61 protein-coding genes and 1 tRNA gene (2 of these 62 only partly in view) are annotated in these 51,975 nt (G+C 70.8%); 34 read left to right on the top strand and 28 right to left on the bottom strand.

Annotated features, from left to right (window positions below; translation table 11 throughout):
• Positions 1–189, top strand: partial view of a hypothetical protein gene (locus MFF21_RS10140; protein WP_238311031.1) — the 3' portion only. It extends 99 nt beyond the left edge of the window; the window shows 189 of its 288 coding nt (coding positions 100–288); its start codon lies off the left edge, out of view; it ends in the stop codon at positions 187–189.
• Here MFF21_RS10140 and MFF21_RS10135 read toward each other — a convergent pair.
• From MFF21_RS10135 to thiE, 3 genes are all read right to left on the bottom strand, one after another.
• A complete protein-coding gene (locus tag MFF21_RS10135; protein ID WP_238311030.1) occupies positions 164–793 on the bottom strand; it encodes a helix-turn-helix domain-containing protein in 630 nt (209 codons plus the stop codon). The genes MFF21_RS10140 and MFF21_RS10135 overlap by 26 nt on opposite strands.
• A gap of 139 nt (positions 794–932) precedes the next feature.
• Positions 933–1,748 carry a bifunctional hydroxymethylpyrimidine kinase/phosphomethylpyrimidine kinase gene (gene thiD, locus MFF21_RS10130; protein ID WP_238311029.1) on the bottom strand — a complete coding sequence of 272 codons (816 nt, stop codon included), beginning with the start codon at positions 1,746–1,748 and terminating at the stop codon, positions 933–935.
• Positions 1,745–2,467 (bottom strand): thiamine phosphate synthase, encoded by a 723-nt coding sequence (gene thiE, locus MFF21_RS10125; protein WP_238311028.1) that lies wholly within the window; start codon positions 2,465–2,467, stop codon positions 1,745–1,747. Before thiE ends, thiD begins: the two co-directional genes overlap by 4 nt.
• Before the next feature lie 243 nt (positions 2,468–2,710).
• Between thiE and MFF21_RS10120 the strand changes: the two genes are divergently transcribed.
• A complete protein-coding gene (locus tag MFF21_RS10120) occupies positions 2,711–3,712 on the top strand; it encodes an NUDIX hydrolase (protein WP_238311242.1) in 1,002 nt (333 codons plus the stop codon).
• Positions 3,713–3,745: 33 nt separating this feature from the next.
• Here MFF21_RS10120 and MFF21_RS10115 read toward each other — a convergent pair whose 3' ends face one another.
• Together MFF21_RS10115 and argC are read right to left on the bottom strand one after the other, a co-directional pair.
• Complete coding sequence (locus MFF21_RS10115) at positions 3,746–4,258, bottom strand: Ros/MucR family transcriptional regulator (RefSeq protein ID WP_238311027.1); 513 nt, start codon at positions 4,256–4,258, stop codon at positions 3,746–3,748.
• 797 nt (positions 4,259–5,055) lie between these two features.
• Positions 5,056–5,997: an N-acetyl-gamma-glutamyl-phosphate reductase gene (gene argC, locus MFF21_RS10110; RefSeq protein WP_238311026.1), complete on the bottom strand. Its 942-nt coding sequence runs from the start codon at positions 5,995–5,997 to the stop codon at positions 5,056–5,058.
• A gap of 248 nt (positions 5,998–6,245) precedes the next feature.
• Between argC and MFF21_RS10105 the strand changes: the two genes are divergently transcribed.
• Positions 6,246–6,770 carry a hypothetical protein gene (locus tag MFF21_RS10105; protein ID WP_238311025.1) on the top strand — a complete coding sequence of 175 codons (525 nt, stop codon included), beginning with the start codon at positions 6,246–6,248 and terminating at the stop codon, positions 6,768–6,770.
• Between the two features lie 27 nt (positions 6,771–6,797).
• On the opposite strand, the gene MFF21_RS10100 is transcribed toward MFF21_RS10105, so the two are convergent.
• Entirely contained in the window at positions 6,798–7,046 is a 249-nt protein-coding gene (locus MFF21_RS10100; RefSeq protein ID WP_238311024.1) for a BrnA antitoxin family protein, read from the bottom strand.
• A gap of 14 nt (positions 7,047–7,060) precedes the next feature.
• Positions 7,061–7,288, bottom strand: coding sequence for a hypothetical protein (locus MFF21_RS10095; protein ID WP_238311023.1), 228 nt, complete (start codon positions 7,286–7,288; stop codon positions 7,061–7,063).
• Between the two features lie 388 nt (positions 7,289–7,676).
• Between MFF21_RS10095 and MFF21_RS10090 the strand changes: the two genes are divergently transcribed.
• The 3 genes from MFF21_RS10090 (at position 7,677) to MFF21_RS10080 (ending at position 9,957) form a co-directional block, all read left to right on the top strand.
• Positions 7,677–8,696, top strand: coding sequence for an SDR family NAD(P)-dependent oxidoreductase (locus tag MFF21_RS10090; protein ID WP_238311022.1), 1,020 nt, complete (start codon positions 7,677–7,679; stop codon positions 8,694–8,696).
• A gap of 57 nt (positions 8,697–8,753) precedes the next feature.
• A complete protein-coding gene (locus MFF21_RS10085) occupies positions 8,754–9,707 on the top strand; it encodes a UDP-glucuronic acid decarboxylase family protein (RefSeq protein ID WP_238311021.1) in 954 nt (317 codons plus the stop codon).
• 165 nt (positions 9,708–9,872) lie between these two features.
• A tRNA-Leu gene (locus MFF21_RS10080) sits at positions 9,873–9,957 on the top strand.
• Between the two features lie 214 nt (positions 9,958–10,171).
• On the opposite strand, the gene MFF21_RS10075 is transcribed toward MFF21_RS10080, so the two are convergent.
• A complete protein-coding gene (locus tag MFF21_RS10075) occupies positions 10,172–10,315 on the bottom strand; it encodes a hypothetical protein (protein WP_238311020.1) in 144 nt (47 codons plus the stop codon).
• A 290-nt stretch (positions 10,316–10,605) separates the two neighbouring features.
• On the opposite strand from MFF21_RS10075, the gene MFF21_RS10070 reads away from it, so the two are divergent.
• Both MFF21_RS10070 and MFF21_RS10065 read left to right on the top strand, forming a co-directional pair.
• Positions 10,606–10,818, top strand: a complete 213-nt coding sequence (locus MFF21_RS10070) for a hypothetical protein (protein ID WP_238311019.1) — start codon at positions 10,606–10,608, stop codon at positions 10,816–10,818.
• A 137-nt stretch (positions 10,819–10,955) separates the two neighbouring features.
• Positions 10,956–12,239, top strand: coding sequence for a GGDEF domain-containing protein (locus MFF21_RS10065; protein ID WP_238311018.1), 1,284 nt, complete (start codon positions 10,956–10,958; stop codon positions 12,237–12,239).
• 22 nt (positions 12,240–12,261) lie between these two features.
• On the opposite strand, the gene MFF21_RS10060 is transcribed toward MFF21_RS10065, so the two are convergent.
• Positions 12,262–12,504 carry a DUF6894 family protein gene (locus tag MFF21_RS10060; protein WP_238311017.1) on the bottom strand — a complete coding sequence of 81 codons (243 nt, stop codon included), beginning with the start codon at positions 12,502–12,504 and terminating at the stop codon, positions 12,262–12,264.
• 351 nt (positions 12,505–12,855) lie between these two features.
• Here MFF21_RS10060 and MFF21_RS10055 point away from each other — a divergent pair, with 351 nt between their 5' ends.
• On the top strand, positions 12,856–13,230 hold the full coding sequence (locus MFF21_RS10055) for a hypothetical protein (RefSeq protein WP_238311016.1): 375 nt from the start codon (positions 12,856–12,858) through the stop codon (positions 13,228–13,230).
• Positions 13,231–13,280: 50 nt separating this feature from the next.
• Here MFF21_RS10055 and MFF21_RS10050 read toward each other — a convergent pair whose 3' ends face one another.
• Complete coding sequence (locus MFF21_RS10050; RefSeq protein ID WP_238311015.1) at positions 13,281–14,021, bottom strand: YoaK family protein; 741 nt, start codon at positions 14,019–14,021, stop codon at positions 13,281–13,283.
• Between the two features lie 98 nt (positions 14,022–14,119).
• Entirely contained in the window at positions 14,120–15,064 is a 945-nt protein-coding gene (locus tag MFF21_RS10045; protein ID WP_238311014.1) for a class I SAM-dependent DNA methyltransferase, read from the bottom strand.
• A 48-nt stretch (positions 15,065–15,112) separates the two neighbouring features.
• Here MFF21_RS10045 and MFF21_RS10040 point away from each other — a divergent pair, with 48 nt between their 5' ends.
• Genes MFF21_RS10040 through MFF21_RS10030 form a run of 3 tightly spaced genes read left to right on the top strand, consistent with a single transcriptional unit; the run spans position 15,113 to position 18,371 of the window.
• Positions 15,113–16,171: a ligase-associated DNA damage response exonuclease gene (locus tag MFF21_RS10040; RefSeq protein ID WP_238311241.1), complete on the top strand. Its 1,059-nt coding sequence runs from the start codon at positions 15,113–15,115 to the stop codon at positions 16,169–16,171.
• Entirely contained in the window at positions 16,168–17,904 is a 1,737-nt protein-coding gene (locus MFF21_RS10035; protein WP_238311013.1) for a cisplatin damage response ATP-dependent DNA ligase, read from the top strand. Before MFF21_RS10040 ends, MFF21_RS10035 begins: the two co-directional genes overlap by 4 nt.
• The gene (locus MFF21_RS10030) at positions 17,901–18,371 is read left to right on the top strand and encodes a secondary thiamine-phosphate synthase enzyme YjbQ (protein ID WP_238311012.1); all 471 of its coding nucleotides are present in this window, start codon (positions 17,901–17,903) and stop codon (positions 18,369–18,371) included. Before MFF21_RS10035 ends, MFF21_RS10030 begins: the two co-directional genes overlap by 4 nt.
• Here MFF21_RS10030 and MFF21_RS10025 read toward each other — a convergent pair whose 3' ends face one another.
• The gene (locus MFF21_RS10025) at positions 18,372–18,983 is read right to left on the bottom strand and encodes an alpha/beta hydrolase (protein ID WP_238311011.1); all 612 of its coding nucleotides are present in this window, start codon (positions 18,981–18,983) and stop codon (positions 18,372–18,374) included. It abuts the gene before it with no gap.
• A 78-nt stretch (positions 18,984–19,061) separates the two neighbouring features.
• On the bottom strand, positions 19,062–19,997 hold the full coding sequence (locus tag MFF21_RS10020; RefSeq protein ID WP_238311010.1) for a ring-cleaving dioxygenase: 936 nt from the start codon (positions 19,995–19,997) through the stop codon (positions 19,062–19,064).
• Between the two features lie 141 nt (positions 19,998–20,138).
• On the opposite strand from MFF21_RS10020, the gene MFF21_RS10015 reads away from it, so the two are divergent.
• A complete protein-coding gene (locus MFF21_RS10015; protein WP_238311009.1) occupies positions 20,139–21,050 on the top strand; it encodes a LysR family transcriptional regulator in 912 nt (303 codons plus the stop codon).
• Between the two features lie 129 nt (positions 21,051–21,179).
• Positions 21,180–21,428 carry a hypothetical protein gene (locus MFF21_RS10010; RefSeq protein WP_238311008.1) on the top strand — a complete coding sequence of 83 codons (249 nt, stop codon included), beginning with the start codon at positions 21,180–21,182 and terminating at the stop codon, positions 21,426–21,428.
• A gap of 143 nt (positions 21,429–21,571) precedes the next feature.
• On the opposite strand, the gene arfB is transcribed toward MFF21_RS10010, so the two are convergent.
• Both arfB and MFF21_RS10000 read right to left on the bottom strand, forming a co-directional pair.
• Positions 21,572–21,997, bottom strand: coding sequence for an alternative ribosome rescue aminoacyl-tRNA hydrolase ArfB (arfB, locus tag MFF21_RS10005; protein WP_238311007.1), 426 nt, complete (start codon positions 21,995–21,997; stop codon positions 21,572–21,574).
• A gap of 36 nt (positions 21,998–22,033) precedes the next feature.
• Positions 22,034–22,315: a BolA family protein gene (locus tag MFF21_RS10000; protein WP_238311006.1), complete on the bottom strand. Its 282-nt coding sequence runs from the start codon at positions 22,313–22,315 to the stop codon at positions 22,034–22,036.
• Between the two features lie 115 nt (positions 22,316–22,430).
• On the opposite strand from MFF21_RS10000, the gene MFF21_RS09995 reads away from it, so the two are divergent.
• From MFF21_RS09995 to cobT, 3 genes are all read left to right on the top strand, one after another.
• Positions 22,431–23,105 carry a J domain-containing protein gene (locus MFF21_RS09995; RefSeq protein WP_238311005.1) on the top strand — a complete coding sequence of 225 codons (675 nt, stop codon included), beginning with the start codon at positions 22,431–22,433 and terminating at the stop codon, positions 23,103–23,105.
• A 247-nt stretch (positions 23,106–23,352) separates the two neighbouring features.
• A complete protein-coding gene (gene cobS / locus MFF21_RS09990; protein ID WP_238311004.1) occupies positions 23,353–24,336 on the top strand; it encodes a cobaltochelatase subunit CobS in 984 nt (327 codons plus the stop codon).
• Between the two features lie 105 nt (positions 24,337–24,441).
• Complete coding sequence (cobT, locus tag MFF21_RS09985) at positions 24,442–26,352, top strand: cobaltochelatase subunit CobT (protein WP_238311003.1); 1,911 nt, start codon at positions 24,442–24,444, stop codon at positions 26,350–26,352.
• A 134-nt stretch (positions 26,353–26,486) separates the two neighbouring features.
• Here the strand turns inward: cobT and MFF21_RS09980 are convergent, their stop codons facing one another.
• Together MFF21_RS09980 and rpmB are read right to left on the bottom strand one after the other, a co-directional pair.
• The gene (locus MFF21_RS09980; RefSeq protein ID WP_238311240.1) at positions 26,487–27,416 is read right to left on the bottom strand and encodes an AEC family transporter; all 930 of its coding nucleotides are present in this window, start codon (positions 27,414–27,416) and stop codon (positions 26,487–26,489) included.
• A 116-nt stretch (positions 27,417–27,532) separates the two neighbouring features.
• Positions 27,533–27,835 (bottom strand): 50S ribosomal protein L28, encoded by a 303-nt coding sequence (rpmB, locus tag MFF21_RS09975; protein WP_238311002.1) that lies wholly within the window; start codon positions 27,833–27,835, stop codon positions 27,533–27,535.
• 315 nt (positions 27,836–28,150) lie between these two features.
• On the opposite strand from rpmB, the gene MFF21_RS09970 reads away from it, so the two are divergent.
• From MFF21_RS09970 to MFF21_RS09935, 8 genes are all read left to right on the top strand, one after another.
• On the top strand, positions 28,151–29,047 hold the full coding sequence (locus MFF21_RS09970) for a DUF3108 domain-containing protein (protein ID WP_238311001.1): 897 nt from the start codon (positions 28,151–28,153) through the stop codon (positions 29,045–29,047).
• Positions 29,048–29,085: 38 nt separating this feature from the next.
• A complete protein-coding gene (locus MFF21_RS09965) occupies positions 29,086–29,397 on the top strand; it encodes a hypothetical protein (protein WP_238311000.1) in 312 nt (103 codons plus the stop codon).
• Between the two features lie 43 nt (positions 29,398–29,440).
• The gene (locus MFF21_RS09960) at positions 29,441–32,770 is read left to right on the top strand and encodes a helicase-related protein (protein ID WP_238310999.1); all 3,330 of its coding nucleotides are present in this window, start codon (positions 29,441–29,443) and stop codon (positions 32,768–32,770) included.
• A 79-nt stretch (positions 32,771–32,849) separates the two neighbouring features.
• On the top strand, positions 32,850–33,128 hold the full coding sequence (locus tag MFF21_RS09955; RefSeq protein WP_238311239.1) for an RNA-binding S4 domain-containing protein: 279 nt from the start codon (positions 32,850–32,852) through the stop codon (positions 33,126–33,128).
• Positions 33,129–33,374: 246 nt separating this feature from the next.
• The gene (gene fdxA, locus MFF21_RS09950; protein ID WP_238310998.1) at positions 33,375–33,713 is read left to right on the top strand and encodes a ferredoxin FdxA; all 339 of its coding nucleotides are present in this window, start codon (positions 33,375–33,377) and stop codon (positions 33,711–33,713) included.
• A 406-nt stretch (positions 33,714–34,119) separates the two neighbouring features.
• On the top strand, positions 34,120–34,716 hold the full coding sequence (locus MFF21_RS09945; RefSeq protein WP_238310997.1) for a CarD family transcriptional regulator: 597 nt from the start codon (positions 34,120–34,122) through the stop codon (positions 34,714–34,716).
• A 287-nt stretch (positions 34,717–35,003) separates the two neighbouring features.
• Positions 35,004–35,876 carry an RNA polymerase factor sigma-32 gene (locus MFF21_RS09940; protein WP_238310996.1) on the top strand — a complete coding sequence of 291 codons (873 nt, stop codon included), beginning with the start codon at positions 35,004–35,006 and terminating at the stop codon, positions 35,874–35,876.
• Between the two features lie 172 nt (positions 35,877–36,048).
• Positions 36,049–36,273, top strand: a complete 225-nt coding sequence (locus MFF21_RS09935) for a hypothetical protein (protein ID WP_238310995.1) — start codon at positions 36,049–36,051, stop codon at positions 36,271–36,273.
• Positions 36,274–36,277: 4 nt separating this feature from the next.
• On the opposite strand, the gene MFF21_RS09930 is transcribed toward MFF21_RS09935, so the two are convergent.
• Positions 36,278–37,222, bottom strand: a complete 945-nt coding sequence (locus tag MFF21_RS09930) for a LysR family transcriptional regulator (protein ID WP_238310994.1) — start codon at positions 37,220–37,222, stop codon at positions 36,278–36,280.
• 564 nt (positions 37,223–37,786) lie between these two features.
• Here MFF21_RS09930 and MFF21_RS09925 point away from each other — a divergent pair.
• Both MFF21_RS09925 and MFF21_RS09920 read left to right on the top strand, forming a co-directional pair.
• The gene (locus MFF21_RS09925) at positions 37,787–40,096 is read left to right on the top strand and encodes an FdhF/YdeP family oxidoreductase (RefSeq protein WP_238310993.1); all 2,310 of its coding nucleotides are present in this window, start codon (positions 37,787–37,789) and stop codon (positions 40,094–40,096) included.
• Entirely contained in the window at positions 40,093–40,395 is a 303-nt protein-coding gene (locus MFF21_RS09920; protein WP_238310992.1) for a hypothetical protein, read from the top strand. The genes MFF21_RS09925 and MFF21_RS09920 overlap by 4 nt, the downstream gene beginning before the upstream one ends.
• A gap of 94 nt (positions 40,396–40,489) precedes the next feature.
• On the opposite strand, the gene MFF21_RS09915 is transcribed toward MFF21_RS09920, so the two are convergent.
• Positions 40,490–40,741, bottom strand: a complete 252-nt coding sequence (locus tag MFF21_RS09915) for a hypothetical protein (protein ID WP_373324979.1) — start codon at positions 40,739–40,741, stop codon at positions 40,490–40,492.
• A gap of 138 nt (positions 40,742–40,879) precedes the next feature.
• Between MFF21_RS09915 and MFF21_RS09910 the strand changes: the two genes are divergently transcribed.
• The gene (locus tag MFF21_RS09910) at positions 40,880–41,383 is read left to right on the top strand and encodes a peptide deformylase (RefSeq protein WP_238310991.1); all 504 of its coding nucleotides are present in this window, start codon (positions 40,880–40,882) and stop codon (positions 41,381–41,383) included.
• A gap of 3 nt (positions 41,384–41,386) precedes the next feature.
• On the opposite strand, the gene MFF21_RS09905 is transcribed toward MFF21_RS09910, so the two are convergent.
• Positions 41,387–43,801: an MASE4 domain-containing protein gene (locus MFF21_RS09905; protein ID WP_238310990.1), complete on the bottom strand. Its 2,415-nt coding sequence runs from the start codon at positions 43,799–43,801 to the stop codon at positions 41,387–41,389.
• Between the two features lie 384 nt (positions 43,802–44,185).
• On the opposite strand from MFF21_RS09905, the gene MFF21_RS09900 reads away from it, so the two are divergent.
• The 4 genes from MFF21_RS09900 (at position 44,186) to MFF21_RS09885 (ending at position 45,801) form a co-directional block, all read left to right on the top strand.
• Positions 44,186–44,464 (top strand): hypothetical protein, encoded by a 279-nt coding sequence (locus MFF21_RS09900; RefSeq protein ID WP_238310989.1) that lies wholly within the window; start codon positions 44,186–44,188, stop codon positions 44,462–44,464.
• Between the two features lie 173 nt (positions 44,465–44,637).
• Positions 44,638–44,910, top strand: a complete 273-nt coding sequence (locus tag MFF21_RS09895) for a hypothetical protein (protein ID WP_238310988.1) — start codon at positions 44,638–44,640, stop codon at positions 44,908–44,910.
• Complete coding sequence (locus MFF21_RS09890) at positions 44,910–45,206, top strand: hypothetical protein (protein WP_238310987.1); 297 nt, start codon at positions 44,910–44,912, stop codon at positions 45,204–45,206. The genes MFF21_RS09895 and MFF21_RS09890 overlap by 1 nt, the downstream gene beginning before the upstream one ends.
• A 31-nt stretch (positions 45,207–45,237) precedes the next feature.
• Positions 45,238–45,801, top strand: a complete 564-nt coding sequence (locus tag MFF21_RS09885) for a LemA family protein (RefSeq protein ID WP_238310986.1) — start codon at positions 45,238–45,240, stop codon at positions 45,799–45,801.
• Between the two features lie 27 nt (positions 45,802–45,828).
• Here the strand turns inward: MFF21_RS09885 and MFF21_RS09880 are convergent, their stop codons facing one another.
• The 8 genes from MFF21_RS09880 to MFF21_RS09845 all read right to left on the bottom strand — a co-directional run bounded on the left by MFF21_RS09880 (position 45,829) and on the right by MFF21_RS09845 (position 50,036).
• On the bottom strand, positions 45,829–46,032 hold the full coding sequence (locus tag MFF21_RS09880; RefSeq protein ID WP_238310985.1) for a hypothetical protein: 204 nt from the start codon (positions 46,030–46,032) through the stop codon (positions 45,829–45,831).
• A gap of 155 nt (positions 46,033–46,187) precedes the next feature.
• Positions 46,188–46,862 (bottom strand): HAD family hydrolase, encoded by a 675-nt coding sequence (locus MFF21_RS09875; protein ID WP_238310984.1) that lies wholly within the window; start codon positions 46,860–46,862, stop codon positions 46,188–46,190.
• An 8-nt stretch (positions 46,863–46,870) separates the two neighbouring features.
• Positions 46,871–47,161: a hypothetical protein gene (locus tag MFF21_RS09870; protein ID WP_238310983.1), complete on the bottom strand. Its 291-nt coding sequence runs from the start codon at positions 47,159–47,161 to the stop codon at positions 46,871–46,873.
• A gap of 153 nt (positions 47,162–47,314) precedes the next feature.
• Positions 47,315–47,656 (bottom strand): DUF2934 domain-containing protein, encoded by a 342-nt coding sequence (locus MFF21_RS09865; protein WP_238310982.1) that lies wholly within the window; start codon positions 47,654–47,656, stop codon positions 47,315–47,317.
• A 115-nt stretch (positions 47,657–47,771) separates the two neighbouring features.
• Positions 47,772–48,032 (bottom strand): hypothetical protein, encoded by a 261-nt coding sequence (locus tag MFF21_RS09860; protein ID WP_238310981.1) that lies wholly within the window; start codon positions 48,030–48,032, stop codon positions 47,772–47,774.
• Positions 48,033–48,208: 176 nt separating this feature from the next.
• Positions 48,209–48,613: a hypothetical protein gene (locus MFF21_RS09855; RefSeq protein WP_238310980.1), complete on the bottom strand. Its 405-nt coding sequence runs from the start codon at positions 48,611–48,613 to the stop codon at positions 48,209–48,211.
• Positions 48,610–48,954 (bottom strand): hypothetical protein, encoded by a 345-nt coding sequence (locus MFF21_RS09850; protein WP_238310979.1) that lies wholly within the window; start codon positions 48,952–48,954, stop codon positions 48,610–48,612. Before MFF21_RS09850 ends, MFF21_RS09855 begins: the two co-directional genes overlap by 4 nt.
• Before the next feature lie 197 nt (positions 48,955–49,151).
• Entirely contained in the window at positions 49,152–50,036 is an 885-nt protein-coding gene (locus MFF21_RS09845; RefSeq protein ID WP_238310978.1) for an outer membrane protein, read from the bottom strand.
• A 386-nt stretch (positions 50,037–50,422) separates the two neighbouring features.
• Here MFF21_RS09845 and MFF21_RS09840 point away from each other — a divergent pair, with 386 nt between their 5' ends.
• Together MFF21_RS09840 and MFF21_RS09835 are read left to right on the top strand one after the other, a co-directional pair.
• Entirely contained in the window at positions 50,423–50,644 is a 222-nt protein-coding gene (locus tag MFF21_RS09840) for a hypothetical protein (RefSeq protein ID WP_238310977.1), read from the top strand.
• Between the two features lie 167 nt (positions 50,645–50,811).
• Positions 50,812–51,975 carry the 5' portion of a DEAD/DEAH box helicase gene (locus MFF21_RS09835; protein ID WP_238310976.1) on the top strand. It continues 306 nt past the right edge of the window, so the window shows 1,164 of its 1,470 coding nt (coding positions 1–1,164); it begins with the start codon at positions 50,812–50,814; its stop codon lies off the right edge, out of view.

Raw genomic sequence — 51,975 nt, 5'->3', positions numbered from 1 at the left:
GGCTTTGCCCTGTTCACCCTCGTCGGGGGCTGGCTCTGCGCGAAATTCGCGAGCCCGGAAGCGAGCTTCGTCGGGCGTCACGCGGCGGGGTTCTTCGTCTGGGCGCTGTCCCTGCCCGACGCCTATCGCTGCGCCCGGCTCGACCAGGCGCGGGCGGAGCGCCTCACTCCATCACCGCGGCTTTCATGATCACCACCATGGTCGCCCGGCCCGGCTTGTCGCCGAGGCAGCGCACGGTGTGCGGGCGGTCGCAGCGGTAGCGCAGGGTCTCGCCGGCGGCGGCGCGCTGCACCTCGCCGGCCACGTCCACCTCGAACTGCCCTTCCATGACGGAGAGCGATTCCACCGAGCCCCGCTGGTGCGGGTCGGAATCGAGCACGCCGCCGGGCTCGGCCGTGACGTCGTACCATTGCAGCCACTCGACCGTCTTGATCCAGCCGATGATGGCGAGCCGCACCTTGCCGTCCTCGGAGAGCAGGCTCGGCGTGTCGGCCCGGGAGGACTTCTCGATGAAGTGCTCCTCGTCCGAGGTGGCGAGGACCCGCTCGATCGAGACGTCCAGAGCCTGGCTCAGGCGCCAGATGGTGGCGAGCGTCGGGTTGGTCTCGTTGCGCTCGATCTGGCTGATGATCGACTTCGCCACGCCCGATTGCTCGGCGAGCTCCGACAGGGAGAGATTGTAGGCCTTGCGCAGGCGCTGGATGGTCTTGCCGAGCTGGCCGGAGAGCACCTGCGCGCCGCTCACGAGATCCTTCTGCCGCACCCGCTCGAGGCTCGTCGTGATGTCCTGCATGACCGCGCTGACCCGTGACTCGTCGTTCCGTTATCCGAACGGACGTTTGCTAATTCAAACGCAAACGCGTCGGAAGCGCAACCCGCACAGGCGGAACGCAGGGCGAACATTCGGGTCGCCGGGCACGGTCCCGGGCGGTTCAACCCCAGAGTGCGTGGAAATGGTGCACCGGCCCGTGTCCCTTGCCCACGGGCTGGGAATCCGCCGCGGCGATGGCGGCGGTGATGTAGGCCTTGGCCTGGGCGACGGCGGCGTTGAGGTCGAGCCCGCGGGCGAGGCCCGCGGCCACCGCCGCCGAGAGGGTGCAGCCGGTGCCGTGGCTGTTGCGGGTGGCGACCCGCGGGGCCGCGAAGCGGCGCAGGGGGCCGTCCTCGGTCAGCAGGTGGTCGACGCTCTCGGTGCCCTCCGCATGCCCGCCCTTGATGAGCACGCCCTTGGCGCCGGCGGCGCGCAGGCGGCGGGCCTGGGCCACGGCCTCGTTCTCGGTGGCGGCGGTGGGCTCGCCCAGCAGCGTGGCCGCCTCGGGCAGGTTCGGCGTCACGACGACGGCAAGGGGCATCAGCGTCTCCCGCAGGGTCGCGACCGCCTCCTCGGAGATCAGGCGGTCGCCGCTGGTGGCGACCATGACCGGGTCGAGCACGATCGGGATCCCGCCGGCGTGGCGGCGCAGGCCCTCGGCGACGGCGCGGATGGTGCCCGGGCTCGAGAGCATGCCGATCTTCACCGCGCCGACCGCGAGATCGGAGAAGACGGATTCGATCTGCGCGCTCACGAAGTCGGCGGGCACGTCGTGGATGGCCTGGACGCCGGTGGTGTTCTGCGCCGTCAGCGCGGTGATCACGCTGGCGCCGTAGACGCGCAGGGCGGCGAAGGTCTTGAGATCCGCCTGGATGCCGGCGCCGCCGCTCGAATCCGAGCCGGCGATGGTCACCGCGATGGCCGTGCGCGCCGTCATGGCGTCCCCTCCCCTTTTCCATCCCCGCGTGCATTCAACGCCGCGTCGATGCGCCCGCGCAAGTCGCGCGCCTTGCCGCGGGTGTCGCCGCCGCTGAACAAGGCCGTGATCACCGCGACCCCGTCCGCCCCGGCCGCGATCACGGAGGCCGCGTTCTCGCGTCCGATCCCGGCAATGGCGCCGAGGGGGAAGCCGCCGCCGCGGGCCAGCCGGCCGCGGAACACGATCCGCTGCAGCCCGTCGAGGCCGACCGGCGGATCGGGATTGTCCTTGCTCGTGGTGGCGAAGACCCCGCCGATGCAGGCATAGTCGACCGGCAGGCGGTAGAGCTCGTCGGCCTGGTGGCCGGTCTTGACGGTGAGGCCGATGATCGCCCCCGGCCCGAGCAGCCGGCGGGCCTCGTCCGGGTGGAGATCGCTCTGGCCGAGATGCACGCCCTCGGCGCCCGCCGCCAGGGCGAGATCGACCCGGTCGTTGACGAGAACGGGCACCCGGCCCCCCACCGCGTTGCGGATCGCCCGGATGCGGGCGAGGGCGGCCCGGGCATCGGCGATCTCCTTCTCGCGGTACTGGAGCAGGGTGCAGCCCCCGGCCACCGCCTCCGCGGCAAGGGCCGCGAGGGTCGCCGCGTCCCCGCCGAGCACGCCGGTGTCGAGGAGGCCGTAGAGGCGCAGGTCGACCGGGACGGTGCCCGCACGGCTCTGTCCCACGCTCACCATGCCGTGCCTCCGGGCGCGACGCTCCGATCGTGCATGCGGTTCCTCCCTGCTGCGCGCGTGTTCGGGACGCTGTGTGGCCATCCTGCCGGCTTTTCAAGCGCCGGCGAACGGCAAGGGCTGCGGCGGTGTTGGGAGGATGGCGCCCTTCCCGACCTTTCCGGACCCCTGCGGGCCGTTCGGAATCGTTGTAGAGGAGCGGCGAGGGTCCCGTCCCGGGACCGCCGCAGGATGTTCTGGACGACGATGACCACGGCCGACCCGCTCCGGGCCGACTCCCGCTCTCAGACCGCGCCGCTGCCCGTCAGTGCCTCCTCCGTGGGCCTGGTGGCGGTGATCGTGGCCGCTACGGGCGGAGAGCCGCGCGCCCTCACGGTGCAGGTGGCGGGGCAGGCGCGGGGCCGCGAGACCGGCCTGCCGGCGGGCCCCCTGGTGCCCGAGCACACGACCCTGGAGCGCGGCCTGCGGGCCTGGGTGGAGCAGCAGACCCACCAGCGCCTCGGCTATGTCGAGCAGCTCTACACCTTCGGCGACCGCGACCGGAAAGCGGGCGGTCCGGAGGGCGTGCACCTGCTCTCGGTGGCCTATCTCGCCCTCGTCCGCGAGGCGCGCCCGGCCGGCCTCGCGGAGGCGGCCTGGCGCAACTGGTACGCCTATCTGCCCTGGGAGGATTTTCGCGAGGGGCGCCCGGCGGCCCTCGACGCGATCGAGCCGCGGCTGATGGCCTGGGTCCAGGAGGCCGCCGACCCGAAGCTGCGCCGCCTGCGCGAGGACCGGGTCGGCCTGAATTTCGGCGGCACCTGGAACGAGGAACGGGTGCTCGAACGCTACGAGCTTCTGTTCGAGGCCGGCCTGATCCCGGAGGCGGAGGGCCAGAGCGGCGCTGCCGTCCCCGCCGATGCCGCCGTCACCGGCGTGCCCATGGCCCTCGACCATCGCCGCGTCCTCGCGACCGCGATCGGGCGCCTGCGCGGCAAGATCAAGTATCGCCCGGTGGTGTTCGAGCTGATGCCCCCCGCCTTCACCCTGCTCCAGCTGCAAAGGACGGTCGAGGCGCTCTCGGGCACGCGGCTGCACAAGCAGAATTTCCGCCGGCTGGTCGCCCAGCAGGGTCTGGTGGAGGAGACGGAGGCCGTCACGAGCGGGACGGCCGGCCGCCCGGCCCGCCTCGTCCGCTTTCGCCGCGAGGTGCTGCTGGAGCGCCCCGCGCCGGGGGTGCGGCTCACGCCGTCCCGCCGGCCCGGCTGAGCCGGTTCGCGGGGCGAAGGGGCGCGGCCCGTCTCAGGCTTCCTTCCTGCGGCGGGGCGCCCGGGGCTTCTTGGCCGCCGGCTCCTCCGCCGGGGGGGCAGCTTCCACGGGCGGCGGCTCGCTGGCCGCGGGCCGGCGGCGCTGCTGGCCGAGGCCGAGGGCGCGGGCGAGTTCGGAGCGCTGCTCGGAATAGCTCGCCGAAGTCATCGGATAGTCCGGGCCGAGGCCCCACTTCGCCCGATACTGTTCCGGCGACAGGCCGCGCAGGGTGAGGTGCCGGCGCAGGGTCTTGTAGGGTTTCCCGTCCTCGAAGCTGATCAGGTAATCGTGCGAGATCGACTTCTTGATCTCCTGAGGTGTCGCCTTGGGCGGACCCGAATCCTGCCCGTTGGCGGCATGAGCGGTGACGCCGAGGATCGCGCCGTGCACGTCGCTAAGCAGCTTCGCCAGATCTGCGCTCTGGACATGGTTGTTGCTGACATAGGCAGAGACGATGTCCGCCGCGAGGGTGATGAGTCTTGCGGACTCGGCTGTATCTTCACTCATGTTAAGAAATGCCGTCTTTGAGGAGCGTTTGACATCCAGAGCGTAAGCTCAGCTCCACTACACGGCAAGACGTTTCCAAAGAATTTTCGGATTACGAGCGATCAAAAGCCGAGCTATTTCGGTTTTTCATCCAGTCCTCTCTTGCACAGGCGAGTGCAGGCTCGGGGACGTCCCGGTCGTGGCGATGGATGGGGGGCGATGGGAAAAAACAGGCTTCTCGCAGGCCCCGGCGCGAGACATCCCGCGGCCCATATCTGAAATTCCCGCACGGGATCAGATATTTGCCTCGTCTTTTGCGGATGGGGGCGCCATAGGCATCGCTTCTGTCGACGGCCGACCCGGGTCGACATTGGCCGATCACGGGTCCTGGATGCGCGAAATCTTGTGGATCGTGTGCCTGTGCGCTGCGGGCCTGCGGCAGCGCTCCCTCAAATCTGCGCGACAGGCCGCGTTTCGCGCCGGCCTGCGCCGTCGCCGCTCACCGGCGGGCGGAAGATTGCAGCGCACGATAATTGATTTTCATCGCGCGTATCTTGAAACGATGCTTGTTGTGAGGGCGCCGGTCTCCGGGCCCGTCCCCACGCTCAGGGCGGAAACCGCTTCACCGGGCTGCCGCCAGCGGACGAAGCCGGGGCGGCCCTTCGGACAAGGATCGCTGGGATCGAGGATCGCGCCGCGTCGCCGGGCGCGCCGACGGCCGATTCCGGACGAGCGGATCGGCGGCGCCCCGGCTTCGTTCTCGGGGGGGGGCGGACGACGAGGCGATGGGAGCCCCGTCGTCCCGAGGCGCCGGGTGGTCAGTCGAGCCCGAGCATCAGGCCGAGATTCTGCACCGCCGCACCGGAGGCGCCCTTGCCGAGATTGTCCAGGCGGGCGACGAGCACGGCCTGGCGGTGGCTGTCCGAGCCGAAGACCCGCAGCTCCAGCCGGTCGGTGTCGTTGAGCGCCTCGGGCTCGATCCGCTCGCGATGGGCGCCGGCTTCCGCGCCCTTGACCACCGAGACTAGGGCGCTGCCCGCGTACCAGGCGGCGAGGGCGTCCTCGAGATCGCCCGGGGTCGGGCGGCCGGGCAGACTGTCGAGATGCAGGGGCACGCTCACCAGCATGCCCTGCCGGAAATTGCCGACGGAGGGCACGAAGATCGGCCGCCGGGTCAGGCGGGCATAGGCCTGCAGCTCGGGCACGTGCTTGTGGCCGAGGCCGAGGCCGTACATCTCGAAGGCGGGCGCCTCGTTGCGCTCGTAGGCCTCGATCATGGAGCGGCCGCCGCCGCTATAGCCGCTGACCGCGTTCACGCTGATGGGGAAGTCGGCCGGGATCAGGCCGCCCTCGACGAGGGGGCGCAGCAGGGCGATGCCCCCGGTCGGGTAGCAGCCGGGATTGGCGACCCGGCGCGCGGCGCGGATCGCCTCCGCCTGGCCCGGGGCGAGCTCGGGAAAGCCGTAGGTCCAGCCCTGGGCGACGCGGTGGGCGGTGCTGGCATCGAGGATGCGCGGGCCGCCGCCGGGCAGGCCGTCGGCGAGCGCCACGGTCTCCTTGGCCGCGTCGTCGGGCAGGCACAGCACCACCAGGTCGACGCCGGCGATCAGGTCGCGCTTCACGGCCGCATCCTTGCGGTGCTCGTGCGGGATGCTCACGAGGCGCACGCGGCCCTCGCGCTCTAGGCGCTCGCGGATGCCGAGGCCCGTGGTCCCGGCCTCGCCGTCGATGAATACCGTGGGGGCGCTGTTCGCCGACATGCCTTCGTCTCCGCTGCGGGCACGCCCGCATCGCCTGTTCGTCCACCGGTCTTCCTGGCGCCGAAGCATGACGGTGGCGCGACGGGGAAGAGCGATGCCCGCGCGAGGTGAGACCTTCGCGCCCCGCTGTCAACGCATCCGTTCCCGCGGCGCGCGGGGGATTGTCCCCAGGATGCGGCGAAGCGGGCCGGAACGCCGGGGCCTCGCGCCCGATTGACCGCCAAATCCCCCGTCGAGGAGACACGATCATGGCCGAGCGCGCCAAGAAGACCGATCCGAAGCTCTGGGAAAAGGTGAAGGCGAAGGTCACCCGCTCCGACAAGGGCGGCAAGCCGGGGCAATGGTCCGCCCGCAAGGCGCAGATGGCCACGAGCACGTACAAGAAGGAGGGCGGTGGCTACGAGGGCGGGAAGTCGTCCGACAACCACCTCAAGCAATGGACCGACGAGGAATGGGGCACGAAGTCGGGCAAGGAGAGCGGCAAGACCGGCGAGCGCTACCTGTCCAAGAAGGCCCGCGAGAGCCTGAGCGCGTCCGAATACGCCCGCTCCACCGCCAAGAAGCGCGCCGATTCCGCCAAGGGCAAGCAGCATTCGAAGCAGCCCGCGGACGTGGCGAAGAAGGCCGCCTCCGCCCGCAAGACAGGCTCGACGTCGTCCCGGACGGAGAGCGGCGAGACCAAGGCCGAGCTGATGAAGAAGGCGCGGGCGAAAGACATTTCCGGCCGCTCCCGCATGTCGAAGGCCGAGCTCGCCCGGGCGGTGCACGCCTGAGCGCTTGGCCCTCCCGAAAGGCCGCCCTCAGAGCCCGGCGGCGGCCTTGAGGGCGGCGTTGATGCGGTCCTGCCAGCCGGGGCCGTCCTTCTGGAAATGCTCCAGCACCGCCTTGTCGAGGCGCAGGGAGACGGTCTCGCGGACACCGGGGACGGCCGTCGCCGCGGCCGGTCCCGGCGCCGGGGCGGGTGCGGGCTTGCGGGTAGTCACCGCCTTGAAGGCGGCTTCGGCGGCGGCGCGGGGGTCGCTGGAGCGGCGGGGGCGGTCGAAGGCCATGGCGATCCTCTCCCTCAGGCCTTGGTGCGCCGGCGCTTGGGCGCGGGCGGATTGGCGGCGCGTTCTGCGGCCTCCTCGGCCTCCTTGGCGAGGCGGAGGGCGCGCAGGCGGAGCGTACGCTCGTCGACGGCCCGGATCGCCGCCTGGTGTTCCGCCATCGCCTCGGCGCCTTCGCGGGCCATGCGCTCCGCGCGTTCCGCGCGCGCCTCGGCGCGGATCTTGGCGGCAATGTCGTCGGTCATGGAACGTCTTCCATCGCGCCGCCCTCGTCCCGGCGGCCGGCCCGGGGCCGGCGCCATCCCTTTGCTCGCGGCCTCCTCGCGGTGTCCGGCGGAGCGATCGGGGGACGGGCGGTCGTGAAGCCCTCGGGGCGCGGATCGCCACCGGATAAGGCTTCGCAACCCTAGCAGGCCGCGGCCCGGAAGGCGAATGCGCGCGCGGTTTCTCTCCCCGGCTCATTGCGGGCCGGGGCGTCTCCTCCGGCGCGGTTGCCGGGAAGTTGTTCCTGCGCCGCGGCCGTCGGCGGGCGGATTTCGTGCGTGATCTCGCAGCGTCATGCCGATATGGCAGAGGCGAGTGCGCGTCGAAACGGAACTTGCGGCGTCAACCAATCTCTCAGGAGCAGCATTCATGCGGGTTCTCGTTACCGGTGCCGCAGGATTCATCGGATTTCATCTTGCGCATCGCTTGCTGTCCGACGGCGTCGAGGTCGTCGGCATCGACGGGATGACCAGCTACTACGACGTCGCGCTGAAACGCGCCCGGCTCGCGCATCTCTCGGCCCACGACCGCTTCTCGTTCCACGAATTCATGCTCGAGGATGCGGACCGCATCCGCGCGGTCATGCGGGCGACTCGGCCGGATGTCGTCGTCCATCTCGCGGCCCAGGCCGGCGTGCGCTACAGCCTGGAGCAGCCGCGCCAATACATCGCGAGCAACATCGTCGGCACGTTCAACCTGTTCGAGGCCTGCCGGGGCCTCGACATCCAGCACGTGATGTTCGCCTCGACCTCCTCGGCCTATGGCGGCAACACGACGCTGCCGTTCCGGGAGACGGACCGCTCCGCCGCGCCGATGAGCATCTACGCGGCGACGAAGCTCTCCGGCGAGGTGCTGGCCCATACCTACGCGCATCTGTGGCGGCTGCCGGTCACGGCCTTCCGCTTCTTCACGGTCTACGGCCCCTGGGGCCGGCCCGACATGTCGCTGTTCCTGTTCACCCGCAAGATCCTGGCGGGCGAGCCGGTCGACGTCTACGGCCATGGCCGCGCGGTGCGGGACTTCACCTATGTCGGCGACCTGGTGGAAAGCATCCACCGCCTCCTCGGAAAGCCGCCCGCCGCCGACCCGCAGGCCCGTCTGTCCGAGGCCGACACCCTGAGCCCGGTCGCGCCCTATCGGCTCGTCAATATCGGCGGCGGCCAGCCCGTCAGCGTGTCGCGGATCCTCGACCTCCTCGAGGCCAGCCTCGGGCGGAGCGCGACCCGCGTGCTGAAGGATCTGCCCCCCGGGGACGTGGAGAAGACGGAGGCGAGCACCGCGCTCCTGCGGGACCTGATCGGCTACGTGCCGGTGACGCCCGTCGAGGAGGGGATCGCGGCTTTCGTCGACTGGTACGTCAAGTATACCGCTTCTCAGACCGGCGCTTGACGGGCGCCTCCTTGGGAGGGGCCGGCGAGAGGCCTTCCTCTGTCAGGGAGCCGACCCGTGCGGCGTGGGATTTCGAAGCGCGTTCTGGTCACCGGCGGCGCCGGGTTCCTCGGGTCGCATCTCTGCGAGAAGCTGCTCGGGCTCGGGCATGAGGTGCTGTGCGTCGACAACCTGTTCACGGGCAGTCGGCGCAACATCGCGCATCTGCTCCCGGAACCGCGCTTCGAGTTCCTGCGGCACGACGTGACCTTCCCGCTCTATGTCGAGGTGGACGAGATCTACAATCTCGCCTGCCCGGCCTCGCCGATCCACTACCAGTTCGACCCCGTCCAGACGACCAAGACCAGCGTGATCGGCGCGATCAACATGCTGGGGCTGGCCAAGCGGCTGAAGATCCCGATCCTCCAGGCCTCGACCTCCGAGGTCTATGGCGATCCCGAGATCCATCCCCAGCCCGAGGAATACTGGGGCCGGGTGAACCCGATCGGCTTCCGCTCCTGCTACGACGAGGGCAAGCGCTGCGCGGAGACGCTGTTCTTCGACTACCACCGGCAGCACGGGCTCGCGATCAAGGTGGTGCGCATCTTCAACACCTACGGCCCGCGGATGCACCCCCATGACGGGCGGGTGGTCTCGAACCTCGTGGTCCAGGCCCTGAAGGGCGAGGACATCACCCTCTACGGCGACGGCCGGCAGACCCGCTCCTTCTGCTACGTGGACGACCTCGTCGACGGCTTCGTGGCCATGATGGAGAGCGGCCCGGAGGTGACCGGGCCGATCAACATCGGCAATCCGGGCGAGTTCACCATCGCGGAGCTCGCCGCGCTCGTGCTCGAGCTCACGGGCTCGACCTCCAGGCTGGTCTTCCGCCCCCTCCCGCCCGACGATCCCCGCCAACGCCGCCCGGACATCGCCAAGGCGCAAGCGGTGCTGGGCTGGAACCCCACCGTGCCGTTGCGCGAGGGGCTGGCGCGCACCATCGCGTATTTCGAGGCCTCCCTGCGCGCCTGACCTCGCGGGGCGCGGAAACGGGGCCTGCGGCGCGCCGTCGACGGGGCGGCGGGCCGGCAATCGTCAGCCGGCGCGAAAGCAGCGCTTGTGCCCCGGGATCGCATCTGTTATCCGCTGCGCCGCTCCCACCGGTGCAGCCACTTCGGCCGACCCCGGGTGCGACGAGCGGCCATGGCGGAATTGGTAGACGCGCTAGCTTGAGGTGCTAGTCCCGCGAGGGGTGGAGGTTCGAGTCCTCTTGGCCGCACCATTCTCTTCGTCTTGCGAGACCGAAGAGAAGGTGCCTGTTTTTCGACAGGAAGGACGGCAAGTCCTCTGTACCGGCAGATGATCCGGTTCCCATGATGAACGAGGGCGAAGGCTTGGCGGCCTGACGCCGAGGATCGGTGGCCGTCGGGGTTCCCGCGGGTTTCACGCCGCGCCGAAACGTGAGGCCGCCGGCCTGTGCCGGGCCGGCCCGGCGATCAGGCGAAGGCCACGGCTTGCCGGTCGCCGGCCGTCGCCGCCTGCCCCAGCGGGCCCGCTTCGAGGCGTTCGATCAGCGCCACGATCGCGTCCGGGTAGGTCGAGACATCCTCGAGGCCGAAAGCGAGGTCGAGGGCCGGCATGACGCTTCGGAGGAAGGCCCGCGTGCCCGGGAACGGGCTTGCGGCTCGCCCCGCGCCGGCATGCGGGATCGGCAGGACGGGAACACCGAGAGGGGTGGTCGGGAGGGCGAGCATGGCGTCCGAACGGAAGTCCCGCGCCGAGGCGGCGGGGCTCCGGATGGAGCGGCCGTTCGTGCGAGGTGGGCCAAGCTAGGCCGCGCCGGTTGAACCGGACCTGAAGGCTCCGCCGGTGGCGCGATTTGGTGGTGCCGGTCCCCTGGCCTATGCTCGCCCGCCAGCAGGAGAGCTTCATGACCTACACCGTTCACTACACGGCGCCCTCTGGCTCCAAGGCGGAAGAGCACGCGATCGGCGTCCGCGCCGCCGAGCGGGCGATGACCTTCTCCAGCCTCGGCGCCGCGGATGTCTATGTCGAGACGGGGGATGGCCAGGTGTTCCGTGCGCCGGGGGAGATCGACGCGCTGGTCCGCTACGCCCAGAATTCCGACGACGCGGGCGCCTGAGGGGCCCCGCGCAAAGGTGCAACCTGCGCGCGAGGCAATCGCCGATGTTCGCAAATCTCGGCGATTGCCTTAACGCTTGGGAAAAAATCGCCTCATAGATTGCCGGGTGCCTCACCAGAGGATGAGCCGGCACGTCCATGCAACGTCTTATTGAAGCGGGCCTGAGCCGTCCCTGGTACAGGCTCCGGCTGCCCGCCCCCCTGGAAGCGCGCTACCGCGCCGAGACCGCCCGTCAGAACGGTCTCTATGTCCAGACCTGGCTTGGCGTCTTCGTGCTGTTCAACGTCCTGTCCCTGGCGATGGACTACGATGCCTTCGGCCCCGAGGCCTTCGCGGTCCCGCTCGTGCTGACGCTGGGGGTGTTCTGTCCCGTCACGCTGACCGCGATCGTCCTCCTGCGCGGGCGCCCCACGGTGATGCGGCTGTCCTGCGCGGCCCTCGCGACCTCGCTGGTCGATCTGGCGGTCGTCCTCAACAGCGCCCGGCTCGTGCCGGCCTCGCACACCGCCTCCTACGTCATCATCGCGGCGATCGTGCCGCTCGTGGTCGGCCTCATCGCGCCGCAGCCGTTCCGGCACAGCCTCTGGTTCTGCGGTTCGTCCCTGATCCTCTATGTCGGGATGATCGTCGCCTTCGGCCTCACGGATGCGGCCGGCAACGGGCTGCCGCTCCTGGTGTCGGGGCTGATCGTGGTGCCGCTCAAGCTCCATTATTCCAACGAATGGGAGGCCAAGAAGGTCTTCCTCGCGGGCTTGCGGGAATCCCTCCAGGCCGAGGCCCTGGCGGAGGCGAATGCCCGTCTCCGGATCCTGTCCGAGACCGATTCCCTCACCGGCGTCGCCAATCGCCGCCATTTCTCGGATCGGCTCGACGAGGCCTGGGAGGCCTGCGAGCGGCAGGAGGCGTGGCTCGGGGTCATCCTGGTCGATATCGACCACTTCAAGCGCCTCAACGACGCGGCCGGCCATGCCGAGGGCGACCGTTGCCTCGTCCAGGTCGCGGCGGCCCTGCGTGGCGCCATCGCCGCGAGCGGCGGCCTCGTGGCCCGCTACGGCGGCGAGGAATTCGCGGCCTTCCTGCCCGGGGCGACGCTGGCCGAGGCCTGCGCGGCGGCGGAGGCCCTGCGCGCCGCCGTGGCGGAGCTGGCGATCCCCCATCCGGGCCAGCCGCAGGGCGCACGGCTGACCGTGAGCATCGGCGTCACCGCGGCCTACGGCCCGACCCGCTGGCTCGGCATCGCCTATCCGGATCTTCTCAAATCCGCCGACCAGGCACTCTACCTCGCCAAGGCCCAGGGACGGGACCGCGTGGCGAGCGCCACGGCCGCCCACAACGCCAATTGGCCCCCGCTTCCGGCCGAGCCCGGGCTCCGCACGGATCTCTCGACGGAGGCGCGCCGGCCGATGACCGTGGTGGGCTGAGTCGATTCCCCGGGCGGGCGCCTCAGCCCCGCTCGACGGTCTCGATGTCGAAGGACAGATGCGCGCGCAGGACGATCTGCCGGTTCTCGTCGCGGACGATGGCGAAGACGTCCTGGCGCTCGGGTGCGCCCGCCAGATTCTGGGCGGCCCGGGCCATGATCCGGGCCAGGCGTTCACGCACGGCTTGTTCGTCCGGAAGGTCGAAGCCGACCTTATCCTTCACGAAATTGGCGCCGTCATGGAGGTCGATGAAGAAGCGGGGCATCGAAGTCGTTCGGTGGGAAATTATCCCACTGTAGTGCCGCCAGCGACGTGTGGCGACCTCACGTGGAGTCGCAGCCGACATCCCGGCTCCGAGGGCCAGCGTCGCCTCGTCTCGGAAGGAGCCGAGATCCAGGTCAGCGGGAATTCGGGAGATCCATGGCGCCGTGCCGCTCGAATCGGCAGCCTCTGACACGGGCAGGATACTCGCCCAAGCTGAACCGGAGCTGTGCACGCGATTCAGCGCGTGTGCAACGTGCTGGTGCGAATTTCGGGCCATGCGGCCGGGACATCGCCGCATTCCGCGAGGCCGGGTCGTCGCCCGGCCAGTGGCCTGTCCGTCAGGGGAATGGTCATGAAGAGATTGGCTGCGCTCTCGGCTGCTGCGCTCATGGGCGTCGGCGTCCTCACCTCCTCGGCCGCCGAGGCGCGGGGCGGCGGTGCCCTCGCCGCGGGCATCATCGGCGGCCTCGCGGCGGGTGCGCTGCTCGGCGCCGTCGCGGCCGAGGCCCATCCCGGGCCGGCCTACGGCGCCTATGGGCGGCCCTACGACGTGGAGGCCGCCCCGGTCGATGGCCCGTACGAGGATGGGGCGCCGGTCTACGAGCGGCGCCGGGTGATCGCCTACGAGGACGGCCCGCGCTTCGACCGGTACGGCTACGGCTATTCCCACCGCCCGCATCGCTGGCACTGCGACCGGGAGGGGTTCTACGGCGCGCGCGGCTGGTAGCAGGCGGAAGGGCAAGCGGGCGGGATCCGGGATCCCGCCCATCGTTCCGGTCAGATGAACGTCGCCGTCGGCCGCGCCTCGGGATGCGCGTCGGGCTGCGGCGCGGATTCGCCGGAGACATAGGCGCTGCCCGGGGCGACCAGGGTGAGGATCAGCGCGATCGCCGACAGGATGGCGGCGAGCGCCGCGGGGAACAGGAAGGCCTGCTCGCCGAAATAGATGTGCAAGGTGCCGCCTGCGATGGCACCGACCGTCAGGGCGCTCCAGAGCGGTGCCTGGATCCAGAAGGACGGCGCCGGCTTGTGCAGCACCATGTTGGCGAGGCCCGTGCCGAAGCGCACCACCGCGCCGGTCACATAGGTGAGCGCGATGCTGCGGCCCTCCCCGTCCTGCAGGGTCGCGTTCTGGATGCCGAGGGCGAACACGATCGGATAGGCGTGGAGCGGGAAGGCCTCCGACCCGTTCGGCACGTAGAGGCCGATGGCGAGGAACACCGCCTGCGCGATCAGCAGCACGGTCAGCCGCCAGCGTCCGGACCAGGCGGCCAGCAGCGTGCCGAAGAAGGCGCCGACGCAGAACAGCGCGATGACGCTGCCGAAGCGGAAGGTGCCCACCCAGTCGGCATGGCTCACGGCGGTGCCGAAGCGGGTGGTGTTGCCGCTCATGAAGGACATGAACAGCTGCGAGAATTCGAGGAAGCCGATGGAATCCGCTGCGCCCGCCAGGGCGGAGAGCGCCAGCGCGAAGGGGATTCGCGTGGTCGAACTCGCCGGAAATGCCTTGTTCTCCATCCGCACCTCGTCTCGGGGAACCGCCGCTGGGCCGTCGCGGCCCAACGGAGCACTTCCCTATTGGTTGCACGCACAAGTGTTCCCGGTTGTGAGGAATCTCACCCCGGCCGTCGAAGGACGAGAAGGCGCCCCGGGACCGCCCGGCCGTTCTGCCGCCGGATGCCGGCAGGCTCGGCCGAGACGATGGCGAGCCCCGCTCCGGCGATCGCCTGCCGCAGGTGGCCGTCGCCATGGGCGTAGCGTCCATCCGGCCCGAGCCGGACGGACGTGTCCGTTTCGTCGTCCTCAGGGGACTGAACGGTGAAGCTCGCCAATCCATCCCGACGCAGGACGCGCGCGATCGCCGCAAGCACCGGCCCGAGATCCCCGCAATAGATGAACACGTCCGCCGCGGTGACGAGGTCCGCGCCCGCCTCCGGCTCCCCCGCCAGGACGCCGAGGAGCTCGCCTTCGAGGAGGCGGTCGTAGCAGCCCCTGCGGCGGGCGAGCGCCAGCATGGCCGGCGAGAGGTCGATTCCGGTGAGATGTCCGACCCGGCCGGCAAGCGCCGCGCCCATCAGCCCGGTGCCGCAGCCGAGGTCGAGCGCCGTGCCGAAGCGCACATCGGGCGCGGCCGCCTGCAGCGCGTCGCGGATCATCTCCGGGCCGCGATAGCCGAGATCGCCGACGAGATGCCGCTCGAAGCGCGGGGCGTAGCCGTCGAACAGGGCACGGATATAGGCCGGGCCGATCGCGGCGTCCGCGGGCCCCTCACCCAGGGACGCGAGCCGCATCCGCGCGCCGAGCGCGTCCTCCGGCTCGAGGGCGAGCGCCCGGGCGAAGGCCTCCCGCGCCGGTGCCGCCTGCGCGGGATCGCCGGCGCGCAGGAGTGCGTCCCGGGCCTCGCCGAGGAGGAACCAGGCGGGGGCGTAATCCGGCGCGAGGGCGAGGGCCTGCTCCGCCATCTCCGCCGCGCCCGCGGGGTCCCCCTCCGCGAGGCAGGCGGCGGCATAGGCGTAGCGGCGGTCGGCGAGGAGGTCCCCGGAGGAGCGCTGACGTGACATGGTGTTCCGGCGGATGCGGCGGCTGTGCCGGCCCCTATATCCGCAGCGATGCCGATGCGCGCCTCCGATCTCCTCACGCTCACCCGGGAGGGCCTCTACTGCCCCCTCGGGGGATTCCACGTCGACCCGACCCGGCCGGTGGAGCGGGCGCTGATCACCCACGGCCATGCCGACCACGCCCGCTCCGGCCATGCCCACGTGCTGGCGACGCCCGAGACCCTGCGCATCATGGCCGTGCGCTACGGCGAGGACTTTTGCCGGCACCGGCAGGAGGCGCGCCTCGGCGAGGTCCTGCGGGTGGGCGAGGTCAGCGTGCGCTTCGCCCCGGCGGGCCACGTGCTCGGCTCGGCGCAGATCGCCATCGAGAAGGACGGCGCCCGCGTCGTGGTCTCCGGCGACTACAAGCGGGCGCAGGACCCGACCTGCCTGCCCTTCGAGGTGGTGCCCTGCGACGTCTTCATCACGGAGGCGACCTTCGGCCTGCCGGTCTTCCGCCATCCCGACACGAGGGGCGAGGTGCGCAAGCTCCTCGAATCCGTGCGGCTGTTCCCGGAGCGCGCCCATATCGTCGGCGCCTATGCGCTGGGCAAGGCGCAGCGGGTGATGGCGCTCCTGCGCGAGGAGGGCTGGGAGAAGCCGATCCACCTGCACGGCGCCATGGAGAAGCTGACCGCGCTCTACAAGCGCGAGGGCGTGCCGCTCGGCGAAACGCCGAAGGTGGTCGCGGCCGAGCGCAAGGACCTGCACGGCGCCATCGTGCTCTGCCCGCCCTCCGCGATCCAGGATCTGTGGTCGCGCAAGTTCCCCGATCCGGTCACGGCCTTCGCCTCGGGCTGGATGCGGGTGCGCGCCCGCGCCCGCCAGAAGGGCGTCGAGTTGCCCCTCGTCATCTCCGACCATTCCGACTGGCCCGATCTCTGCCGCACCATCCGCGACACCGGCGCGGAGGAGGTCTGGGTGACCCATGGCCAGGAGGACGCCCTGGTCCATTGGTGCGGCAGCCAGGGCATCCGGGCGAGGCCCCTGCACCTGCTGGGCTACGGCGACGACGGCGAGGCCGAGCCCGATCCGGGCGCGACGGCGGCCCTGGAGGAGGCGCGCGCGTGAACGACTTCGCCCACCTCCTCGACCGCCTCGCCTACGAGCCGCGCCGTACCGCCAAGCTGCGCCTGCTCCAGGAATTCTTCGCGCGCACCCCCGACCCGGAGCGCGGCTACGCGCTGGCCGCCATGACCGGCGCCCTGAGCTTCCGCGAGGCCAAGCCGGCGCTGATCCGGGGGCTGGTGGAGGAGCGGGTCGATCCGGTGCTGTTCGCCCTCTCGCACAACTATGTCGGCGATCTCGCGGAGACGACTGCGCTGATCTGGCCCACCGCCGAGGCCTCCGCCGCTCCCGCAGGGGAGCGAGGGGATGCGCCCGGCCCCGGCCACAACAAGCCCCCGCCCCACCTCCCCACCCTGTCCGAGGTCGTGGACACCCTGGCCACCACCGCCCGGAAGACCCTGCCCAAGCATCTCGCCGAATGGCTCGACGCCCTCGACGAGACCGGGCGCTGGGCGCTCCTGAAGCTCGTCACCGGCAATCTGCGCGTCGGCGTCTCGGCGCGGCTCGCCAAGACCGCGGTCGGGGCGCTGGGCGGGCACGAGGCGGATGCGGTGGAAGAGGTCTGGCACGGCCTCGCGCCGCCCTATGAGAGCCTGTTCGCCTGGGTCGAGGGCCGGGGCGCGCGCCCGGAGACCCTGAACCCGGCCCCGTTCCGGCCGCCGATGCTCTCCCATCCGATCGAGGAGGAGGCCGATCTCGAGAAGCTCGAGCCGGAGGCCTTCTCCGCCGAGTGGAAATGGGACGGCATCCGTGTGCAGCTCGCCGGCGGGCGCGACCGGGCCGGGCTTCAGGTCGGCAGGATCTATTCGCGCACCGGCGAGGACATCACCCACGCCTTCCCCGACCTCGCCGAGGCGATCACCTTCGAGGGGGCGCTCGACGGCGAGCTGCTGATCCTGCGCGAGGGCCGGGTGCAGAGCTTCAACGTGCTGCAGCAGCGCCTGAACCGGAAGGCGGTGACGGGCAAGCTGCTCGACGACTTCCCCGCCCATGTGCGCGCCTACGACCTCCTCGCCGCCGAGGGGGAGGACCTGCGCCCCCTGCCCTTCTCCGAGCGCCGGGCGCGGCTCGAAGCCTTCGTCGCCCGGCTCGACCATGCCCGCATCGACCTCTCGCCCCTGGTGCCCTTCGCGAGCTGGGCGGAGGTGGCGGCGGCCCGGGCCGATCCGGCCTCGGTCGGGGCCGGCGCGGATGCCGACGCCATCGAGGGCGTGATGCTGAAGCGCGTGAACAGCGCCTACCTGCCCGGCCGCCCCAAGGGGCCGTGGTGGAAGTGGAAGCGCGAGCCGTATCGGGTCGATGCCGTGATGATGTACGCCCAGCGCGGGCACGGGAAGCGCTCGTCCTTCTACTCGGACTACACGTTCGGCTGCTGGCGGAGGGGCGCGGATGGTGCGGAGGAGCTCGTGCCCGTGGGCAAGGCCTATCACGGCTTCACCGATGCCGAGCTCGCGAAGCTCGACCGCTACGTCCGCAACAACACGGTGAAGCGCTTCGGCCCCGTGCGCGAGGTCGCCTATGGCCGGGACGAGGGGCTGGTGCTGGAGATCGCCTTCGAGGGCGTGCAGCGCTCGACCCGGCACAAATCCGGCGTCGCCATGCGGTTTCCCCGGGTGGCGCGGATCCGTTGGGACAAGCCGCCCGCGGAGGCCGACCGGCTGGAGGCGCTGGAGCGCATCCTGGAGCGGGGCGAGCGGGAGATCGCGCCGGGCGCGGAACTGGAGATAGACGCATGAGGAGCGCGGGCAGGATCGGCGGCCTGGAGGGCTTTTCCACCGGCGCGGTCACGCGGCAGGCGAGCGCCCGCTTCACCGTCTCGACGCCGGGCCAGGGTTTCACCGACGTGACCGGGGCCGTGGCCGATTTCGTCGCGCGGAGCGGCCTGACCCGCGGCCTCGTCGCCGTGTTCTGCCGGCACACCTCGGCCTCGCTCACCATCCAGGAGAATGCCGACCCGGATGTGCGCACCGACCTGATGACGGCCCTCGACGGCCTCGCCCCGCGCCACGGCTCGTACGTGCACGGGATCGAGGGGCCGGACGACATGCCGGCCCATATCCGCACCCTGCTGACCGATTCCGGGCTGACCATCCCCGTGATCGACGGCAGGCTGGCGCTCGGCACCTGGCAGGGGATCTATCTCATCGAGCACCGGGATCGGGGGCACCGCCGCGAGCTGACGCTCGCGGCTTTGGGGGCCTGATCAGAGCCGGTCGAGCCAGGCCTTCGCGAGCCCGACATCCATCTGCGTGAGGCCGTGGCCGGCGGGCAGGGTCTGGTGCTCGACCCGGGCACCGGCGCCGGCGAGATCGGCCGCGAGGCGGCCGGCATTGGCGGCCGGCACGATCGGGTCCTGCGCGCCCGACAGGATCAGGACCGGCGTGCCGGGCAACCTCGCGGCGAGGGTGTCCGCGAGGGGCACCATGGCGCGCAGGAGCACCGCGCCGGCCAGCGCCTCCGGATGCCGCATCAGCACGGCGGCGGCGATGTTGGCGCCGTTGGAGAAGCCGACGGCGATGGGCGCGCCGAGCCCGTAGGCCGCCCGGGCCTGCCCGACGAAGGCGGCGAGTTCGTCCGCCCGGCGGCGCACATCCGCTTCGTCGAACACGCCCTCCGCCAGCCGCCGGAAGAAGCGCGGCATGCCGTTCTCCAGGACCGGCCCCCGCGGGGACAGCAGAGCCGCCCCCGGCGCCAGCGTGCGGCCGAGGGGGAGCAGGTCGTTCTCGTCGCCCCCCGTGCCGTGGAGCAGCAGAAGCGGCGCCCGGCCCGAATCGGTGCCGGGCTCGTAGCGATGGTGGAAGGACGGCGCGGACATGGCGGGCCTCGCGGGGGAAGGCGGCGGGAGAAGACGGGAAGACGGCCCGCCCCGGTGACCCGGGGCGGGGGAGGAGCGTCAGGCGACCTTGGGCAGGACCTGCTCGATCTGGTCGCGATGCGGCTCGAGGAAGGCGGGCAGCTTCAGCGCCGTGCCGAGGCTCTCCGCCGGCTCGTCCACGGCGAAGCCGGGGCGATCCGTGGCGATCTCGAACAGGACGCCGCCCGGCTCCCGGAAATAGACCGAGCGGAAGTAGTTGCGGTCCCGCTGCTCGGTCACGGCGAGGCCGTGCACGCTGCGCAGGCGCTCCGCCATCGCTTCCTGTTCCGCGTCGTCGGCGGCCCGGAAGGCGATGTGGTGGACGGAGCCCGCCCCCGGCCGCCCCGGCAGGAAGCCGCCGACGGCGCGCAGCGTCACGACACCGCCGGTCGCCGCCCCGCTGGACAGCCGGATCAGCGAACCCTCCCGGCCGGTCTCGGCGAAGCCGAGCACGTCGGTGAGGATCGCCGCCGTGGGCGCCGCCTCCTTCAGGAGCAGCGTGACCCCGTGGAAGCCGCGGATCGCGTGCTCGGCCGGGATGCCGCCGTCCCAGGGGGCGCCGGCCGCCTCGGTTCCGGTGTCGTCGGTGCCGACCAGCGCCAGCATCATCCCGTCCGGATCGCGGAAGCGGAGCACCGTGTCCCCGAAGACGTGGACCGGCGGCTCGAAGGCCACGCCCGTCTCGGTGAAACGGTGCGCCCACCAGCCGATCGCGGCCCGGGGCACGCGGAAGCCCGTCTCCTGCGTCTCGCCGATGCCGGCCCGGCCGGGAGCCGCGTGCTCGATCGGAAAGAAGGTCAGGATCGAGCCGGGGGTGCCGTCGGCGTCGCCGTAATAGAGGTGGTAGGTGCCCGGATCGTCGAAATTGACGGTCTTCTTCACCAGCCGGAGACCCAGCACCCGCGTGTAGAAATCGAGGTTGCGCCGGACCGGGCCGGAAAAGGCGGTGACGTGGTGGAGGCCGTGGCGGGTCATGGGCTGATCTCCGGTTTGCTCTTCGGCCGCCCGTCCCGACTGTGGGTTGCGCTGCGGGCGGCGTCGTTGCGGGCAATCTGGGCCTTGCCGTTCCGTTGTGAAATGGAAACGATGGAAATTCATCGTTTCAGGAAGTGCACCATGCAGCGGCTCCCCGATTTCGAGGCCTGGGCGGTCTTCGCCAAGGTGGCGGAGGCCGGCTCCTTCGCCCGGGCCGCGGCCGAGCTCGGCCTGTCCAAGGCGACCGTCTCCAAGGCGGTGGCGCGGCTGGAGGCGCGCATCGGCGCGCAGCTCTTCAGCCGCACCTCGCGCCGCCTCGCCCTCACGGAGGCCGGCCGCGCCGCCCGCGGGGATGCCGAGCGCATCCTGGCCGCTGGGGAGGTCGCCGAAGCCCAGGCCAGCGCCGCCGCGTCCGCGCCGCGAGGCCGCGTGCGGCTCGCCGCGCCGATGTCCTTCGGCGTCCTGCACGTGGCGCCGCTCCTGCCGGACTTCCTCGCGGCGCACGAGGGCGTTAGCGTCGACCTGCATCTCAGCGACGCTCTGGTGGATCTCGTCGGCGGCGGCTTCGATCTCGGCCTGCGCATCGCGGCCCTGCCGGATTCCTCGCTGCGGGTGCGCCGGCTCTGCCCGATCCGCCGTTCGCTGGTCGCCGCCCCCGCCTATCTGGAGCGGCGGGGTGTGCCGGCCCATCCCGAGGCGCTCTCGGGGCATGCCTGCCTCGGCTATGCCTATCTGCCGAGCCCGGACCGCTGGCGCTTCCTTCACGTCTCCGGCGCGGAAGCCTCGGTCGTGCCGGAGGGGCCGCTGCGGGCCAACAATGCCGATGCGCTCACCCCCGCCCTCCGGGCCGGGCTCGGCCTCGCCGTGCAGCCCGATTTCATGATCTGGGACGATCTCGAAGCCGGCCGTCTCGTGCGGGTTCTGCCGGACTGGTCGCCGCCGCCCATCGCCCTCAACCTGGTGATGCCGCCGGGCAGCCTGCGGCCCGCCCGCGTCGCGGCCTTGATCGCCTATCTGGAGACAGCCCTGTCAGCCCCGCGCTGGGCGGCGTAAGCTTGTCGAAAATCTTGAACGTTGCGATCGGGTTTTTTCGGGTTTTCCTGGAAGCGAGAGGTCCCCATCTTTTGGTCATCGGCGGCGCGAACGGCGCCGTCTCATGGATCGAACGAATCGGAGCCCGTCATGTCCACCACCCTTCTCGCCCGTCTCGCCCTCGCCGCCGCGCTCTCGGCCGGCCTGCCCGCGACCGCCGCCCTGGCCCAGAGCTACACCGCCCCGGCCGGCATCCCCACCCAGACCGCCCCCGGCGCCACCGTCGAGACCGGCCGGGGCCGCGCCCTTCCGACCCTGCTGCCGAACCGCGGCGACGATCTCTCGACGGGCTCGATCAATCGCCGGCACCGCAGCGAGGAGCGCAATCCGCGTCGTTGATCCGTCGACGTCCCATCGACGAAGGCCGGATCGATGTCGATCCGGCCTTTTTGCTGTCTGAAGTGGCGAGATAAACTTCGATATAGGATGTCTTTGCAAAAGAAATCATATCATCGATAATCTGTTTTGACCGGAGCGGGATCTCAGTCCCGCTCTGTGCCCTTGCCGCGCAGGCGCTTGACGCCGGAGCGGTGGCTCTTGGCTTCGAGGCGCCGCCGCTTGGATGCCAGGGTCGGCTTCGTCGGACGGCGCCGGACCGGCGGCACCGCCGCCTCCGCGATCAGGGCGGCGAGGCGCTCCCGGGCATCCGCCCGGTTGCGCTCCTGCGTGCGGAAGCGCTGGGCCGTGATGACGAGGACCCCCTCCCCCGTCAGCCGGCTGCCGGCGAGCCGCATCAGCCGCACGGCGACCGCATCCGGCAGGGAGGGCGAGCGGCGCACGTCGAAGCGCAGTTGCACCGCGGTCGAGAGCTTGTTGACGTTCTGCCCGCCGGGGCCGGAGGCGCGCACGAAGCTCTCCTCCAGTTCCGCCTCGTCGAGGACGATCTGCGGGGTGCAGTGCAGCGCCATGCGAGGGCCTTTCCCGGACGGCGCGTCCGACGCGGGTCAGATCCCGGCCTCGGCCGGGGTGCGGGCGCGCAGGGCCAGCGCATGCAGCCCGCGCCGGAAGCCCTCCTCGAGCAGGCCGTTGACGAGGCGGTGGCGCTCGACCCGGCTCTTCCCTTCGAAGGCGGCCGAGACCACATCCAGTCGGAAATGCGTTTCCCCCTCCGACCGCGCCCCGGCATGGCCGGCATGCAGGTGGGATTCGTCGATCACGTCGAGCTGGGCCGGCGTGAGCGCCGCGCCAAGGGTTGCCGCGATCCAATCTTTAAGGGTTTCGGCCAAGCTCCCGCTCCTGCCCGTCCGTTTCGGGTTCCGGCCGTCAAGCCGGAAACGCCCGATGCGTCATCAGGCCCTTTGGCCTTGTCACCGGGGCTCACCCCCTCATAATCGCCTCGTCATGGATCTCAACTCGCCCCTGTTCGACCGTATCCGCATCAAGCCGACCTGCGACGACCCCAAGGCCGGCGCGAAGGGGCGCGGCGGCGGCCGGGCCACGACCGGCGCGGCGACGGCCGAGATCACCTGCGAGAGCGCCGGCTGCACCCATCCGGGGCTCTACCGGGCGCCCAAGGGCCGGCGCCAGGAAGGGCAGTACTGGCATTTCTGCCTCGACCACGTCCGCGCCTACAACGCGGCCTACAACTACTTCGACGGCATGAACGACGCCGCGGTCGAGGCCTACCAGAAGGACGCGATCATCGGGCACCGCCCGACCTGGTCGATGGGCGTGAACCGCCACGGCGCCGCCACCGCGGAGACGAAGCCGGAGGCCGAGCGCGACTGGGCCTATGCCGACCCGCTCGGCATCCTGCGCGCCAACGGCCTCGGCGGCCAGAACCGCAAGGCGGCGGAGCCGGAGCCGAAGCGCCCGCGCTACTCCTCCCAGGTGCGCAAGGCGCTCGACGTGCTCGGCCTCGACGACACCGCGGACCAGGCGGCGATCAAGGCGCAGTACAAGGTGCTGGTGAAGCGCTTCCACCCCGACGCCAATGGCGGCGACCGCTCCTTCGAGGAGCGGCTGCGCGACATCATCCGCGCCCACGACATCCTGCGGGCCGCCGGTCTCTGCTGACCCGGTCTGCTTGCCGTCGGCATGGGGCATGCTTGCCGCCGGGGGCGTCGATTGCCGGCTCGGGGCCTATATGTTGGTTCAAGCCCTGGCCCCCGCCGGCCACGGCGATTAAGGAGAACCGTCCTCCGCTGCGCCGCGGTTTCCCGGCTCGGAAGGGACGAAAACACTGGCGCATTGAGACTGAGAGCGGGTTTTGCGAGAGGGGCGCCGACGAGGCGGCCCGGAGCCCGCGCCGAAGAGGTACCGTATGCTGTCTGACGAAAAGCCCGCCTCGCTGCCCGACCGCGAGGTGTCCGTCCGCGAGACCTTCGGCATCGACCTCGACCTCAAGGTGCCCGCCTTCTCCGAGACCGACGAGCACGTGCCGGAGCTCGACCCGGACTACATCTTCGACCGGGAGACGACGCTCGCGATCCTGGCCGGCTTCGCCCGGAACCGCCGCGTGATGGTCACGGGCTATCACGGCACCGGCAAGTCCACCCATATCGAGCAGGTCGCCGCCCGCCTGAACTGGCCCTGCGTGCGCATCAACCTCGACAGCCACGTCTCGCGCATCGACCTCGTCGGCAAGGACGCGATCGTGCTCAAGGACGGCAAGCAGGTCACCGCCTTCCAGGACGGCATCCTGCCCTGGGCGCTGCAGAACAACGTCGCCCTCGTCTTCGACGAGTACGATGCCGGCCGCCCGGACGTGATGTTCGTGATCCAGCGCGTGCTGGAGGTGTCGGGCCGCCTGACGCTCCTCGACCAGAAGCGCGTGATCCGCCCGCACGGGGCCTTCCGCCTGTTCGCCACCGCCAACACGGTCGGCCTCGGCGACACCTCGGGCCTCTATCACGGCACCCAGCAGATCAACCAGGGCCAGATGGACCGCTGGTCGATCGTGACCACGCTCAACTACCTGCCCCACGACCGGGAGGTGGACATCGTCCTGTCCAAGGCGACCCATTACCGGGGCGAGGGCGGGCGCGACGTCGTCAACCGCATGGTGCGGGTGGCGGACCTCACCCGCAACGCCTTCATGAACGGCGACCTCTCGACGGTGATGAGCCCGCGCACGGTCATCACCTGGGCCGAGAACGCGGACATCTTCCGCGACGTCGGCTTCGCCTTCCGGGTGAGCTTCCTCAACAAGTGCGACGAGCTGGAGCGGCCCCTGGTCGCCGAGTTCTACCAGCGCGCCTTCGGCAAGGAGCTGCCGGAGAGCGCGGTGAACGTCGCGCTGAGCTGATCCCGCATGGGGAAGCGCGCGCGGCCGCCGCTCCGGACATCCGCGACGGGGCGGCGGACGAGACCCGTCCGCCGCTCGAACCCGATTCCATGAAGCGTTAGGCGCATGTCCATCTCGAACCGCAAGCCGAGCGACCGCCGCGAGCCCGTGGCCGAGCCCTTCAAGCGCTCGGTGGCGGGGTGCCTGCGCGCCATCGCCCGGCGCTCGGAGATCGAGGTCACCTATGCCAGCGACCGGCCGGCCCTGATCGGCGACAAGGCCCGTCTGCCCGAGCCCGCGCGCAAGCTGACCGCCGAGGACGTGGCGGTGCTGCGCGGCCATTCCGATTCGATGGCGCTCCGTCTCGGCTGCCACGACGTCGCCCTGCACCGCCGCTTCGCGCCGGAGAACGCCGCCGCCCGCGCCGTCTACGACGCGGTGGAGCAGGCCCGCGTCGAGGCGATCGGCTCGCGCCGCATGGCGGGCGTGGCCTCCAACATCACCGCGATGCTGGAGGACCGCTACCACCGCGGCGGCAAGTACGAGGACATCACCGACCGGGCCGACGCGCCGATGGAGGACGCCGTCGCCCTGATGGTGCGCGAGCGCCTGACCGGGCAGAAGCCGCCCCAGGCCGCCGAGAAGATCGTCGCGCTCTGGCGCGAGCATATCGAGAGCCGGGCGGGCAAGGACCTCGACGGCCTGCTCGGCGCCCTGGAGAACCAGCGCAGCTTCGCCCGCTCCGTGCGCGAGCTGCTCTCCTCCCTCGACCTCGCCGACGAATCGCCCGCCGACATGGAGGACGAGAACGACGACGAGGAGGCCGAGGGCCAGGACGACGAGCAGCAGCCCAACGAGGGCGAGGCCGAGGAGCAGTCCCAGGGCGACCGCGCCGAGATCGAGGTGACCGACGAGGCCGCCGACGAGCTGGAGGACGGGGCGACCGAATCCGCCGATGCGCCCTCCGGCGAGCTGCCGGAGGAGGCCGAGGACGCGGAATCGGAGGAGGCCTCCGAATCCTGGCGCCCGCCGCCGCCCCGCACCAACGAGAATCGCGGCCCCGATTACCGGATCTACAATCCGCGCTTCGACGAGGTGGTGGAGGCCGAGGACCTCTGCGACGCGGAGGAGCTCGCCCGCCTGCGCTCCTATCTCGACAAGCAGCTCGCCCATCTCCAGGGCGTGGTCGGCCGCCTCGCCAACCGGCTGCAGCGGCGCCTGCTCGCCCAGCAGAACCGGGCCTGGGACTTCGACCTCGAAGAGGGCCAGCTCGATCCCGCGCGCCTCGTGCGCGTGGTGACGGACCCGTTCCAGCCCCTCTCCTTCAAGCAGGAGAAGGACACGAATTTCCGCGACACGGTCGTCACGCTGCTCCTCGACAATTCGGGCTCCATGCGCGGGCGGCCGATCACCGTGGCGGCGACCTGCGCCGACATCCTGGCGCGGACGCTGGAGCGCTGCGGCGTGAAGGTCGAGATCCTCGGCTTCACCACCCGGGCCTGGAAGGGCGGCCAGTCGCGCGAGGCCTGGCTCGCCGGCGGCAAGCCGGCCAATCCCGGCCGCCTGAACGACCTGCGCCACATCGTCTACAAGAGCGCCGACGCGCCCTGGCGCCGGGCTCGCAAGAATCTCGGGCTGATGATGCGCGAGGGCCTGCTCAAGGAGAACATCGACGGCGAGGCGCTGGACTGGGCGCACAAGCGCCTGCTCGGCCGGCCCGAGCAGCGCCGCATCCTGATGGTGATCTCCGACGGGGCGCCGGTCGACGACTCGACCCTCTCGGTCAATCCGGGCAACTACCTGGAGCGCCACCTGCGCTACATGATCGAGGAGATCGAGCAGCGCTCGCCGGTGGAGCTCCTGGCCATCGGCATCGGCCACGACGTGACCCGCTACTACCGCCGCGCCGTCACCATCGTCGATGCGGAGGAGCTCGGCGGGGCGATGACCGAAAAGCTCGCCGAGCTGTTCGAGGAGGACGCGGCCCCGGCCGGCCGGGTCCAGGCCCCGCGCCGGGCGGCCGGCGGGCGGCGCTGAGGCGCCGCCCTTCCTCGACCATCTCCGGTCGGTCGCGCGGTTCGACGCGCATCCCCGCGCCCCGCTTGCGGGGAGGGGAAAACCCGCGCCCGCCATGACGGTGGAGCGCTGGACGCCCGGCCGCGAAAGCCGCCTCAGCCGTGGCCGAGCACGGTGAGCCAGACCAGCACGGTCCCGGCCGCGAGCAGGGTCGAGAGCAGGACCGAGGCGGCGACCAGCCCCTGCTCGGTCCGGTAGCGGGCGGCGAGCAGGTAGGCGTTGATCCCCACCGGCATGGTCGCGAACAGGGTGGCGACGCCGGCATAGGCCGGCGGCATGGTGAAGACGTGGAAGGCGAGCAGCCACACGGCCAGCGGATGCACCACGAGCTTCAGGGTGGCGACGGTGAGCGCGCCGGGCAGGTCGTGGACGACCCGGTAGCGCTTCAGCCCGGCCCCCAGGGCGATGAGGGCGCAGGTGGAGGCGGTGCCGCCCAGGGCGTCGACGAGCGCCTTCGGCACGCCGCCGAGGCCGATGCCGCTGGCGCGCAGGGCCAGGCCGGTGGCGAGCGCCAGGAAGATCGGGTTGCGGAACAGCACCGCCCCGAGGCCCTTCAGGCGCGCCGCGTAGGAGCGGCCGCCCTCCGCCTCGATCAGGAAGGTCGCCGCGCCCATCATCAGCGGCAGATGCACCGCGAGCAGCATGAAGAGCGGGAAGGCGCCGGCCTCGCCATAGGCCTGCAGGATCGTCGGCACGCCGATGAAGATCGTGTTCGACTGGCTCGCGGCGAAGCCGTGGATGGTCGCGCCGCGCCCGTCGATGCCGTGGCGGCGGCGGGCGATCAGGCTCGCGAGGCCCCAGGCGACGGCGACGCCGCCGAAATAGCTGAACCAGAACGACCAGGCGATCTCGCCCTCGAGCCCCGGCTTCGTCAGGGTGCCGACGATCAGCGCCGGCACCGCCAGGGCGAAGACGTATTCCGAGAGCCCGTCGCTGACCTTGTCGGACAGGATGCCGGTCAGCGCCGCCGCCCATCCGATCAGGACGAGGCCGAAGATCGGGACGATGAGGGCGAGCGCGGTCATGGCGGCCTTGCGGCGTTCGGCCAAGCGAAAGACCGCCGTGCGCCGGGAGGCGCACGACGGCCTTGTTCACATTGAGGAAAGCGAAGCGGGGGCGCCGTGACGGCGCCCGGCCGGCCTCAGGCCGCGGCGGCCTGGGTCTCGGAGAGCTTCTTCTCGATCTCGCGCTTGAGCAGGCGGGCGGTCTGGGACAGCTCCACCTCGCGGGCCTTCACCAGGAAGGCGTCGAGGCCGCCGCGATGCTCCACGGAGCGCAGGGCATGGGCGGTGATGCGCAGGCGCACCCGGCGGGCGAGCGCGTCGGACTGGAGCGTGACGTTGCACAGGTTCGGCAGGAACCGGGTCTTCGTCTTGCGGTTGGAGTGGCTCACGAGGTGGCCGACCTGCACGGCCTTGCCGGTCAGTTCGCAGCGGCGCGACATAGCGTTGATCCCGTCATCGTTCCGCAAACTCAATCGACCGCGTCGGGCGAAACAGGGCCGACGCGGCGCACCGCGGGCCTGAAACCCTCGCGTGAATCGATGCCAGCGGAGTTCTATTGAAGGCGCGAGCCTATAGGCGAGCCTCCCGGGTGCCGTCAAGGCGGAGCGTGTCGAGAAGGGCGCTCCCTGTGCTCCGCGGGAGACGGCCGGCCCGCCAACGGTCTGTTAACCATGGGGAAGGACGATACGGAACGCGTCAGGCTCGGGGTCGGTCCCGACTCGGAGCCGGCGTCCAGGAATCCCCGAGTCGAGACCATGTGCGCCATCGCCCGCCCGCGCGCCACCGCCGCCGTGATCGCCGCCGCGCTCGCCTTCGCCCTGCCGCCCGCCGCCGAGGCGAAGCGGGCGCCCAAGGCGGGGGCCACGGAGGTCACGGTCGATTACGGTGTGAACCTCGCCGGCATCCCGATCGGCACGGCCCAGCTCTCCGGCGCCTTCGAGGGCAGCCGCTACCGCATGGACGTCTCGGCCCGGCTCACCGGCCTCGTCGGCGCGGTCACCGGCGGCCAGGGCTCGGCCCGGGCGAGCGGCGCCGTCGCGGCGCAGCCCCAGCCCGGCGCCTTCTCGATCGCCACCCGCACCAGCAATTCCGGCATCGCCGTGCGCATGGCGCTGGCCCACGGCAACGTCACCCAGGCGGAGATCACCCCGCCCCTCGTCGACATGGGCGACCGGGTGCCCGTCACCAGCGGCATGAAGCGCGGCATCGTCGATCCGGCGAGCGCCTTGATGATGCCGGCGCTGGCCCGGGGCGACCTGATCGACCCGGCCAATTGCAACCGCACCATCCCCGTCTTCGACGGCGCCACCCGCTTTAACGTGGTCCTCAGCTACGGCGAGACCCGGCAGGTGGAGAAGCCGGGCTATAGCGGCCCCGTCCTCGTCTGCAACGCGCGCTACGTCGCCATCGCCGGCCACCGGCCCGACCGGCCCGGCGTGAAGTGGATGGAGGATAACCGCGAGATGTCGGTCTGGCTCGCCCCGGTCGAGGGGGCGCGGGTGCTGCTGCCGGTGCGGATCTCCGTGCTGACCACCATCGGCACCAACATCATCGAGGCGACCCGCTGGAGCCGCGCCGGGGCGGGGCCGACGGGCCTCGCGGCCGGCGCCGAGGCGGGGGCCGTGGCCCAGGCGAATTTGACCGGCCAGTGAGGGGGCTTCGTTAAGGCCCGCCGGCCGAGAGTGCCGGGATGCGGCGCCCCCCTGCCCTCCTCCTCCTCCTGACGCTCTGGAGCGCCCCGGCCCTCGCCGAGCCGCTGAGCGCGGGCGGCCCGCCCGATTGCGGCGGCGACGCCTTCTCCTCCGCCCAGGTCGTCGAGAACCGCCCGGCCCGGAAGGGGCCGCTCACCGCCATGCCGCAGACGCTCTGCGCCGACCTCGCGCCCCAGCAGCCGCCGGTGCCGGTCGAGATCTATGCATATCCGGGTCTCCCCGGCGAGATTGGCAGCGGGCCGGCAAACGCCCCATATGGAGCGGGGCCGCCGGGAGACCGGCGGTACTAGCGCCGCGACGGCCTTCCGGTCGAAGGGACCGCCGACCACCCGCATGACTCTCCGTTCCCTCCCCCGCCAGGCCCGCGCCCGCGGCGTCACGGCGGTGCTCGGGCCGACCAATACCGGCAAGACCCATCTCGCCATCGAGCGGATGCTCGCGCACCCGACCGGGATGATCGGGCTGCCCCTGCGCCTGCTCGCCCGCGAGGTCTATCTGCGCGTGGTGGCCAAGGTCGGCCTCGAGAAGGTCGCCCTCGTCACCGGCGAGGAGAAGATCAAGCCCGACCGGCCGCGCTACTGGATCTGCACCATCGAGGCGATGCCCCGCGACCTCGATGTCGCCTTCGTCGCCATCGACGAGATCCAGCTCGCCGCCGACATGGACCGCGGCCACGTCTTCACCGACCGCCTGCTCTACCAGCGCGGCCGCGAGGAGACGCTGCTGATCGGCTCCTCGACCATGCAGCCCCTGGTGCAGGCGCTGATCCCCGGCGTGCAGCCGCAGACGCGGCCGCGCCTGTCGCAGCTCGGCTTCGCCGGGGAGAAGAAGCTCTCCCGCCTGCCCCGGCGCACGGCGATCGTCGCCTTCTCCGCGGAGGAGGTCTACGCCATCGCCGAGCTGATCCGGCGCCAGCGCGGCGGCGCGGCGGTGGTGCTCGGCGCCCTCTCCCCGCGCACCCGCAACGCCCAGGTGGAGCTCTACCAGTCCGGCGAGGTCGATTACCTGGTGGCCACCGACGCGGTCGGCATGGGGCTCAACCTCGACGTCGATCACGTGGCCTTCGCCGCCAACTGGAAATTCGACGGCACCCGGTTCCGCAAGCTCACCGCCGCCGAGATGGGCCAGATCGCCGGCCGGGCCGGCCGCCACACCGCGGACGGCACCTTCGGCTCCACCGGGCGCTGCCCGCCCTTCGAGCCGGAGATGGTCGAGGCGCTGGAGAATCACCAGTTCGATCCCGTGCGCGTCCTGCAATGGCGCAACCCGGATCTCGATTTCGCCTCGCTCACCGCCCTGCAGGCGAGCCTCGACGCGCATCCCGACGAGCCGGGCCTGACCCGCGCGCCCATGGGCGAGGACCAGGCGGCGCTGGAAATCCTGATGCGCGACGAGGAGCTGCGCGACATCGCCTCGGGCCGCTCGGGCGTGCAGCGCCTCTGGGACGCCTGCGGCCTGCCCGATTACCGCAAGGTCCATCCCCAGACCCATGCGGATCTCGTGGCACAGCTCTATCGCTTCCTGATGCGGGGCATGGCCGGGCGCATTCCGAACGACTGGTTCGCCCGCCACGTCGCCATGATCGACCGCACCGACGGCGACATCGACGCCCTGTCCCAGCGCATCGCGCAGGGGCGAACCTGGACCTTCGTGGCCAACCGTCCGGACTGGCTGCTTGATCCTCTGCATTGGCAGGGCGAGACGCGTCGGGTAGAGGACAGGCTGTCCGATGCCCTGCACGAGCGCCTCGCGAGCCGCTTCGTCGACAGGCGCACCAGCGTCCTGATGCGACGCCTGAGAGAGAACGTGATGCTGGAAGCCGAGATCACCTCCGGCGGTGATGTCACCGTCGAGGGTCAACACGTGGGTCACCTGCACGGCTTCCAGTTCGTGCCGGACCCGGCCGCGGAAGGCCAGGAGGCCAAGACCCTGCGCAGCGCCGCCGAGAAGGCGCTGGCCGGCGAGATCGAGGGGCGCGCCGAGCGCTTCTCGGCCACGCCCGATTCCACGCTGGTGCTGTCGCATGACGGCATCATCCGCTGGACGGGCGATCCCGTGGCCAAGCTCACGCCGGGCGACAAGCTGTTCGAGCCGGGCCTGCGCCTCATCGCGGATGACGGCCTGACCGGCTCCGCCCGCGAGAAGGTCGAGGTCCGACTCAACGCCTGGCTCCGGGCGCATGTGGTGCGCCTGCTCGGGCCGCTCATGGAGATCGAGACCGCGGCGGACCTCACCGGCCTCGCCAAGGGCATCGGCTACCAGGTGGTCGAGGCGCTCGGCGTGCTGGAGCGGGCCAAGGTCGGGCACGAGATGAAGAGCCTCGACCAGGACGGCCGGGCGAATCTGCGCCGCCACGGCGTCCGCTTCGGCGCCTACCACATCTTCCTGCCGGCCCTGCTGAAGCCGGCCCCGCGCACCCTGGCGGCCCAGCTCTGGGCCCTGCGCAACGGCGGCCTCGACCAGCGCGGCCTCGACGAGATCGCCCATCTGGCGAGCTCGGGCCGCACCTCGATCAAGGTCGATCCCGAGATCGCCAAGGGGCTCTACCGGGCCGCGGGCTTCCGCGTCTGCGGCGAGCGGGCGGTGCGCGTCGACATCCTGGAGCGCCTGGCCGACCTGATCCGCCCGGCCATCGCCTATCGCCCCGGCACCACCCCGGGCGAGCCCCCGGCGGGGACCGCCGACGGCGACGGCTTCGTCGCCACCGTCAACATGACCTCGCTGGTCGGCTGCTCGGGCGAGGATTTCGCCTCGATCCTGAAGTCGCTGGGCTACGTCTCCGAGACGCGGCCGGGACCGGCCATCACCGTCCCGCTCGTCCCCGCGGCCCCGACCGTGCCCGCGACGCCGAGCGCGCCGGCCGAGGCGGCGCCCGAGGCGGCCGTGTCCTCCGCGGCGACGCCGGCCCAGGACGCCGCCGATGCGGCCGCTCCGGCGGACGCTTCCGCGGAAGCCGGAGAGGCATCCGCCCCCGAGGCTTCGGCGCCCGAGCCCGGCTCGACCGCCGATGCGGTGGCGCCCGCCCCCATCGGCACGGCCCCGGCCGAGGCGGCGCAGCCCGAGCCCGTGGCCGCCGCCGAGGAGCCGGCTGCGGAGCCGGCCGCCGACGAGGCCCCGGTGCCGGTGGCGGACTCCGCCGCTCTGGCCGCCGCCGTCGAGGCCCCGGCCGAGCCCGCGCTTGCCGCCGAGGCGGCCCCCGAAGCGGCCGAGGCCGCGGATGAGGCTTCCGCCGAGACCCCGGAGGCCGAGCCGGCGGCGCCGGCCGAGCCCGAGACCGTCGAGGTCTGGCATCTGCACCGCTTCCAGCGCTCCGCCGGCCAGCAGCGTCACGGCCGTCCCCGGGGCGACAACCGCGAGGGACGCGGCGGCGAGCGGGAGGCCCGCGGCCCCGGCGGCCCGCAGCGCCGGGGCAACCGGCCGGAAGGCGAGCACCGGGAGTGGCCGGAGGGAGGGCGTGGCCAGGGCGGTCCCCGCCGCGACCGCTTCCGTCCCGAAGGGGGCGAGCCGCCGCGCCACGACCGGCACGACGACAAGCGCCGGGCCGGTCCGCGCGAGGACCAGCGGCCGCCGCGGCGCGAGCGCCAGCCCGATCCGGACTCGCCCTTCGCCAAGCTCGCCGCCCTGAAGGCGCAGCTCGAATCCGCCGAGGGCCGCAAGCGTTGAGGCCACGGCCCGGCCCGATCGCATCGCCGTCGGGCCGGGCTGATCCGTGCTGCCGCCGCGCGCGCTCCGCACGGGCGCGATGAGGGGGCAGCGCCTCGACAAGTGGCTCTGGTTCGCCCGCTTCGCGAAGACGCGGACGCTCGCCGCCCGCCTCGTCGCGGACGGCCATGTCCGCATCAACGGCAAGCGGGCGGAGGCGGCGAGCAAGGCCGTGGCGGTCGGCGACGTGCTCACCATCGCCGTGGCCCACCGCACCGCCGTGGTGCGCGTCCTCGCACCCGGCGAGCGGCGCGGGCCGGCGCCCGAGGCCCAGGGTCTCTACGCGGAGGTCGCCGACACCGCCCCGGAGACGGCGTGAGCCCGCGCCGCGTGAAGAGCGCGCAGGCGAACATGGCAGGGGAGCGACACTTCCCCCTCCGATACGTCCCCCGGCGGGGCGGGCCGCTTGTCAGCTCTTTAGGCAAGGTCTAAGGCGCACGGCAGCGCAGGACGGCGAGCGTCGCGCAGCACTCGAACGGAGCCGGGACGCGACGATCCTCTCGACGTTCGGCGCCGCCTGAGCGAGAGAGACGACCGGAAAGCGTATCCGAGGACCGAGCAGCCCATGACCTACGTCGTCACCGACAACTGCATCAAGTGCAAGTACATGGACTGCGTCGAGGTCTGTCCGGTGGACTGCTTCTACGAGGGCGAGAACATGCTCGTCATCCATCCGGACGAGTGCATCGATTGCGGCGTCTGCGAGCCGGAATGCCCGGCCGAGGCGATCAAGCCCGACACCGAGTCCGACCTGGAGCGCTGGCTGAAGCTCAACGCCGACTACGCCAAGAGCTGGCCCAACATCACCCAGAAGAAGGACGCGCCCGCCGACGCCAAGGAATGGGACGGCGTGGCCGGCAAGCTCGAGGCGCATTTCTCGCCGAACCCCGGCTCCGGCGACTGATCGCCGCGCCGGACCGGATCGGCCCTTCGGGCCGGTCGGACGAGGTTTCGGATCGACCGTGCATAACGCGCGATGCGCGTTGGCGCGGGCGCTGGCATGCGCGGGCAATCCTTTGATTCGACGGCCGGATTGTGGTACACCATCCCTCTGCCGTCGCTCCTGCCCGATGTGCTTTCTCCGCCCGCGCCGACGCGGTTCCCGACAGTGGAAACGGGGTTGCATGACTACGACCGCGAAGGATCTGCCTTTCGTGGTTCGTGGTGGCTTTGGCTGAAGGGACGGCTGCCAGGGAACCGGACGGCGTGCCGAAGCGGCGTCCGGGCAATGGCTTGAGCCGGGTGTCCCGCCCCCGGAAACGTGGAACAGCGCGGATGGACGCCGCGCGGTGATCGGAGGCCCTTCTCGCATGACCACAGCCAAGAAGACGACGGCAGGCCGCCAAGGCTTCAAGACGGGTGAAGCGGTCGTCTATCCGGCGCACGGCGTAGGCCGCATCGTCGCGATCGAGGAGCAGGAGATCGCCGGCTACAAGCTCGAGCTGTTCGTCGTTTCCTTCGAGAAGGACAAGATGGTCCTGCGCGTGCCGACCGCGAAGGCCAACAGCGTCGGCATGCGCAAGCTCGCCGAGCCGGAGCTCGTGAAGAAGGCCCTCGACGTGCTGACCGGCCGCGCCCGGATCAAGCGCACCATGTGGTCGCGCCGCGCCCAGGAATACGAGGCGAAGATCAATTCCGGCGACCTGATCGCCGTCACCGAGGTGGTGCGCGACCTCTACCGCTCGGACGCGCAGCCGGAGCAGTCCTACAGCGAGCGCCAGCTCTACGAGGCGGCCCTCGACCGCGTCGTGCGCGAGATCTCGTCGGTCAACAAGATCACCGAGACCGAGGCGCTGAAGCTGATCGAGCAGAGCCTCGCCAAGTCCCCGCGCCGGGCCAAGGCCGAGGCGGAGACCGAGTCCGACGCCGATGGCGAGGGCGACGACCTGCAGGAAGAGGCCGCCTGAGCGGCCTTCCCCCTCGCGAAGACGTGTCTTTCGGAAAACCCGGTGCCCCTGGCGCCGGGTTTTTTGTTGCGCGCGACGGGCCTTGGGCGGGTTCTCCACCGTCCCGAACCCCTCGGGGAAGCGCCGCCCCCTTGATAATTCTCGCCTCGGCGCCACGCGCCGCGCGGAACAACCCCCTCCCCCTTTCGTTGTGCCTGAGCCGGGCATGGGGCCGATGCCCGGGGCCGCCGCCTGTTCTGGGCGGAGCCCGGACCCTCATAAGGCTCGATCGAGAAAGGCGTTTGGGGATGGCAGAGATCGCAGGGATCCGGCGTCAGTTCATTCGGACCGCGATGGAGGCGCCCTTCCTGGCGAGGGAGGAGGAACGGGGACTTGCCGAGCGCTGGAAGGAGAACCGCGACGAGCGCGCCCTCCACCGGCTGATCTCCGCCCATATGCGCCTCGTGATCGCGCTGGCCGGCCGCTTCCGCCATTACGGCCTGCCCATGGCCGATCTCGTCCAGGAGGGGCATGTCGGCCTGATGGAGGCCGCCGCCCGCTTCGAGCCGGAGCGCGACGTGCGCTTCTCGACCTATGCGACCTGGTGGATCCGGGCCTCGATCCAGGACTACATCCTGCGCAACTGGTCGATCGTGCGCGGCGGCACCAGCTCCGCCCAGAAGGCCCTGTTCTTCAACCTGCGCCGCCTGCGCGCCCGGCTGATGCAGTCGACCGAGGAGCAGGTCGGCGACGAGATCCATTCCCGCATCGCCACCGCCATCGGCGTCTCCCGCGAGGACGTGGCCCTGATGGATGCCCGCCTGTCGGGGCCGGACATGTCCCTCAACGCCCCCGTGGGCGAGGAGAGCGAGGCCTCCTCCGAGCGCATGGACTTCCTGGTCGACGGCGCGGCCCTGCCCGACGAGACGGTCTCGGCCATCGTCGACGGCGAGCGCCGGCTGATCTGGCTGAAGCAGGCGCTGACCGTCCTGTCCGAGCGCGAGCTGCGCATCCTGCGCGAGCGTCGCCTCGCCGAGGATCAGGCGACGCTGGAGGCCCTCGGCCACCGGCTCGGCATCTCGAAGGAGCGCGTCCGCCAGATCGAGAACCGCGCCCTGGAGAAGCTGCGCCGGGCGCTGGCGGAGAAGTTCCCGCAATCGGCCGGCAACGTCTACGCCTGAGGCGCGCGCCGCCGCGGGAAGGCGGGATCCGGCCCGGGCGCCGGATCACCGCCCCCGCCGGCGGCGGAATGTCTCGGCGACGGGTGGCTTTTAACCCGAAAGATCAATGCGGCCTTTAGGAAAGCCCCCTTAGCGTCACGGGCTGACCGCATCGCGCATCCGGTGGCCCGCCATGACACGATCCCCCGACAGGCTGCTCACGCCCCTGCCGATCCTCGTGGCGCTGATGCCGGTCGCGGCGCTCGCCGCGCTGATCCTGTCCGTCGCCCTCGGCCTGTCCTGGATCGCCGCCGGCGGCCTGTTCTATGGCCTGCTCGCCGCGGCCGAGATGGCCTATCTCCTGGCGGTCGCGACGCGGCTGCGCCCCCGCCCCCGCCCGTTCCCGCGCCGCCTCTGACGGATCAGGAGCGCACCGCGTAGACCGCGGGCGCTTCGAGGCGGTGGGCCGCCGGCCCCGAGGCGCCCCGGTTGGCCGCTCCGAGGACGGCTCCGAGGCGCTTTGTCACGAAGTCGATGAAACTCCGCGACTTGGCCGGCAGGAGCCGCGACGTCGTCACGATATAAACCGGCGTCGGCGCCAGCCGCCATTCCGGCAGCACCCGCTCCAGGCGTCCGCTCGCGAGGTCGCGGTCGACGCTGATGATGTTGGCGCCCGTGATGCCCTGTCCCGCGATGGCCAGCCGCCGGGCAAGGCTCTGATTGTTGCACGAGATCGGCCCGCGCACGGACACCTCCGCGGTCTCGCTGTCCCGGGCCAGCGACAGGTTCGACAGCCCGGTCGGTGAGGACAGCACCAGTTGATGGTTGGCGAGGTCGCCTGGCACCTCGGGTCGCTCACGGGTGGCGAAATAGATCGGCGAGGCGAAGAGCGCGTTGTGCACGTCCGCGATCTTGCGAACGATGAGCGAGGTCTCGCGCGGCTCCTCGATGGTGACGGCGAGATCGTAATTCTCGCCCGCCAGATCGATCGGGGCCGGCTTCAGGTCGATATGGACGTGGATGTGCTCGAAGTTGCGTGAGAATTCCGTGACCAGCCCGGAGAAATGGCGCAGCACCCAGAAGTCCGGCGGCGCGGCGATCTTGAGCATTCCCGTCGGGCCCTTGGCCTCGGCGACCATGTCGTCGAAGGTCTTCTGGGCTTCCTCGACGAGGCGGGTGGCCTGGGCGAGATAAGCCTCGCCGTAGGAGGTAAGCACCAGCTTGCGGGTCGTCCGATCGAGCAGACGCAAGCCGACCGCGGCCTCGAACAGGGTGATCCTGCGCGAGAGCGAAGAAATCGGCATCCCGAGCGCGGCCGCAGCCTGGCTGAAGCTCCTGCGTTTGGCAACTTCAACGAAGAGCGCCATGTCGCGAAGGATCTGCGGATGAGGCATGCAAGTTCCCAGTCGCCGGAAGGGAGACCAAGGCCTGTAGGACCGGCGGGGTTTGTGTCGATATAATGCATGTAAAAATGCTGAAATTCTGACGGCCCGTCAATGGCCCGCCAGGAGTGCGCGGAAATCAAATTAAATAAAAATTTCCTTGTCATCGAAAGGATCGGCAGCGAAAGTTGCTCAGGCAATGTTATGTCTGTCGCTGAAGATGGATCGATCTATGCTCAAGCTTCTGCATCAATAGTTAAAGACGGCGCCAAGACTGTACGATATCGGACCGTATAGCGTCAAAGTGACACGGAAACATCTTGATCTCTCGGCTGGCGCTGCCCATCCGCGTCGTGGAAGACATGTCCTATGCGCCCGTCTCACGGTGAAAAGTCCTCTTCCGTTGCATGGCTGTCATGCCTCGGTGGCGGCGATCCGGAAATGAATTCGCAGATGCGAGATGCTACTTCTGGGATTGTGGCGGAGGATCGCAACGGCTTCCCGTAGCGAGCCCGCCGGCCCCTCAAGACTTTCCGTCCCGGATCTTCGATGGACTCCAACGCCTCGCTTCCCAAGCGTTCCTCGGCCGCCGGTGGCTGGGGCGCCCTGAAGAGTTGCGGCAAGCATCTGCTCGGCAGCCGTGCCCCCCTCTCCGGTGCCCGCGCCCTGCTCTCCGCCAACCAGCCGGACGGCTTCGACTGCCCGGGCTGCGCCTGGGGCGACCCGGCTCACGGGTCCTCCTTCGAGTTCTGCGAGAACGGCGTGAAGGCGGTCTCCTGGGAGGCGACCGACAAGCGCGTCACGCCGCTGTTCTTCGCCCGGCACACGGTCTCCGAGCTGCGGCAATGGACCGACTACGCGCTGGAGAGCGAGGGCCGCCTGACCCAGCCGATGCGCTACGATGCGGGCCTCGACCGCTACGTCGCCGTGCCCTGGGACGAGGCCTTTGCCGAGATCGGTGCGGTGCTGCGCGGGCTCGACCATCCCGACCGGGCCGAGTTCTACACCTCCGGCCGCGCCTCCAACGAGGCGGCCTATCTCTACCAGCTCTTCGCCCGCCTCTACGGCACCAACAACTTCCCCGATTGCTCCAACATGTGCCACGAGGCGAGCGGCGTCGCCCTGCAGGCGGCGATCGGCGTCGGCAAGGGCACGGTGCTGCTCGAGGATTTCGAGAAGGCGGACGCGATCTTCTGCGTCGGTCAGAACCCGGGCACCAACCATCCGCGCATGCTGGGCGACCTGCGCCGGGCCGCCGAGCGCGGCGCCCGCGTCGTCGTGTTCAACCCCGTGCGTGAGCGCGGCCTGGAGCGCTTCGCCGATCCGCAGAACAGCGTCGAGATGCTGCGCGGCGCGAGCCGCCCCATCGCCAGCCACTACTATCAGCCGCGCCTCGGCGGCGACATGGCCGCCTTCCGGGGCATCGCGAAGGTGGTCTTCGCCCGGGACGCCGTGGCGCTGGCCGCCGGCAAGCCCTCGCTGCTCGACCATTCCTTCCTGGCCAAGCACTCCGCCGGCTACGAGGCCTATCGCGCCGCCGTCGAGGCGACCAGCTGGGAGGCGATCCTCGATCAGTCCGGCCTGACCCGGGAGGAGATCGAGACCGCGGCGGAGGTCTATCTCGGCGCCGACAAGGTCATCGCCACCTGGGCGATGGGCGTCACCCAGCACCGCCATTCCGTGGCGACGATCCGCGAGATCGCCAACGTCCTGTTTCTGCGCGGCCATGTCGGCCGGCCCGGCACGGGCCTCTGCCCGGTGCGGGGCCATTCCAACGTGCAGGGCGACCGTACCGTCGGCATCAACGAGAAGCCGCCGGCCGCCCTTCTCGACGCCCTCGAGCGGGAGATCGGTGTCGCGGTCCCTCGCCGCCACGGCCACAACGTGCTCGCGGCTATCGGCGCCCTGCTCGACGGCTCGTCCAGGGCCTTCATCGGCCTCGGCGGCAACTTCGCCCGCGCCACGCCGGATTCGGCCCTGGTCGCCAAGGCGCTGTCCTCCTGCGAGCTCACCGTCCACATCGCGACGAAGCTCAACCACTCGCACCTGCTGCCGGGCCGCGTCGCCTATGTGCTGCCCTGCCTGGGCCGCACCGAGATCGACCGCAACAGCAAGGGCAAGGTCCAGATCGTGACCGTCGAGGATTCGATGAGCATGGTCCACGGCTCGGGCGGCATCAACAAGCCGGCCTCGCCGCATCTGCGCTCCGAGGTGGCGATCATCGCCGGCATGGCCGCGGCTACGGTGGGCTCGGAGCGGGTCGATTGGGCGGCGCTTGCCGACGATCACGACAAGATCCGCGACCTCATCGAGAAGACCATCCCCGGTTTCTCCGGCTACAACCTGCGCGTCCGGCGTCCGCGGGGCTTCATGCTGCGCAACCTCGCCGCCGAGCGGGTTTTCGAGACGACGACGGGCAAGGCCAACTTCTCCGCCGATGCCCTGCCGGCGCAGACCGAGCACCAGCGCGCCTCCGGGATTCCGGACACCTTCGTGCTTCAGACCTTCCGCAGCCACGACCAGTACAACACCACGATCTACGGCCTCGACGACCGCTATCGTGGTGTCTACGGCGAGCGCCGCGTGATCTTCGCCAATCCGGACGACCTCGCCGCCCTGAAGGCGAAGTTCGGCGATCGGGTCGACGTGGTCGGCCTGCATGCGGACGGAATCGAGCGGGTGGCGGAGGATTTCCGTCTCGTGCCCTTCGACATGCCCCGGGGCAGCCTCGCCGGCTACTACCCCGAGCTGAACGTCCTGGTGCCGCTTTCGACCTTCGGTGAGTTCTCCGACACGCCGACCTCGAAATCCGTGCTCGTCACCGTGCGGGCGCGGGCCTCGGTCGCCGCCGCGGCATGAGTGAGCCTCCCGCCGATGCGGAGACCTTCCTGGCGGCGGCGGAGACGCTCTCCGCCCTGCGCCCGGAACTGAGCTTGCTCGAAGCTGGCATCCTGGCCGGGCTTCACCTCGGCTTCTCCGCGGATAGTCGCAGCTTCGCCCGGGTCTTCGGGGTGGAGCATGCCCTGGTGCTGCGGGCGGTGGAGACCCTGACCGGGGCAGCCCTCATCGTGGTGACGACCCGCGACCCCCGCACTCAGCGCACGCGCTACGCGGCGAGCCCCGAGGGCCGTGACGTGCTCTCGGCCCTCTCCTCCTGAGCGCCGGGCACGGCGCTCGGCTGCGGGCATGAAAAAGGGGGCGGTTTCCCACCCCTTTCCCAGGGCCTGACGGCTGGACGCCGCCGATGGCCGGTCAGTAATCGTAGTCGCGGCGGTAGCCGCGGTCCCTGCGGTCGCCGAAGCGTTGCTGGCGGTAGTAGCGGTCGTCGTCCCGGCGCATCATCTCGCGGCGATCGTCGCGGTCGCGCTGGGCGCGGGAGCGCAGGTCCACCCCTGGGCCGTTTGGCCCCAGATAGATCTGTTGCGCGCTGGCCGATATCGTCCCGGCACCCACCATCGAAGTGGCGAGAACGGCGCCGGCGAGCAAGGTCTTCATGGACTTCATAATCGTTGCCTCCTTTCTCATCGTCGGAAGGCCAATGCATCGCCTGTCGGGATGTTCCCGGGAGACTGATGTCCGGGCAGCCTGATCCCGCTTTCGATCCGCGCGATTCTCGTCCAGACGGAGAAAGAGCCTTCCAATATGCCGGCCCGTGAGCTGATCTATTATCCTGATCCCCGTCTGCGCGCCGTCGCGCAGCCCGTGACGCGGTTCGATGCCGATCTGCGCGCCTTGGCCGACGATCTGCTCGAGACCCTGGCGGCGGTCTCCGCAATCGGGCTGACGGCGGTGCATCTCGGCCTGCCGCAGCGGGTCGCGATCATCCGCCTGCAGCCCGATCTCGCCCCCGTCCTCTACGTCAATCCGGAGATCGCCGCGGCCTCAGCCGAGACGGCGTCGCATCAGGAGGGCAGCGTCTCGATGCCGGGCGTGATGGAGCCGGTGGAGCGTCCCGCCGCGGTCACGGTGCGCTACCGCGACCTCGACGGCGCGGCGCAGGAGGAGCAGGCGGAGGGATTCCTCGCCGCCTGTCTTCAGCACGAGATCGACCAGCTCGACGGCGTCTTCTGGATCGAGCGGCTGACGCGGCTGCGGCGCGAGCGGGCGCTCAAGCGGTACGCCAAGCTGCGCCGAACGGCGGGCTGAGGCTCAGCTGGCCTTCTCCAGCACCACGCGCAGCTTCTCGGCGAGCTGCTCCCGGCGATAGGGCTTGCCGAGGAGCGGCAGGTCGCCCGGCAGGTTCTGCGGCGCGCCGGTATAGCCCGAGGTCAGGAGAACCCGCAGGCCTGGCCGCAGGCGTCGGGCCTCCACGGCGAGCTGCACGCCGTTCATGCCGCCGGGCATCACCACGTCCGAGAACAGGATGTCGATGCGCTCGGGCCCCCGAAGCCTATCGAGGGCGGCGGCGGCATGGGTCGCGGTGAGGGTGCGGTAGCCGAGCTCGCTCAGGCTCTCCACCGCCATCTCCAGCACGCCCGGCTCGTCCTCGACGGCGAGCACCACCTCGCCCTGCGTCGCCCGGCGCAGAGGAATCGCCGTATCCGGGCGCGGGGGCGCCGCCGCTTCGGCGGAACGGGGCAGGTAGAGCTCCACCGTCGTGCCCTCGCCGGGCACGCTCTTCAGCCGGGCATAGCCGCCGGCCTGGCGCACGAAGCCGTAGACCTGGCTCAGGCCGAGGCCGGTGCCCCGGCCGACATCCTTGGTGGTGAAGAACGGCTCGAAGGCATGGGCGAGCACGGCCGGCTCCATGCCCGTGCCGGTATCGCTCACCGCCACCAGCACGTAGGGCCCCGGCGCGAGGTCGGGACGATCGGCGATCTCCTGTTCGGAGAGCATCGCGTTGCAGGTCCTCAGGGTGAGGGTGCCGCCGCCCTGCATGGCGTCGCGGGCGTTCACCGCGAGGTTGAGCACTGCGTTCTCGAACTGGCCCGGGTCGATCCGCACGGGATCGAGCACCGGGTCGAGGTCGAGATGGACCCGGACTGTCTCCCCCACGGCGCGGCCGAGCAGCCCCTGGAAATCCCGGAGCAGGCGGTTGGGGTTCACGGTCTCCGGCCGCAGCACCTGCCGGCGCGAGAAGGCGAGCAGCTTCTCGGTGAGCTCCGCCCCCCGGCGAGCCGCCTGCAGGCTCGACCCGGCGAGCCGCTCGACCCGCGCCCGGTTGTCGGGGGCGCGGGCGATCATGTCGAGATTGCCGGTGATGATGGTCAGGAGGTTGTTGAAGTCGTGGGCGACGCCGCCGGTGAGCTGGCCCACCGCCTCCATCTTTTGGGCCTGTGCGAGCCGTTCCTCGGCCTCGTGCCGCTCGGTCGTGTCCATGACCACGCCCGCCATGGAGCGCAGGCGGCCATCCGCGCCGCGATAGCCGCGGCCGCGCATCAGGATCCAGCGCTGGGTGCCGTCGTCGGCGCGGGTGATGCGGCATTGCAGGTCGAGCCGCTCGGTGGCCTCGACCGCCTGGAGAGCGGCGCGGGCCGCGGCCCGGTCCTCCGGAACCACGTGGGCAAGGAAGGCGTCCAGCGTCCACCCCGCCACCGGCTGGGCATGCCCGAAGATCGCGTCGTGCCGGGGCGTGCGGCGCGTGGCGCCGGTGACGAAGTCGATCTCCCAGTCGCCCATGCCGGCCGCGTCGAGGGCGAGGGCGAGGCTGTCCCGGGCCGATTGCAGGGCCGCCTTCTCGCGCCCCCGCTCCCGGGCGGTGGTCTCCGCCCGCTCCTGCAGCACGTCGACCTCCCGCAGGTAGACGCCCAGCAGGATGATGCCGGCGACCAGGGCTTCGAGCCGCCCGGCCAGCCAGCCGAGGGTGCCGCGGGCCCCGCCGGAAAGCGTGACGAGGTTGTCGAAGACGAGGAGCAGCAGCGAGACCGCGAGCCAGAGCTGCAGGACCGTCCGCAGCCGCGTCGTCCAGCACAGCAGGGCGAGCGCCAGCACGGTCAGCCCCATCACCGCGGGACCGATCCCGGTGGTGGTGAGCAGGCGATAGTCGTCGCCCTCGACGCTGCGGGGCAGCCAGCCGACGTAGCGGGTCACGGCGAGGGCGACGAGCACCACCAGTCCGAGGGTCGCCGCGACCGCGAGCAGCGCCTGACGGCCGGAGACCTTCCGCCGCCCGCCGCTGCGCTCGAGGAGGGTGAAGGGCAGCGCGAAGAGCGGCGGTCCGATATGCCAGAAGGTCCAGAGCCAGATCGTCGTGTCTGGGCTGTTCCCGACGAGGCGCCCGGACGCCAGCACGTTCGGGAAGGAGAGGAGCTGCAGCAGCACCATCAGCATCACGAACAGGCTGCCGAGGCCCATGGTGAGGAGGGCCGCCGAACCCGTGCGGCGGTGCTGCGCGAGGAAGAGGTAGCTGGTCAGCGCGTAGACGACGATGAGCGTCGATTGGTAGACCGGGACGAAGCCCGGGACCGGCGGGGCCGGCTGGGACGCGACCGGCAGGAGGCCGAGGGTCACCGCGCCGAAGGCGAGGCAGACCAGCAGCGCCAGCCCGCGCTGCCTGCGATTCGCCTGCGTCGTGGCCAGGGTCGACGGGATCTCGTCGGACTGGCCCGAGCGGCTCGCGAGCATGGAACAGCTTCCGGTCGAGGCGATGCAGAGACCCGAGCCGGGACGGCGGCCCCTCGCCATTGCTATCAGACCTAGCATGCAGCCGAAGGGCTCACCATCACGTTGCAGCCGGGTGCGGACATCCGCTCTCGGGTGTTGCCGCGCGGCGACCTGCGCGTGGTGCGCCGGCCTGCGGCCATGCTAAAGGGCCGCATGGATCCGGCTCGTCCTCCGCTTCGCCGCCGCGCCCGTCCTGTTGGCCTCGCGCTGCTGCTCGCCTGCGGTCTCGCTCCGGCGCCGATGCGGGCCCAGGCCCTTTCGCAGGAGGCGGCCCCGCCCGCGCGGTCGCGCCCCGACTCGGCCCGGCCTCCGGCCCTCGGCTGCACCTCGCTTGCCAATCTCCGGATGCTGCTGCGGGATACGAAGGGCGATCCCAGCGCGGCCCTCGCCAAGGCGCAGGATCCCCGCTCCGATCTCGGCTGCGGCCCGGTCGATCCCGGGACGGTAACCGAGCTTGCCGAGCATCTCGTCCTCGACGGCCAGGCCTATGATTGCCTGTCCTTACGGGACCACGGGATGTGCCACTGGACGCTCGCCGGCGCGCTCGTCCCGGTACAGGCCGCGCCCCGTAAGACCCGCGGGCCCGAGAAGCCGCCGTCCGGCGTGGAAAAGCCCCGCCGCTGAAGCCCCGCCGAAGCCGGTGGCGGTAGCCGCTTTCCGGGTGGCGTTAAGCATGACACGCCTGCACGGCACGATTGCGTGAAACCCTCAAGCTTGCTCCTGCGTTGCTGCTCGGGCGCCCGTCTTCGGCCGTGCGCTCAGGCGTGCGGAACATGTGAACAGGCAGGGAGGTGCGTATGCTGAAAGGTCTCGTGGTCGCGGCGGCTCTCTTCGGAGGAATCGTCGTGGCGGGCTCGGAAGCCTCGGCCGCGAATTTCGCGCCGGCCCCTGCGGTTGCCGGAGAGGCCGCTCCGGCGGTCGCGCTGGCGCAATACGTCTATGTCGGGCCTCGCCCCTACTGGCGCCGCCGCTACTACCGGCCCTACGGCTATTACCGTCCCCGCCCGTATTACCGGCCCTACGGCTACTATCGCCCGCGTCCTTACTGGCGCCGCCGGTACTATTACTGATGCGTGGCGCCGCTGCGGCCTGGTGCGGCCTCCTGCTCGCGGCCGCCGCGGCGCCTTCCGTTCGGGCCGAGGAGACCGGGGTGATCGGCTGCGACGATCTCGTCAGCCTGCGCCGGCTCTCCGTGGAAGCCGCGGGCGAGGCGGCCCTCCATGCGGCGCTGCCGGGCTTTCCGGCCTGCCGCACCGTGGCGCGCGGCGGACTCGGCGCGATGCAGCGCCGATCCGTGATCGGCGGCATGCCGTTCGAATGCCTCGCGGTCGAGGGGGCATCCTCCTGTCTCTGGATCCTGCCGTGAGCCGAGGGCGCCGGCGGCGTGGAGGATGTCGATGGGCTGGATCCTGCGCCTTGCCGCGGCCGGCCCCCTCGTTCTGGCAGGGATCTGGGCCGCCTGGATCTGGCGTCGCTTGCGCCGGCTCGGGCAGGATGTGAGTCGCGCCTTCACGACCCTCTCGGCCCTGTTCGCGGAGCGTCACCGCCAGGTTCCCTCCCTCGTCGAGGTCCTCGGAGAAGGGGCGGGCCGGTCGCATCGCAACGCGGCGCTCCAGGCCTGCAAGGCGGCGATGAGCGCGCAGGGCTCGAATCAGCAGGCCGCGAGCGAAGGCGTGCTCCAGACCGCGATCGGGGATCTCGTGCTCATCGGCGAGGCGCATCCCACCTTGCGGGCCGATCCGCGCTTCAGGGCGCTCGAAGCGGATCTCGCCCGCCTCGACAACCGGATCGCGGCTGCGCGCCGGGTCTTCAACCGGGCTGTGGCCGACTACAATGCGGCTCTGGCCCGTCGTCCGGACGCGTTCCTGGCCTCCGCCCTCGGGTTCCGGCAGGAGGCCTTCTTCGATGTGGGGGAAACCCAGCGGCAGGCGCTGGAAGGGCCGCCGGCTCTGCCCTTCTGACGGGCGTGCGCGTCGCGGGCGTCGCGTTCAGGCGTTGAGCGGGGGAGCGCCGATGCGGGCGCGCAACTGGGCGCGCAGGTTCTGGTTGACGGCATTCTGGTCGGCATCGAGCGCCCACATCAGGCGCAGGAGCTGGCTGATGGGCAGGGCCCGGTCGCGGACCGCTTCGGCGACCTGCTCCTCAATCGAGGTCTGGGAGAACGTTACAGTCGGCTCGGCCGTGAGTGCCATGATGTCGTTCCGTCGGCGTCCGTTTCGCGGGGCGCTCGTTAGAACGTTTCGACGCTTCGCGCCATAGGTTTGCCGGCTGTGGTTACTCACATGTTGTTGTGAGGTGACGCACCCGTGTCCTTGGGCCGGACAGCGTCTTCGAGCGCCATTTCCCTCTAAGCACGAGGGCTCAGGGGCGATTGCCCGTAGCACGCGAGAAGGTCTTGCGGGTCCTTGAACAGGGCTATGCATCCTGCGCGGGTCAGATCTTCAGAAGGAAATCCTCCACAGAGCAGGCCGATGGTCGCGAGTCCCGCCTGGCCCGCCGCTTCCGCGTCGTAGGGGGTGTCGCCGACGGCGGCGGCCTCGGCCGGGGCGATTCCCCTCAGCTTCGACAGGGTGGCCTCGAAGATGTCGGGGGCCGGCTTCGAGCTCTCGACGTCGTCGGACGTCACCACCACCTCGACCAAATCGGCGATGCCGAGGATCTTCTGGTAGTGCTCGACCTCCGCTGCCTTGCCGGAGGAGGCAAGGGCGACGAGCTGCCCCTCGCTCCGCACCCTGTCGAGGAGGGCACGCACGCCGGGAAACGGCTTCGCCTTGTCGAGATAGCGTCGCTTGAACAGATCGGACCGGTAGGCCTCGATCCGCTCGCCCTCCCGGGCGACCCGCTCCTCGTCGAGGAAGGCGCGCAGCAGGCGATCTCCGCCCTTGCCGATCTGGCGCCGCGCGGCCTCCGGGGACACGGCGATCCCGAATTCGGCGAAGGCCTCGGACCAGGCCGCGGCGTGGAGATCCACGCTGTCGAGCAGCGTCCCGTCGATGTCGAAGACGACGGCCTTCACCGGCATCGGTCGACTCATTGCGGAAAGAGATGCAGGCCGTCGTCGGGCAGCAGGTTCCGGGCTGGGCCGCCGGTCTGCTGCCCGCGCCCCTGCTGGTAATAGGGAAGTTCGGGGCGCCGGTCGTTGCCGCTGCCCGAATCGTATTCCCAGGGCTGGTTCCAGGGTGCGCGCCCGCCGACGGAGCCCGTCGTCTCGACCTCGTAGGCAGGCGTGGGCCAGCGCTCGCCGCGCGCTTCGGCCGTCAGGGGAACGAGGGCGGAGAGGGCCGCGAGGCCGCCCCAGAAGCATCCCGTCGCGATCCGCACCGTTCCGAACTCCTCGATCGTCTTGCCGGAAGAACTTGCCGGAAGAAACGGCCAAGCCGCGTCCATGTTCCTGCGCTGCGGGGCAGCCGACCCAATGAAAAGCCGCCGCCCCTTCCGGGACGGCGGCTCGGTTTGTCGCAGGTGACCGCCCGGTCAGTGCAGGGCGATCGATCCGGTGGTGGCGCGGGGCGCGCGCGGCTTGGCCGCGCTCTTGGCCGGGGCCGCGGCCTTCGTGCGGCCGGTGCCGGCGGCGGCGACCTGGGCGGCCGCGGCCTTGGCGGGCGACTTCGCCTTCGGGGCGCGGGGCTTCAGCACCTTGGCGGGGCTCTGCGCCGCCTGGGCCTCCACCACGGGGGCGGCTACCGCGGTGACCGGCGCCGGGTTCAGCTCCGCCTCGGCCTGGAACCAATGGGCCTCGGCGCGGCCGTCGATCCGGCCTTCGTCTTCCCAGATGTAATAGGCGCGCTCGCGCACCCGGTTCTCGTCTCGGCTCATGTCCACGTTCTCCTCTCGCCCGACCTTCTCCGACGATGGGAGCGGATGGTTAAGAGGGCCTTAACGATGCGCCGCAGCATGCCCGGTGTGGCTTTGCGCCTCCGGTGTGGGTTCCTCAGCCCCGGGACAGGCGGCGCCGGTTCGCCCGGACCTTGCGGCGATAGCCGGCGACCACGCTGTGCGTCGAGCCGCCGGTGGCCATCAGCATGGCCGCCTCGCTGGCCGCCAGGATCTTCTCGCTCACCATGCGTTGCGCCTCGACCTGCGCCGCGGTGCCCCCGGCGGCGAGCTTGGCGAGCCGCATCCCGATCACCGCCTGCGATTCGAAGGCCAGCATCGTGGTGTCGATGCCGAGCTGCCACCAGGGTCCGAACATGCCGCCCGCTCCGTGCGCGAATCTTTTCTGGGTCTGACCGGAGCGGTTCTGCCGCGTTCCGAGGTTGCAGTGCAACATAGAAGGAACGCACGGGCATGGCTCCCGTACCAAAGTCATGGCTGCCGCCCATCCCGGATGGGGCGGGCGGCGGTCCAGAGGCCGTCGCGGAGGCGGGTTCAGTCGAAGTCGAAGCCGCGGCCCTTCGCGGCCGAGCCGCCGAGGCTGATCTTCTTTTGGCCCGGCGCCGCGCCCGGCTTGGCGCGGGCCGCCGTCGGCGCGGGCGTCTCCGGCTCGCGGGCCGGCTTGAGATGCGACTGGCCATAGATCACCGCGCCGATCTCGCCGACGGCGCGGACGAGGTCGTCGCGCTCGCAGGCCCGGGCCACCTTGAGGCCGAGCTGGTGCATGTGGCTCTTGCCGTAGAGATAGGCCGCGAGCTTGGCCCGGGTAAGCGGCGGGATCTTCTCCAGGATGTAGGGCAGGTCGTACTCGTCCGCCCGGTAGACCTCACCGAGGAGCTCGAGGGAGACCGGGCAGTCCGGATCGACGGTGGCGCCGGTGGTCGGGTGCGCTTGGGTCATGGCTCACCTGTTTTCTGGGCGATGGTACGGATGGAGGGGCCCGCGGGCGGCTCCGCCGCGGCGGCCTCCGTGGGTGCCGGGGCAGGAGGCACCGCCCGCGGCGGCGGGGGCAGGCAGCCCGTGCAGACCGAGGCGATGGCGATGCGGGCGCGGCGATTGGCGCGCTCCCAGACCGCCTCGTGGGCCGCGGCGGCGACCGCCGCATCCGAACGGTCTGCGCCGCCGGAGGCGGCCTCCGGGGCCGGATTGGGCCGGATGCGCAGGAAGAGCGGTTCCTGTGCGGAGGCGGAAGACGGCCCGAGGGCGGCGCCGGCGAGGACGGCAAGGAGCAGGCTGCGCAAGGACGCCCTCGTTCGCTGCAGCGGATGCCGGGGAGAATCCGTTTGCAGGGTAAACGGCAGCTTAACCGTCCGGATCCGCGGCGGTCACGAGAAATGCCCGCTTCGGCGTGCGGTGCGCAAACGAAAAAGCCCGGCAGGATATGCCGGGCTTTCGAGGAGGCCCCGCGAAGCCGGGCGGCTCCGCGGGACGGTTCGGCTTAGTACGAGCCGAACTTGTAGTTGATGCCGGCGCGGACGACCGCGAACTCGGTGTTGGAGCGGCTGGTCGGGCCGGAGACGAGCACGACACCGGGGCTCGCGGTCGTGATCGTGGTGCCGGCGGCGTTGGTGGCGAAGGCGCCACGCAGGCCGGAGCCGCGGTCGAGGTTCACGTACAGACCTTCCACCTTCAGCGTCACGGCGGACGACTTGAAGAAGTTCAGGAAGGAGTCGGTCGGGAGGGCGTACTCGACGCCACCGCCGGCGACCCAGCCGGTCTGGAAGTCGTCGGAGGACACGCCGGTGCCGAAGTCGCGGCCGCCGCCCGAGCCGTAGGCGAAACCGCCGGTGGCGTAGACGAGGGTGCGGTCGAAGGCGTAGCCGAGACGACCGCGGACGGTGCCGAAGTAGTCGAGGCCCGACAGGCCGGTCGGGTTGTAGACGAGCGTGCCCGGGATGATGGTGCCGGTCGAGGCGAAGGCGAAGCGGTTCCGGTTGCGGCCGAAATCGGCGTACTGGGCGTCCGCCTCGACGCCGACGACGAAGCCGGAGCCCGGGGTGAACTGATAGTTGTAGCCGATCTGACCACCGCCAACGAAGCCTTCGTTGTTGTTGCGGTTGCTGAAGGCGAGGACGCCGTTGGTCAGGACGCCGTTGTTGGCGAACACGCCGGCGGAAGCCGGGACGCCGACGACGGTCGGGCTGCGGTCGTCACGGGTGCCGAAGCCGTAGCCGGCGTTGAAACCCGCGTAGAAGCCCGTCCAGGTGAAGACCGGAACCGGGGTGAAGACCGGCGGGGGAGCCGCGCGGCGGGGCAGGTCGGCAGCGGAGGCGGCGGCGGTGAGGCCGACCAGCACGGTCGAGGTGAGGAGAATGTTCTTCATTCTTGAAGGTCCTGGTTTGGCTTGAGCCGGAGCAGCTTGTATCCCCAGGGGGCGCCCAGGGTCTGTCGCTTTCCTGCAACAAGACCATCAGATGCGCAGCAACCCGTCAACGAAAGGTGAAGGTTACGCGGGCGTGAGTGAAGCCCTCTACCGGATGTGCTCCAGCGCACTAACAAGTGTGGTTCCGACGAGGTCGGATCTGCCCGTTCCGGTGAATTGAAATTCACGAACCTGGCTCGAAACAGGACTCGCTGCGACGGTTGGGAGGCGAGAGCTATACTTTCCTGACGTATTCTTAAGTCACCTGCAGGTCCGTGCCGGCTTGTTAACTAAGATCGCGGATGATCGGTCCTGCCCGCCACCGATGCTCCGAAGGCCCGCCGCCCGTGACCTCCTCCGAAGAGATCCGTTCCCCGCTGCTCCTGCGCTGGGCGGTGAAGGTGGTGCTCGTCGTCGGGCTCGTCTCCGTGGGGGCGACCCACTACATGGCGCGCTCGGCCGCGTCGCGGGCGGGTGCCTTCGATCCGGAGGTCACCGGTTCGATCGTGGGGAGGGCCGCCCTCGATCCCTGCGCCCTGCCGAAGTCCGGTTCGCCGGGCTTGCGCTGAGCCCCGCGCCGAAGCGCCGATTGACAAATTGATATTGCGCCCGCAAGTGTCGCGCGCATTCGCACGCGCGGTCGGTCGGCGCAACGCCACCCGGCCATAGGGCCGTTGCCGCGATCGCTCCCGCCCGGTCGACCGACTCTCCCGCGCGCAACGGTTTCTGACGCAGCATGTCTTTCGCCGATCTCGGACTGAGCGACAAGGTCCTCCAGGCCGTCGCCGCAGCCGGCTACACCGAGCCCACGCCGATCCAGGCGCAGGCGATTCCCCACGTCCTGGCACGCCGCGACGTGCTGGGCATCGCGCAGACCGGCACCGGCAAGACCGCGGCCTTCACCCTGCCGATGCTGACCATGCTGGAGGCGGGTCGCGCCCGCGCCCGCATGCCGCGCACGCTGATTCTGGAGCCGACCCGCGAACTCGCGGCGCAGGTCGAGGAGAATTTCGAGCGCTACGGCAGCAACCACAAGCTTAACGTGGCGCTCATCATCGGCGGCGTTTCCTTCGCCGACCAGGACGCCAAGCTGACCCGCGGCACCGACGTGCTGATCGCGACGCCGGGCCGCCTGCTCGACCATTTCGAGCGCGGCAAGCTGCTGCTGACCGGCGTCGAGCTCCTCGTCATCGACGAGGCCGACCGGATGCTCGACATGGGCTTCATCCCCGACATCGAGCGCATCGTGAAGATGGTGCCCTTCACGCGTCAGACGCTGTTCTTCTCCGCGACCATGCCGCCGGAGATCGAGCGGCTCGCGGACATGTTCCTGCACAACCCGCAGCGGGTGGAGGTGGCCCGGCCCGCTTCCGCCGCCACGACCATCGACCAGAAGCTCGTCGCGTGCCGCGCCGAGGGGCACGAGAAGCGCAAGGTCCTGCGCAAGCTCATCCGCGGCGCGGAGGAGCTGAACAACGGCATCATCTTCTGCAACCGCAAGCGCGATGTCGCGCTGCTTCAGAAGTCGCTCTCGAACCACGGCTTCAACGCCGCCGCGCTCCATGGCGACATGGACCAGCGCGCGCGCATGGCCGCGCTCGACGGCTTCCGCACCGGCGAGACGCCCCTGCTCGTGGCCTCGGACGTCGCCGCCCGCGGCCTCGACATCCCGGCGGTGAGCCACGTCTTCAATTTCGACGTGCCGCATCACCCGGAGGATTACGTCCACCGGATCGGCCGCACCGGCCGCGCCGGGCGCTCCGGCCACGCCTTCACCCTGGTGAGCCGGGCCGATACCCGCTCCCTCTCGGCGATCGAGACGCTGATCGGCCAGCCGATCCCGTGGATGGAGGGCGATCTGTCGACCCTGCCCGACGACGGGCCCGAGGAGGTCGAGGAG

Source organism: Methylobacterium organophilum (genome assembly GCF_022179465.1).
GTDB lineage: Bacteria > Pseudomonadota > Alphaproteobacteria > Rhizobiales > Beijerinckiaceae > Methylobacterium > Methylobacterium organophilum.
This window is presented reverse-complemented; position numbering and strand designations above follow the sequence as displayed.

What these genes read in the sequence shown, in the direction of transcription:
- MFF21_RS10135 (WP_238311030.1), bottom strand. Translation starts at nt 793, where the DNA reads ATGCAGGACATCACGACGAGCCTCGAGCGGGTGCGGCAGAAGGATCTC.
- thiD (WP_238311029.1), bottom strand. Translation starts at nt 1,748, where the DNA reads ATGACGGCGCGCACGGCCATCGCGGTGACCATCGCCGGCTCGGATTCG.
- thiE (WP_238311028.1), bottom strand. Translation starts at nt 2,467, where the DNA reads ATGGTGAGCGTGGGACAGAGCCGTGCGGGCACCGTCCCGGTCGACCTG.
- MFF21_RS10120 (WP_238311242.1), top strand. Translation starts at nt 2,711, where the DNA reads ATGACCACGGCCGACCCGCTCCGGGCCGACTCCCGCTCTCAGACCGCG.
- MFF21_RS10115 (WP_238311027.1), bottom strand. Translation starts at nt 4,258, where the DNA reads ATGAGTGAAGATACAGCCGAGTCCGCAAGACTCATCACCCTCGCGGCG.
- argC (WP_238311026.1), bottom strand. Translation starts at nt 5,997, where the DNA reads ATGTCGGCGAACAGCGCCCCCACGGTATTCATCGACGGCGAGGCCGGG.
- MFF21_RS10105 (WP_238311025.1), top strand. Translation starts at nt 6,246, where the DNA reads ATGGCCGAGCGCGCCAAGAAGACCGATCCGAAGCTCTGGGAAAAGGTG.
- MFF21_RS10100 (WP_238311024.1), bottom strand. Translation starts at nt 7,046, where the DNA reads ATGGCCTTCGACCGCCCCCGCCGCTCCAGCGACCCCCGCGCCGCCGCC.
- MFF21_RS10095 (WP_238311023.1), bottom strand. Translation starts at nt 7,288, where the DNA reads ATGACCGACGACATTGCCGCCAAGATCCGCGCCGAGGCGCGCGCGGAA.
- MFF21_RS10090 (WP_238311022.1), top strand. Translation starts at nt 7,677, where the DNA reads ATGCGGGTTCTCGTTACCGGTGCCGCAGGATTCATCGGATTTCATCTT.
- MFF21_RS10075 (WP_238311020.1), bottom strand. Translation starts at nt 10,315, where the DNA reads ATGCCGGCCCTCGACCTCGCTTTCGGCCTCGAGGATGTCTCGACCTAC.
- MFF21_RS10070 (WP_238311019.1), top strand. Translation starts at nt 10,606, where the DNA reads ATGACCTACACCGTTCACTACACGGCGCCCTCTGGCTCCAAGGCGGAA.
- MFF21_RS10065 (WP_238311018.1), top strand. Translation starts at nt 10,956, where the DNA reads ATGCAACGTCTTATTGAAGCGGGCCTGAGCCGTCCCTGGTACAGGCTC.
- MFF21_RS10060 (WP_238311017.1), bottom strand. Translation starts at nt 12,504, where the DNA reads ATGCCCCGCTTCTTCATCGACCTCCATGACGGCGCCAATTTCGTGAAG.
- MFF21_RS10055 (WP_238311016.1), top strand. Translation starts at nt 12,856, where the DNA reads ATGAAGAGATTGGCTGCGCTCTCGGCTGCTGCGCTCATGGGCGTCGGC.
- MFF21_RS10050 (WP_238311015.1), bottom strand. Translation starts at nt 14,021, where the DNA reads ATGGAGAACAAGGCATTTCCGGCGAGTTCGACCACGCGAATCCCCTTC.
- MFF21_RS10045 (WP_238311014.1), bottom strand. Translation starts at nt 15,064, where the DNA reads ATGTCACGTCAGCGCTCCTCCGGGGACCTCCTCGCCGACCGCCGCTAC.
- MFF21_RS10040 (WP_238311241.1), top strand. Translation starts at nt 15,113, where the DNA reads ATGCCGATGCGCGCCTCCGATCTCCTCACGCTCACCCGGGAGGGCCTC.
- MFF21_RS10030 (WP_238311012.1), top strand. Translation starts at nt 17,901, where the DNA reads ATGAGGAGCGCGGGCAGGATCGGCGGCCTGGAGGGCTTTTCCACCGGC.
- MFF21_RS10025 (WP_238311011.1), bottom strand. Translation starts at nt 18,983, where the DNA reads ATGTCCGCGCCGTCCTTCCACCATCGCTACGAGCCCGGCACCGATTCG.
- MFF21_RS10020 (WP_238311010.1), bottom strand. Translation starts at nt 19,997, where the DNA reads ATGACCCGCCACGGCCTCCACCACGTCACCGCCTTTTCCGGCCCGGTC.
- MFF21_RS10015 (WP_238311009.1), top strand. Translation starts at nt 20,139, where the DNA reads ATGCAGCGGCTCCCCGATTTCGAGGCCTGGGCGGTCTTCGCCAAGGTG.
- MFF21_RS10010 (WP_238311008.1), top strand. Translation starts at nt 21,180, where the DNA reads ATGTCCACCACCCTTCTCGCCCGTCTCGCCCTCGCCGCCGCGCTCTCG.
- arfB (WP_238311007.1), bottom strand. Translation starts at nt 21,997, where the DNA reads ATGGCGCTGCACTGCACCCCGCAGATCGTCCTCGACGAGGCGGAACTG.
- MFF21_RS09995 (WP_238311005.1), top strand. Translation starts at nt 22,431, where the DNA reads ATGGATCTCAACTCGCCCCTGTTCGACCGTATCCGCATCAAGCCGACC.
- cobS (WP_238311004.1), top strand. Translation starts at nt 23,353, where the DNA reads ATGCTGTCTGACGAAAAGCCCGCCTCGCTGCCCGACCGCGAGGTGTCC.
- cobT (WP_238311003.1), top strand. Translation starts at nt 24,442, where the DNA reads ATGTCCATCTCGAACCGCAAGCCGAGCGACCGCCGCGAGCCCGTGGCC.
- MFF21_RS09980 (WP_238311240.1), bottom strand. Translation starts at nt 27,416, where the DNA reads ATGACCGCGCTCGCCCTCATCGTCCCGATCTTCGGCCTCGTCCTGATC.
- rpmB (WP_238311002.1), bottom strand. Translation starts at nt 27,835, where the DNA reads ATGTCGCGCCGCTGCGAACTGACCGGCAAGGCCGTGCAGGTCGGCCAC.
- MFF21_RS09970 (WP_238311001.1), top strand. Translation starts at nt 28,151, where the DNA reads ATGTGCGCCATCGCCCGCCCGCGCGCCACCGCCGCCGTGATCGCCGCC.
- MFF21_RS09965 (WP_238311000.1), top strand. Translation starts at nt 29,086, where the DNA reads ATGCGGCGCCCCCCTGCCCTCCTCCTCCTCCTGACGCTCTGGAGCGCC.
- MFF21_RS09960 (WP_238310999.1), top strand. Translation starts at nt 29,441, where the DNA reads ATGACTCTCCGTTCCCTCCCCCGCCAGGCCCGCGCCCGCGGCGTCACG.
- MFF21_RS09955 (WP_238311239.1), top strand. Translation starts at nt 32,850, where the DNA reads ATGAGGGGGCAGCGCCTCGACAAGTGGCTCTGGTTCGCCCGCTTCGCG.
- fdxA (WP_238310998.1), top strand. Translation starts at nt 33,375, where the DNA reads ATGACCTACGTCGTCACCGACAACTGCATCAAGTGCAAGTACATGGAC.
- MFF21_RS09945 (WP_238310997.1), top strand. Translation starts at nt 34,120, where the DNA reads ATGACCACAGCCAAGAAGACGACGGCAGGCCGCCAAGGCTTCAAGACG.
- MFF21_RS09940 (WP_238310996.1), top strand. Translation starts at nt 35,004, where the DNA reads ATGGCAGAGATCGCAGGGATCCGGCGTCAGTTCATTCGGACCGCGATG.
- MFF21_RS09935 (WP_238310995.1), top strand. Translation starts at nt 36,049, where the DNA reads ATGACACGATCCCCCGACAGGCTGCTCACGCCCCTGCCGATCCTCGTG.
- MFF21_RS09930 (WP_238310994.1), bottom strand. Translation starts at nt 37,222, where the DNA reads ATGGCGCTCTTCGTTGAAGTTGCCAAACGCAGGAGCTTCAGCCAGGCT.
- MFF21_RS09925 (WP_238310993.1), top strand. Translation starts at nt 37,787, where the DNA reads ATGGACTCCAACGCCTCGCTTCCCAAGCGTTCCTCGGCCGCCGGTGGC.
- MFF21_RS09920 (WP_238310992.1), top strand. Translation starts at nt 40,093, where the DNA reads ATGAGTGAGCCTCCCGCCGATGCGGAGACCTTCCTGGCGGCGGCGGAG.
- MFF21_RS09915 (WP_373324979.1), bottom strand. Translation starts at nt 40,741, where the DNA reads ATGAAGTCCATGAAGACCTTGCTCGCCGGCGCCGTTCTCGCCACTTCG.
- MFF21_RS09910 (WP_238310991.1), top strand. Translation starts at nt 40,880, where the DNA reads ATGCCGGCCCGTGAGCTGATCTATTATCCTGATCCCCGTCTGCGCGCC.
- MFF21_RS09905 (WP_238310990.1), bottom strand. Translation starts at nt 43,801, where the DNA reads ATGCTCGCGAGCCGCTCGGGCCAGTCCGACGAGATCCCGTCGACCCTG.
- MFF21_RS09900 (WP_238310989.1), top strand. Translation starts at nt 44,186, where the DNA reads ATGCTGCTGCGGGATACGAAGGGCGATCCCAGCGCGGCCCTCGCCAAG.
- MFF21_RS09895 (WP_238310988.1), top strand. Translation starts at nt 44,638, where the DNA reads ATGCTGAAAGGTCTCGTGGTCGCGGCGGCTCTCTTCGGAGGAATCGTC.
- MFF21_RS09890 (WP_238310987.1), top strand. Translation starts at nt 44,910, where the DNA reads ATGCGTGGCGCCGCTGCGGCCTGGTGCGGCCTCCTGCTCGCGGCCGCC.
- MFF21_RS09885 (WP_238310986.1), top strand. Translation starts at nt 45,238, where the DNA reads ATGGGCTGGATCCTGCGCCTTGCCGCGGCCGGCCCCCTCGTTCTGGCA.
- MFF21_RS09880 (WP_238310985.1), bottom strand. Translation starts at nt 46,032, where the DNA reads ATGGCACTCACGGCCGAGCCGACTGTAACGTTCTCCCAGACCTCGATT.
- MFF21_RS09875 (WP_238310984.1), bottom strand. Translation starts at nt 46,862, where the DNA reads ATGCCGGTGAAGGCCGTCGTCTTCGACATCGACGGGACGCTGCTCGAC.
- MFF21_RS09865 (WP_238310982.1), bottom strand. Translation starts at nt 47,656, where the DNA reads ATGAGCCGAGACGAGAACCGGGTGCGCGAGCGCGCCTATTACATCTGG.
- MFF21_RS09860 (WP_238310981.1), bottom strand. Translation starts at nt 48,032, where the DNA reads ATGTTCGGACCCTGGTGGCAGCTCGGCATCGACACCACGATGCTGGCC.
- MFF21_RS09855 (WP_238310980.1), bottom strand. Translation starts at nt 48,613, where the DNA reads ATGACCCAAGCGCACCCGACCACCGGCGCCACCGTCGATCCGGACTGC.
- MFF21_RS09845 (WP_238310978.1), bottom strand. Translation starts at nt 50,036, where the DNA reads ATGAAGAACATTCTCCTCACCTCGACCGTGCTGGTCGGCCTCACCGCC.